The sequence below is a fragment of the Gemmatimonas sp. UBA7669 genome (genome assembly GCF_002483225.1).
In the GTDB taxonomy this organism is placed as follows: Bacteria; Gemmatimonadota; Gemmatimonadetes; order Gemmatimonadales; family Gemmatimonadaceae; genus Gemmatimonas.
Genome location: NZ_DLHL01000018.1, coordinates 1 through 57,671 on the forward strand (window position 1 = coordinate 1; position 57,671 = coordinate 57,671).

The following is a 57,671-nucleotide window of genomic DNA, read 5'->3' on the forward strand; positions in this document are numbered from 1 at the left end:
AGCTAAACCTTGGCCCAAGTAATAGCTGAGGGCGTAAGTTTCGGCAGGGAATCGGGTCGCGAGCGGTGCTCGCGGCCCGATTCTTTTTGGGGTAACAGCAACTGCGGCGGGCGCGGTCCACTGCTTTGCGCTGTGAGCTATGGGCTCTGGGTGTGAGTGGTGCACCGTCGGCATCGCGGCGGTCCGACGCCGACCCCGACCCCGACCCCGACCAAGACCCCGACCGCTCGTGCCTCGCCCGCTGTTTCTTACCGCGGTCCCACCTTACGCCGTCCACCTTACAAGGTCCCATCTCTCAAGATCTCAGATCCGAGAGGCGAGAGCCGTTAGATTTACCCTATGCTCGCCCTGCTCCATCCCGTCGCTCAACTCTCGTTGCGCGAGTTCTCGGTCCACCCGAGTACGACTATCGGCATCGGCCTCTTCGCCGCCGCGTACCTCTGGCGCGCCCGCCAGGGCCCGTCCCCCGAAGACCTCGTCCCGGTCGGCCAGCAGACACCGCAAAGCCCCGACACGCCCGGCCCGAGCGGCCCGCAGCGTCTGGCCTATTTCACCTCGCTGCTGCTGCTCTTCCTCACGCTGAACGGTCCGTTGCATGACCTCAGCGATTTCTATCTGTTCAGCGGCCACATGGTCCAGCATCTCATTCTCACGCTGGTCGTGCCGCCGCTCATGGTGTTCGGTACACCGGGCTGGATGCTGCGTCCGCTGCTGCGCCGCGCACCGTTGTTCCGCGGTGCCCGCAAGCTCACGAGCATCACCTGGTGCTTTGTGATCTTCAACCTCGTGCTGGCGTTCTGGCATCTGCCGCCGATGTACAACCTCGCGCTGGCCAGCCACCCCGTGCACATCCTGCAGCATCTCATGTTCATCGCGGCGTCCGTGCTCATGTGGTGGCCGCTCATGTCACCGCTGCCCGAACTGCCGCGCGCCGCGTATCCCGCGCAGATGCTGTACTGCTTCCTCATGGTCATCCCCATGTCGATCATCTCCATCTACATCGCCATGGCGGACACCCTGCTGTATCCGGCGTATGCGGCCGCGCCGCGCATTCTGGGCATCACGCCCATGCAGGATCAGCAGTATGGCGGCCTGATCATGTGGATCCCGGGCGGCGTGTTCTTCTATGCGGTGATGACGGTGGTGTTCTTCAAGTGGTCGGCACGCGGCGAAGACAGCGAGGCCAGCGCGCAGATTGGCTGGGTGCCGGGAGCGAGCGCGTGAACAAGAAACGGCCAACTGCGGGAGCGAAGAAGTCGGCAGCCGGCAAGCCGAAAGCCGGAGGGGCCGGAGCCAGGAACGCGAGACCGGCAGCGAGGCCGGCACCGAAACAGCAGGCGAGTGGCGGCAAGACGGCGAGCAATCGGCCGAGCACGCCCTCTCGCGGCGAAACCGTGGGGCAGGAGACCAACGCCGTCCGCGTCTCCCGCATCATCGATGCACCGGCCGCCTCCATTCTGCGCGCCGTGACCGATGCCGATCGTCGCGGCTGGGCGCCGGTCCCGGTGGCGCGTGTCGTGAGCATCCTCGCGCCGCGCTTTGTGCGTCTCGCACTGCCCGATGGCTCGCAGGTGGCCATCACCATTACCCGTCAGGGCAACACACGCTGTGGCGTGCAGATTGAACACATGGGGCTTGCGGCCAATCGGCCGATCGCCGACGTGAAGCGGGAGTGGATGGGCGCGCTCGCGGGGCTGGCTGAACAGCTCGACGCCGAGTGGGACTGACGTCGTGTCGACGTCGAACGCGCGACTGATGTACGTCGCGTGAGTCCCGGTGGGGCGGTGTTGAACCGCCCCGCGAAACGCTCCATCAGGTCATGACAGGTTGTTGGAGGGCCTCAGGCCTCCAACCGTCCCCCGATGGACGCGTCCACACGACCCGCGAGCGATGGATGCTGCCGCCACATGTAGAAGCCCATGGCTGCCGCGGCGATGAGATTCGCCACCAGGACCTGCAGCCAAGTGAGCTGACCAAAGCCTTCGGCCAGCACCGACGTGAAGCCGGTCCACCCCACCTCGAACGCCACAAACAGGCCAATCACACCGATCAGCACCGAGGGCGCCTTCTCCGCCTTGTTCACCGCCCAGGCGAACGCGAGCCCGAGCAGCGTGAAGATCGCGAAGTGAAACACGGTGTAGCCGAGGAACGCCCCGGCGCGGCTGGGCAGCTCACCGCCCAAAAACAGTGAGCCCACCGCGTTGCCCAGCATGATGGGTGTGGCGAATGGATCGCCGCGCACCAGATCGAGGATGGCGAACCACAGCGCAATGGCTATGGCGCCGATGAGTCCCACCGAGATCCCCTCCCGGTACGCCGCGGACTGCGTTGGAGCAGAGTGCGTGGACATCCGTGCCTTCCTCCTCTCTTGGAAGTGATGGGAAAGGGCTGCGCCCCCTCGACAAACTCTCATCCGATGGACACACTGTCCAATCATGAGCGCTCCCCTTCGCCCCCGTCAAAGACAAACCCCCCAGGCCCGCCAATGGTTCATTCTGGCCGGCGTGACCTTTGCCACCCTCGCGGCCGCCTGTGGCGGTGAGCGGCCGGCCCGCAAGAAGGACGTGGCCGCCGAGGTCCCCACTGGTCCCACTTGTACCACAGCCGACAGCACGCCCGTGGGCCTCGCGGTGCTCGAGTACATCACCACCGCCTTCCCCACGCCGCAGCGCTACCTGCAGGCCGCAGGAACGGACTCAGCCGTGCCGGAAGACGGCTTCAAGGTCATGCAGCTCAAGGGTCCCACGTATTACTACAGCAGCGATCCCAAGGCTCAGCAGCAGGTCAAGGACAAGCTGGCCTCGGTGGGCCCCTACGCCACGCTGCTCGTGGTCTACAAGGGCAAGACGGAGAAGGACAACGGCAACGACGTGACCGTCTCGCTCGCTGGCCACTACGTGGGCGGTGATCACGACGGCAAGGTGGCCGAGGCGCGCGACATCAACCTGCGCTGCGACACCACCGGCTGGCGCGTCACCAACCCCAAGGAGAAGCCCAAGGTTCCGGGCGACAGCGCCAAACCGGCCGCGGGCGCGAAGGCGTGAAGACCGAGCGACTCGTCTCGCTCGACGTCTTTCGCGGCATGACCGTGGCCGGCATGCTGCTGGTCAACAACCCGGGAACCTGGTCAGCCATCTATCCGCCGCTGGCGCATGCGCCGTGGCATGGATGGACCCCGACTGACCTCATCTTCCCGTTCTTTCTCTTCATCGTTGGCATCACCACCGAGCTCTCGCTGCGCGCCCGTCGTGCGCGTGGCGACGACGAAGGCGCCATCGTGCGCCAAGTGCTGCGCCGCGGCTCGCTGATCTTTCTCTTCGGCCTGCTGCTCTCGGGCTTCCCGTTCTTTACCTGGCCGCCCGCACTCGAAGGTGCAAGTGTCCTCGAGCGCGTCGTGCATCGCGTGGAGCACTGGCGCATCATGGGCGTGCTGCAGCGCATCGGCGTGGCCTATCTGTGCGGCGCGCTGCTCACGCTGCGTACCACCCTGCGTCAGCAACTGCTCATCGTGCTGGCACTGCTGTTCGGTTACTGGGCGCTCATGACGCTCGTGCCGGTGCCTGACACCGGTGTGCCGGGGCGCTTTGTCCTCGACAAGCCCGATCAGTTACTCAGCGCCTGGCTCGATCGCACCGTGCTCGGTGTGGACCACCTGTGGTCGGGCGCCAAGACCTGGGACCCCGAGGGCCTGCTCAGCACCCTGCCGGCCATCGCCACCATGATCTGCGGTACATTTGCCGGCCGCTGGATTGCCGAGCAGCAGCGTCCGCTCACCGAGCGCCTCGCGGCGCTGTTTGCGGTGGGCGCGCTGGCCATGATGCTCGGGCTCATGTGGCACTGGGTCTTCCCCATCAACAAGAACATCTGGACCAGCTCGTACGTAGTCTTTACGGCCGGCATCGGCGCCGTGTCCCTGGCCACCTGCATGTGGCTCATCGATGTCATGCAGTGGCGACGTTGGACCTTCCCGTTCGTCATTTATGGGGTGAACCCGATGCTGGCGTTTCTCGGGTCCGGCCTCATGGCCCGTCTCATCGCGTCGCTATGGACCTGGGAGACGGCGGAGGGCACACGGACCTCTCTGCAGGCATTCGTGTTCAAGACCATGTACGCGTCATGGCTTCCGCCGCGGGAAGCGTCCTTTGCGTACGCCGTGAGTTTCGTGGCGCTGTGGTTCCTGATTCTCTGGGGCGCCTGGAAACGCGGTTGGGTTCTCAAGGTGTGAAGGCACGGGGTCGTGTGATGGCGAAGACACAGCGGACGATGCGCACGGTGGCGCTGCTGGCCGGTTTGGCACTCGCGGAAGTGTTGGCCATGCCGCAGCCGCTGGACGCGCAGACGTCGACACGCAGCAAGGCGCGCAGCAGCAGCACACGCTCGCGTTCACGCGCCACCACCACGCGTCGCGCCAAGGCGCCCGTGGTGCCGGTGCTGCGGCACACCACACCGCGGGGCGCCGAGGCACTCACCGGCGACCTCGGCACCCTGCTCTCGAGTCGCACCCGCAACGGCGAGTGGGGCGCATTGGTGGTCAGTATCACTCGCGGCGACACCCTGTTCTCGCGCGGTGCCGACAGCAAGCTGGTGCCGGCCAGCACCATGAAGCTCTTCACGGCCGCCATCGCGCTCGAAAAGCTGGGCCCCGAACACACCTACAGCACCGACGTGCTGCGCGATGGACCGCTCAGCGACGCTGGCGTGCTGTCGGGCAACTTGGTGCTGCGTGGCGACGGTGACCCATCCCTTTCCACGCGCTTTGTGCGTGGCGGGCCAGGCGCGGCCATGAGTCTGCTGGCGCAGTTCACGGCCGGCGCCGGCATCAAGCGAGTCACGGGCAATCTCATTGCCGATGCCAGCGCCTTCGAATCGCGTCGCATCCCCGAGGGCTGGCTCTCACGTTACGCCGGGGCCGGGTACGCGGCGCCGTTCTCCGCGCTCTCGCTCAACGAAAACATCGTCATTGTCGGCGTGACCGCCGGTTCGAGCGGTGGTGGCGCCAAGGTGTTCCTGGAGCCCGCGTCCACGGCACTCACCGTGACCAACACCGTGCGCACCGTGTCCGGCAGTGGCTCACGCATCACCGCGCGCCGCGTCGGCGACGATCGGGTCGTGGTGTCGGGCACCATCGGCGCACGCGCCGGCACGGTGAAGTATCAGCTGGTGGTCGGCGACCCGGTCACGTTCACCGCCGGTGCATTTCGCGCGGCGCTCGAAGCGCAGGGCGTGCAGGTGGACGGCGACATCATCGTGGGCCGCACACCCGCCTCCGCCACCGTGGTCACGTCCCTCCCTTCGCCGCCGCTTGCACGACTGATTTCGGTCATGAACCGTGAGAGCATCAACCTGCTCGCGGAGCAGATCTATCGCAGTGCGCCCCGCGGGCCTTCACGGCTTGGCGTGGGCAGCGCACAGACGGCGGGCGCAACACTGCAGGATTTTCTCGTGAACGAAGTGGGTGTGCCGGCTGGTGCCGTGCGCGCCACTGATGGCAGCGGGCTCTCGGTGCTGGACAGCGTGACGCCGCGTGCGCTGGTCGAGCTCCTCGCCCACGCCCATCGCGCGCCATGGGGCAGTGCCTTCCATGCGTCGCTGCCGGTGGCCGGCGAATCCGAGCTGCTGCGCAATCGCATGCGCGCGACGCCTGCCCAGGGCAACCTGCACGCCAAGACCGGCACCACCAACGACGTGATTGGCCTCTCGGGCTACGTCACGGCGGAGAACGGGGAGATTCTCGCCTTTGCGTTTCTTTACAACGGCAAGGATCGCTGGCACGCCCGGGAGACCATCGATGCGATGGGGCCGACGATGGCGGCGTTCACGCGCGACTGAGATGTGGTGTGTTGGCTGGCACCGTTGAACTGAAGGTGTGAGGATCAGAGGATCCGGGGATACGAGAGGGCGGGCCATGGGGCACATCGTTTTCGAGTGCCCCATGGCCCGCCCCCTCATGTCCTCAAATCCTCTGATCCTCACACCTTCTGTTCAACGGTCCAGCGGACCACTCACCGCCGCCGGTTCGCCCGATCCTTACCCGTCGGCAACGGCCCACGCACCACCCGCGCTCCGGCCAGCGGCTCGAGTGATCCGCGTGTACCCTCGCCAATCCGGGCCGCCGCCATGAACCCGGCGCCGCTCGTGGCCGACGCCACCGTGCCGTTGTAACCCACCGCAAACCCGCCGCCACTGCCGCTGGGCGCGCCGCTCACACTCCACAGCAGTTCCGACGTGCCGCTCGACATGGCACTCCAGCTGCTGCCGTTCCAGCGGAGAATCGTGCCCGAGGCGCCGGTCGCGTACACATCGGTGGACGAAGGACCCCACACCGAGGTGAGCACCGCGCTGGTACCGGGGGACTGTGTGCTCCACGATCCGCTGAAGCCGAATGCCAGCCCGCTCGAACCGGCCGCACTCGCGCCAACCGCGAGCGCCCCGCTGCCCGTGGCAAACACACCGGCCAGCGTGCCCGTGGTGGGCGCTGCGACCGGGCTCCACGAGCTGCCATTGAAGCGCAGCGCCGCGCCGTTCTCGCCGGTGGCGAAGACGTCGTTGGCACTGCTGCCGTGCACCGCCCACAGCGCCTGCGCGGCCGTGGTCACGACACTCCAGCTGCTGCCGTTGAATCGCAGCACCTGTCCCGCCGATGTGGTGGCGTACACGTTGTTGGCCGCCGTACCCCAGAGTGCGTACACGTTGCCGCTGCCCGGGAAGGCCATGTTGCTCCACGACGAGCCGTTCCAGCGCAGCATGGTGCCGTTGTCACCACCCGCAAAGGCCTCGCTGCTGCTGGCTGCCCATACCGTGTTGAGCGAGGAGGTTGTTGGCGTGCTCTGACGCGTCCAGCTGCTGCCGTTCCAGCGATACACCGATCCGAACTCGCCCACCGCCCAGGCGTTGTTCGATGCGCTCGTCCACACATCAATGAGGTCGGGCGCCTGATTCACCGTTTCCCAGCTGCTGCCGGTAAAGCGCATCACGCTGCCGCGCTGACCCGAGGTCCAGGCATTGCCGCTGCCGTCCACCGACACACCGTAGAGTCGCGGTGCATACGGTGTGCTCACCGTGCTTACGCTGCTGCCGTCAAGTTGCAGCAGGCCCACGTCACTGGCGATGTACTGCCGCCCGCCGTTGGCCGATGAACCGGCCACGCCGTAGAAGTCGGCCGAGTTGCCGCTGTTCACGTTCTGCCAGCTCGAGCCATTGAAGCGCAGCAGTGTACCCGAGGTGCCAACCGCCACCACGTTGCTGCTGCTCGAGCCTGACACCCCGTACAGCGTCTGGTTGGTGGGTGTGTTCTGACGCGCCCAGGCGGACCCGTTCCAGCGCACCACCTCACCGCCGTCACCCACGGCCCAGGCCTGTCCGCCGGTGCTCCACACGGCGTTGAGTGTCTCAGTCAGCCCTGTGCTGCTTGCTGTCCAGTTGGATCCGTTCCAGCGCAGCGCCGTGCCGTTGGCGCCCACGGCAAAGCCCACGGAGCCGCTTTCCATCCACACGGCGTTGAGCGTGTTGCTCGTGCCGCTCGTCTGGGCACTCCACGACGACCCGTTGAAGCGCACGATGCGGCCACCCGTACCCACCGCCACCACATTGCTGGTGGACGAGGCCGACACCGACAGGAACTGCGTGCTGTACGTCGAACCCGACGCGGTCAGCGACCACGCACTGCCGTTCCAGCGATACACATTGCCCTGCGAGTTCACCGCCCAGGCATTGTTCGCGTCCACCACCTTTACCGAGACCACATCTTCGAACAGCGCACCGCTCACGCGTGCACTGGACCAACTGACCGCAAGACGCGTGGCTGGCGGGCTCACCGTAATGGTCGCGGTGGCGGTTCGTGACGTATCGGCCACCGAGCGCACCGTAATGACCGCGCTGCCCTGTCCAAGGCCGCTCACGAGACCGGTGAAGTTCACACTCGCCACACCGGGGTTGCTGCTCATATACGTCACCCCCGTGCTCTGACCACCCGGCGCATTCACGGTTGGCGTGAGCTGGACCGACTGGCCGGCAGTGATCGACGCCGAACTCGGCGACACACTCAGCGACACCGGCGACAGCACCGTCACGGAGGCCGTGGCCTGACGGGTGGTGTCACCCACCGATACGGCGGTGATGGTGGCTGAACCCGCCGACATGGCGGTCACGAGCCCGCTGCTCGACACCGACGCAATGGCGGGCTGACTCGATCGCCAGGTGACAGCGGTGCTGGCCCCCGGATCGCCCAGCACCGTGGCACTGAACTGCTGCGTGCCGCCCGTGCTCAGCGACGCGCTGGCCGGATTGATGTTCACCGACAGCACGCGCGGTTCCACCGTAATGCTGGCCGATGCGCGACGTGTCGTGTCCTGAGCCGACACCGCGGTGATGACGGCCGTGCCAACCGCGACACCCGATACCACACCGCCGCCGGATACCGACGCCACACTCGGGTTGCTGCTGCGCCAGGAAACCGCCGTGCTCTGACCCACCTCGGCCTGTACCGTGGCCGTGAGCACCTGCTGCTCGTTCACACGCAGCGTGGCGCTGGAGGGTGAAACCTGCACCACCACGCCGTTCACCACGTCCACCGACGCCGTACCACGCTTGGTCGTGTCCACCACCGACAATGCCGTGATCGTGGCACTGCCGTTGGCAATGCCGGTCACGACACCATTGGACGACACGCTTGCCACCGCGCCATTGCTGCTGCGCCAGATCACGGCCGTCACGGCACCCGGGTCGGCGGCCACCACCGCACTCAATGTGGCCGACGCACCAGGTGACACGGATACGCTGGCAGGCGATACACTCACCGACTGCACACGCGGCACCACCGTGACCGTCGTGCTCGCTCGGCGCAACGTGTCCGCCACCGAGATGGCGGTGACGAGGGTGGTGCCAAAGCCCACCGCCGTGGCGCGGCCGTTGCTGTTCACGCTCGCAATGGACGGATTGCTGCTGCGCCATGTGACCGCTGTGCTCACCCCCGCGCCGGCCGTCACGGTGGCCACGATGTCCACCGTCTGTCCGAGATCGAGGGCCACGGTGGCCGGGTTCACCGACACCTGCGGCGGCACCCGCACCGTGATGCTGGCCGTGGCGCGCTTGCTGGTATCGGCCACACTCAAGGCCGTAATGGTGGTGCTGCCAAGCGACACACCGGTCACGGCGCCGTTGGCTGCCACCGACGCCACCGAAGGATTGGCACTGCGCCAAATGATGCCCGTAGGGACGCCCGCGTCGCCCAGTACCGTCGCGGTGAGGACCTCCGTGGCCTGCGGCGCGAGGGTAAGAATGGCTGGTGAGATCATCACATCGCGCACAGCCGGTGCCACGGTCACGGTGGCCGTGGCGTGTCGGCTGTCATCGGCCACCGAGGTGGCGGTGATGATGGTCGTGCCCATGCTCTGCGCCGTCACCAGGCCGCTGCTGCTCACCACGGCCACCGCCGGGTTGCTGGACGACCAGGTCACCGCCGTGTTCACACCGGCATCGGCCTGCACATTGGCCGAGAACTGCCGCGTACCACCCGGCTGCAACAGCGCGCTGCTCGGCGTCATCGTCACCACGGGCGCGTAACGCACCGTGATGAGTGCCGTCGCGCGCTTGCTCGTGTCTGCAGCCGCAAGTGCCGTCACAATGGCCGTGCCCACGCGCAACGCGGTCACCGTGCCGTCATCGTTCACACTGGCCACCGACGCGTTGCTGCTGCGCCAGATGGTGGTGGTGGGGATGCCCGGATCGGCCGACACCGACGCCACCAGCGTGGCGCTGTCGCCAAGGAAGAGCGACACCGCCGAAGGCGACACGTCGAGATCACGCACCGCGCCGGTGATGCTCACCGTGGCGCTGCCGCGGCGTGTGCTGTCGGCCAGCGACACCGCCGTGATGGTGGCCGTGCCCTGCGATACGCCGGTCACCATGCCCGTGCTGGCCACCATGGCAACGGACGGATTGCTGGAGCGCCATTGCACCGCCGTGGACAAGCCCGCTTCAATCTGCACGGCAGCCTGCAGGGTCCGCGTTTCACCGGCCACCATCTGCACCGACGCGGGGCTCACCGTCACGACACGCGGCGGCCCGACGCGAACGATGGCCGAGTCGCGCAACGCGACATCAGCGGTGGAGGCAAGGCGCACGGTGGCCGTGCCCACGCCATAGGCCACGAGCTTGCCGCTGTTGCTCACGCTCAATACCGACGCATCACTGCTGCTCCACACCACGGCGCGTGACTGTGTGGAGTCGACGTCCACCAGGCTCTGCAGCTGCGCTTCGTCGCCCACCCACAGCTGCGACGGCGCACCGATGATGGCCACACTGCGTGCGGTCGTCACCACCAGTTGTGCGAGCGCGACCACACGCGGGTCACCCACGGCGTTCACCCGCACCAGGCTCGTGCCCGGCGCAATGGCGGTCACCACACCCTGCGGATTGACAGAGGCCACCGCCGGATTGTCAGTCTGCCAGCGCAGCTCCAGCAGTGCCCCTTCGTCGGCATCAAGCGACGGAGTGAAGCGGAAGGTGTCGCCCGCGCGCACACTGGCACTGGCCGGCGACAGGGTGAGCGTGCGAATGGCAGCCACGTTCACGGCGATGTCCTGCACCATGCTGCCGATCTGCGCGCGGATGGTCGTGCGCCCCGGCGCGCGCGCGGTAATGACCGCAGTGGTGCCCACACCGGCCACGTCGGCCACGGTAATGTCGGCACTGCTCCAATTCACTGACGCGCCTGCCACCATATTGCCAGCGGCGTCACGCACCTGTGCGGTCACCTGCTCAGACGCACCCACCGACGACAGGCGCAGCGAAGCGGTCGATAGGTCGAGTCGCGCCGGTGCGCCGACGCTGCCCCCGCCATTGTTGCCACCATTGTTGCCTCCGGGCGCGACCACATCGGCGCCACCGGCACAGGCGGAAAGCAGCACCGCCGAGAAAAGCAGCGCAGACAGGGGACGTGCGCCACGGCGGCGTGACGGATGTGCAGCGATTCGTGACATGGCAACCACAGGGACCGCGAGTGAAGGAACGCCTCACGATGCACGGGCCCGCTCTGGCGGTGCCCCCACATCGCGATCGCTCCCAAGTCGTCCAGATCTCACGTGATGGACGATTCACTCACGGCGGCGGCACGCCTTCCGTGTGACGATCGGGCCAGCCGTGTGCGTTGTGTCACACCGCTGGCACAACCGTCACACCTGCCGTGCTATCGGCGCGGTGGCCCGGCCGGGCGACGCAGCGGGGCCATACCCGAGGTCCGTGCCTCGGATCGCAGCGGGGCGCGGAGATTGAGTCGCGGCTGGTGTGTCGGGAGCGGGCCACGGCGCAGACGGGCGCCGCGATCCGGATCCAACGCTACACGGCCTCCGCCGAGTGGCGCGGTGACGGCCATCACGCTGCTGCGAAATGCCGTGTTGGAGCCAGTCAGCACCGTGCTGTTGTAGCCCACAGCAAAAGCGCCGCCGCTTGCATCGGGTGCGCCCGACACGGACCAGAGCAAGTCGGTGGTGCCTGAGGCCAGGGCACTCCAGCTGCTGCCATTGAAGCGCAGCAGGGTGCCGCCATCTCCCGTCGCGTAGAGGTCGTTCACACTCGGGCCCCACACCGACGTCAGCACGAAGGACGCTCCCGTATTGAGAGCGCGCCACGAGGTGCCATTGAATCCGTAGGCCGCCGGGCTTCCGCCCGTGCCGTCGGCGCCGACGACGTACACGTCACTCAGGCCGGTGAGCCAGAGCCCCGTGATGGTGCCCGTGCTGGGCGGCGGCGCGCTGCTCCACGTCGTGCCATTGAAGCGCAGTACCGTGCCATTCTCCCCGCCTACCACCACGCTCGAGGCGTTGGCGCCGTACACCGCCCAGAGACTGCTCGAGGCCGTGGTCACCATACTCCACGCCGTGCCGTTCCAGCGCAGCACTTCACCGCGATCGGTGGCCGCATACACGTTGTTGGCTGCCGAGCCCCAGAGGGAAAACACATTGCCGCCGCTGGGGAAGGACATGGCGGTGAAGCTGGTGCCGTTCCAGCGCAGCATCGTGCCGTTGTCGCCGCCAACAAAGGCGTCGGTCACGTTCACGGCCCACACGGCATTGAGTGTCTGCTGGGTCGGGGTGTTGAGCCGCGTCCAACTGGAGCCGTTCCAGCGGTACACAAAGCCGAACTCGCCAACCGCAAAGCTGTTGCTGGCCGATGTGGTCCACACATCGAGCAAGTCGGGTGCGAGGTTGAGCGTGGTCCATGTGGACAGACCACGCAGCACCGCGCCGCGCTGTCCGCCGGCCCACATGCTGCCCGTGTTGTCCATGCTGAGCCCGTACATGGCCGGCGCATATGGCGTGTTCACCGCCGTGAGGGTGTTCTCGTCGAGCTGCGCCACACCGCCATCACCCACGATGTACCGCCGGCCGCTGTTGGCCGTGCTGCCCACCACGCCATAGAAGCTGCCGGGCAGCGACGACGCGCTGACAACCGTCCACACGGCGCCGTTCCAGCGCAGCACCGTGCCCTCGAGTCCCACCACCACCACATCCACCGCCGAGAGTCCATGCACGCCATACAGACCCTCGGCCGTGGGGACTTCCATGCGTGACCAGCCGCCGCCAATGCGTCGACGCACGTCCCCATCGTTGCCCACCACATACACGGTATTGTCACCGGCCCACACCGCGTTGAGATCGAGCGTGGCGCCACTGTTCTGCGCGGTCCACACGCCGCCGCTCAGTTGCAGCACCACACCGCTCGCCCCCACCGCCCAGGCTTCACCGGCGGACGGCACATACACGTTGAACAGATCACGCGTCGTGCCCGAGGTCATGCCCGACCAGGTGCTGCCGTTGAAGCGTGCGATGCGTCCCCCGCGACCCACGGCCACAATGTCGTTGGCCCCAGAGCCATGTACGGCATAGAACTGCGTGTTGAACGCCGCCCCCGTGGTGCTCACCGCCCACGTACTGCCGTTCCAGCGGTACACATCACCCACCGAGTTCACGGCATACGCCGTGTTGGCATCCACGGCATAGACGCCAAGAACGTCTTCGTAGAGCGCACCACCCAATCGCGACGCCCGCCAGAATCCGGCGAGGCGCGGCACCACGGACACCGTGACAGTATCGCGGCGCGTGGGATCGTTCTGCAGCGCGGCCGTAATGAGCGTGGTGCCAGACGAGACGCCCGTCACTACGCCCTGCTCGTTCACACTCGCGACGCTTGGCACGCTCGATGTCCACGCCAGGGTGGTGTTCACACCCGGATCGGCGTTCACCACGGCGGTGAGCGTGGTGGACGTGCCCGGGTTTACGCTCACGGCGCGTTGCTGAATGCTGACCGTGGTGATGCGCGGCGCCACGGTGAGCGTGGCGGTTGCGCGCCGCAGGGTGTCGGCCGTGGCCAGCGCGGTGATGGTCGTACTGCCCACGCCCACCGCCGTCACCACACCACTGCTGTTCACGGTGGCCACCGCCAGGTTGCCGCTGCGCCAGGTCACGGCCTGCGACACACCGGCGTCTGCGGTGACCGTGGCCGTGAACGCGCGTGTGTCGTTGATGTTGAGTGTGGCCGTGGTGGGCGAAACGGTCACGCTGCGCACACTGGGCACGACATTCACCGTGGTGCTCGCGCGCAGCAGCGTGTCGGCGGTGGAGATGGCCGTGATTTGTGTGCTGCCAAGTGCCACACCGGTCACGACCCCGTTGGCGTTGACGGTGGCAATGTTGGTGGCGCCACTTCGCCACGTCACCGTGGTGGGCAGGCCGGCGTCGAGCTGAATGCTCACCGTCAGTGCAGCGGTCTGACCCACACCGATGTTGGCGGTGGTCGGTGAGACCGTCAGCGTGCGCGCCGCCTGCACCGTGATGGTGGCCGAGCCGCTGCGCTGCGCGTTCACGGTCGACGTGGCGCGCACCACGGCCGTGCCGGTGCTGAGCCCCGTCACTACGCCACTGGCGGATACCGACGCCACAGTGGGCTGTTCGGAGGTCCAGGTAATGCCCGTGCCGGCCCCATTGGAGACATCCACCACGGCATTGAGACTCTGGGTTTCGCCCACGCGAATGGTCGCCGCACTCGGCGTCACCGTCACGCTGTTGACGGTGGGGGTGGGCGGAGGCGGAGGTGGCGTGCCCCCATCGCCCCCGCCACTGCAGGCGGCCAGCCCCCCGAGGCCGCTGCCGACCAGCACGAGGGTGAGCAGCGATCGACGGACGGGGAGCGAAAATGTGGGCATGGCCGAAGAAGGAAAACGGAAATCGCGCGCGCCGTGGCGCTGCTCACGCTGCGGCCAAAGCGCGTGGGTCGCAAGGTGGGGCGTGCCCACCCTGTGACCCACGCGTGCCCCGGGTCACCCTTTTTCTCTTCAGGGTGAGGCTTTGCCGCCCGGAGCCACGTACTCCTGCGTGAAACCCTGCGGAGAACGACGCGGTGCTGTCATGGTCTCCGGATCGAGGGCCTCGTCCAGCTGGGCCCGGGTCAACAGCCCGCGCTCCAGCACGATATCGAATACCCCCCGGCCGGTGGCCAGCGCCGTCTTGGCTACGTCGCTTGCTGCTTGATAACCAATGACCGGCACCAGGGCTGTCACAATGCCGATCGAGTGTTCGACAAAGTGACGCATGCGGTCCGCATTGGCCGTGATGCCCGTGACGCAGCGTTCCCGCAGCACCAGGCAGGCGTTGCGCATCATGTCGATGCCACGCAGCAGGCGATAGGCAATGACCGGTTCGAAGGCGTTGAGCTGCAGCTGGCCCGCTTCGGCGGCCATGGTGACCGTGACATCGCCACCGATCACGTCAAAGCAGACCTGGTTGACCACTTCGGGAATGACCGGGTTGACCTTGCCCGGCATGATGGAGCTGCCCGGTTGCATGGCCGGCAGGTTGATCTCACCAAATCCCGCGCGCGGGCCTGACGAGAGCAGTCGCAAGTCGTTGCAGATCTTGCTGAGCTTGGTGGCCGTGCGCTTCATGACACCCGAGAGCTGCACAAAGGCGCCGGTGTCACTCGTGGCTTCCACCAGATCGGGCGCGGTGAGCACGTCAATTTCCGACACCTCAGCCAGTCTGCGCGCGACCAGGTCGGCGTAGCCCGCCGGCGCGTTGATGCCGGTGCCGATGGCGGTGGCGCCAAGGTTGATTTCGCGAATGAGGTTCTGCGCCTCGGCCAAACGGTCCACGTCTTCACGCAGCGTGTGCGAAAAGGCCATGAACTCCTGACCCAAGGTCATGGGCACGGCGTCCTGCATCTGCGTGCGGCCCATCTTGAGCAGCGGCGCGAACTCGGTGCCCTTGTCCTCGAAACTGTCGGCCAGTCGCGCGAGCTCTGCGCGCAATCCCGCCAGGCTGCGGTGCAGCGCGAGGCGCACGGCCGTGGGATATACGTCGTTCGTCGACTGACTGAGGTTGACGTGATCGTTTGGTGAGACCACGTCGTACCGTCCGCGCGCTTCGTTGAGCAGCTCGAGCGCGCGATTCGCAATGACCTCGTTGGCGTTCATGTTGGTGCTCGTGCCGGCACCGCCCTGAATCATGTCCACGAGGAAGTGTTCGTGATGACGGCCGGCGCGAATTTCCCGCGCCGCGCGCACGATCACATCGCAGTGCTGCTGTTCGAGCAAGCCCAGTTCACGATTGGTGAGCGCCGAGGCTTCCTTCACCGTGGCCAGCGCTTCGATGAGCACCGGAAACTCGCGCAGCGGGATGCCGGTGATGGGGAAGTTCTCGAGCGCGCGCAGCGTCTGGATGCCATAGAGCGCCTCGTAGGGCACTTCGCGCTCGCCCAGCAGGTCCTTCTCCACGCGCGTGCGATGCCCGCCAAATCCGAGCGTGCGACCGCGTCCCACCAGCGTCGCATCGGCCTTGCGCAGACGGTCGGAAATGGCGCGCGCCGCGCGGGCCACGAGCGCCGCATAGAGCTGTGGCGCTTCGCGCGTGATGTCATCGAGCTGCTGTCGCGTAAGCACCATGGCCGTGCCGGGCATGATGACGCGCGCCGTGGTGCCGTGTCGGCTATCGTCGAGCAGCAGGCCTTCGCCCACCGCCTCGCCCGGGCCAAGTGTGACGAGGCGCGTGCTGCGGCCGTCGGCGCTCTTTTCAATGGCGACGGCGCCGCTCACCAGAATGGCAAAGCGCTGCCGGGCTTCGCCCTCGGTGAAAATGGTTTCGTCGGGTTGCAGTTCGAGCGGGACAACGTGCCGCGCGAGCTTCCAGAGATGCGCGTCGGTGAAGCCTTCGAGGAACGAGGCCGCGCGCAGTTGATCGGCGATCTGGGCCGGAGTGGTCATGACACCCGTGCAGGTGGGATTGAGGGAGAACCGTCGACTGGCCTCGGCGAGACCGGGTCAGGTCGACCGATGACATACTGACGGCCAAACGGCGCTCTCGCCACGGGGGCGGCGCTGGGCTAATGTCGGGGGATCCCCCTGTTACCACTGCCAGGAGCGTTCGTGCCCGTCACGCGCCGTGAATTCCTCGAAAAGTCCGCCGCCGTCGCGGCTGCCGGCTTCGTCCCCCGTCTTCCAGACGCCGAGATATTTGCCGGCCAGTCCCCGGCCGTGCTGAAGGGCCGCGCCCGGCCCTGCGTCGTGTCCTCGTCCAACGGCCTGCGCGGGGTCAAGGTGGCCTTCGACCAGATCGTGGCGGGGAACGATCCGCTCGATGCCATCATCGCCGGTGTGAACATCCAGGAGCTGGACCCCGATGATCAGTCGGTGGGGCTGGGTGGGCTGCCCAACGAGGAGGGCGTGGTCCAACTCGACGCCTCGTGCATGCATGGCCCCACGCGCCGCGCCGGGGCGGTGGCCGCACTGGAAGACATTGCCACGCCGTCGCTCGTGGCCAAGGCCGTCATGGACTACACCGACCACGTCATGCTGGTGGGCGCCGGCGCCAAGAAGTTCGCGAAGGCCATGGGCTTCAAGGAGCAGGACCTGCTCACGGACAAGACCCGACAGGACTGGTTGCGCTGGAAGGCTCGGCTCAACGCCAACGACGCCTGGCTCGACCATGATGACGACGTGAAGATCAAGTTCACGACGGGCACGATCAACATGAACGCCGTCACGGCCAGCGGTGACCTGGCGTCGGTGACCACCACCAGCGGCATGGCCTGGAAGGTCCCGGGACGCATCGGCGACTCGCCCATCGTGGGAGCCGGGCAGTACTGTGACAATCTGGTGGGCGCGGCCGGCAGCACGGGGCGCGGCGAGGCCAATATCAAGACCTGCGCCTCGTTCCTGATCGTGGAGTTCATGCGCAACGGACTGGCGCCACAGGCAGCTTGCCTCAAGGCGCTCGAGCGGGTGGTGGCCATGACGGAGACGCGGCTCATGGGGCCCAACGGGCGGCCGAAGTTCGACCTCGAGTTCTACGCCGTGGCCAAGGACGGGACGTTTGGTGGGGCCACGCTGTACTCGGGAGGGAAGTTTGCCGTGTGTGACGAGCGGGGGGCGCGGTTGGAGGAGGCGGGGTTCTTGTTTCGCCGCTGATGCCGTTTGGTCCGCCAGACCGTTGAACTGAAGGTGTGAGGATTGGAGGATCCGAGAATTGGAGGGGGCGGGCGTCGGGGGACTCGGAGAAACTGGAGTCCCCGACGCCCGCCCTCTCTTATCCCCAGATCCTCCAATCCTCACACCATCAGTTCAACGGCCTGGCGAACCACACCAGTCCAGCAGACCAAACACCGTCTCCGATCCGCTAGATTTGTGGGATGGACGAGACCACCCCCAATCCGTATCAGCCGTCGGCCGTCGAGCCCAAATGGCAGGCCCGCTGGGCCGAACGTGGCACCAATCGCGCCAAGTTGGACAATCCCGCGCGCCCGTTCTACGCCCTCATGATGTTCCCCTATCCGAGCGCCGAAGGCCTGCACGTGGGGAACCTCTTTGCCTTCACCGGCAGCGACATCTCCGCGCGCTTCCACCGCTTGCTGGGCTACGACGTCTTTCAGCCGCTCGGTTTCGATGCCTTTGGCATTCACTCCGAGAATTACGCGCTCAAGATCGGCGCGCATCCCATGGAGCTCACGCCGAAGAACGTCGCGAACTTCACGCGGCAGCTCGGACGTGCGGGATTCATGGTGGATTGGAACCAGAAGGTCGATACCTCGCGTCCGGATTACTACAAGTGGACGCAGTGGGTGTTCTTGCAGCTCCACAAGCAGGGGCTGGCGTACAAGAAGGCCGCCGCCGTGAACTGGTGCCCCACCGACAAGACGGTGCTGGCCAACGAGCAGGTGGAAGGCGGACTGTGTGAACGCTGCGGCACGCCGGTCGAACAGCGCTTCCTCGAGCAGTGGTTCTTCCGCATCAGCGACTACGCGCCGCGGCTGCTGAACAATCTCGAGTGGCTCGACTGGTCCAACGTCACGCGGCAGGCGCAGCGCAACTGGATTGGCAAGTCGGAAGGCGCGCATGTGCACTTCGATGTGCAGGGGCATAACGAACGCCTTACGGTGTTCACGACGCGCGCCGACACGATCTTTGGCGCCACGTACCTCGTGCTCGCGCCCGAGCATCCACTGGTGAACACGCTCACCACGCCGGCGCAGCAGGAGTCCGTGCGTGCGTACGTGGAGCAGACCACCAAGCAGGATCTCATCTCGCGCAAGAGCACGCGTGAGAAGACCGGCGTGTTCACGGGCGCGTATGCCATCAATCCGGCCACGAAGCAGCCCATTCCCATCTGGATAGCCGACTACGTGCTCATGGAGTACGGCACCGGCGCCATCATGGCCGTGCCGGGACACGACGAGCGCGACTTCGAGTTTGCGCAGGTATTTGGACTGCCCATCGTGCGTGTGGTGGCGGCAGCCGACCAGCAGGCCGACACGCCGCTCGGCGACTCGGCCTTCACCGACGACGACGGCGCGCGTCTCGTGAACAGTGCGCAGTTCGACGGCATGAGCGTAGTGGACGCCAAGCGCGAGGTCACGGCCTGGCTGGCGTCGCAGCAGCACGCGCAGGCGGTCACCAACTACCGTCTGCACGACTGGTGCATTTCGCGGCAGCGCTACTGGGGCCCGCCCATTCCCATCATCTACTGCGATGATTGCGGCGCCGTGCCGGTGCCCGAGTCGCAGTTGCCGGTGGAATTGCCCAACATCCCCGACTTCAAGCCCGACGACAGCGGTATCTCGCCACTCGCGCGTCATGAAGAGTGGTACCGCGTGCCATGCCCCACCTGCGGCAAGAGCGCGCGTCGCGAGACGGATGTGAGCGACACCTTCCTCGACAGCGCGTGGTACTTCCTGCGTTATCCAAGCGCCACGCGCGACGACGTGCCCTTCGATGCAACGCGTACGAAGACCTGGTTGCCGGTCAACTCGTACATCGGCGGCAACGAACACGCCGTGCTGCATCTTCTGTACTCGCGCTTCATCACCATGGTGCTCAAGGATGGCGGGCACATCGACTTCGAGGAGCCGTTCACGCGTTTCCGCGCGCACGGCATGATCATCCGCGAAGGCGCGAAGATGTCGAAGTCCAAGGGCAACGTCATCAATCCCGATCAGTACATGGAGGAGTGGGGCGCCGACGCGTTCCGCATGTACCTCATGTTCCTCGGACCCTACGAGGAAGGCGGTGACTTCCGCGATCAGGGCATCAGCGGCGTGCGTCGCTTCCTCGACCGGCTGTGGGCTTCGGTGCGGGACGCCCGCAGTGAAGGCGGCGCCGAGGAGGAGGTGGTGCGCAAGCTGCATCGCACCATCAAGAAAGTGGGCGACGATACGGCCAATCTCGCCTACAACACGGCCATCGCCGCCATGATGGAGTACATCAACGTCGTGCGCCGCGGCGAGCGTGTGCCGCATCGCGATGAGGTGCAGCCGCTCGTGCAGCTGGTCGCGCCCTACGCGCCGCACCTGGCCGAAGAGTGCTGGGAACTGCTCGGTCACACGGGCAGCGTGTTTGATGCCGGTTGGCCGGCCTTTGACGCGGCGCAGTTGGTGGACAATGCCATCGACCTCGTGGTGCAGGTCAACGGCAAGACCCGCGGCAAGGTGCGGCTGCCCACCGGCGCCGGTCAGGACGAGGCGATGGCCGAGGCCATGGCAGACGCCGCCATTGCCAAGTTCGTGACCGGCACCCCCCGCAAGGTCGTCTTTGTACCGGGACGCCTGCTCAACGTGGTGGTCTGATCTGGCCACCCGGCCGGTGACCGATGCCTCCGGAAGCAGGGTAATGCAATAAGTGGACAGTCGTCAGGCTGGTCGGCCCCCTTCGGGTCGACCGGCCGACACTGAAGTCGCAGGAGCAGTTCGGCTGAACGTGGCATGGAACCCGGGGCACTGATTCGCTTCGGGATGTCGTCGCCGGCAGGATGCGTTTCAGGCAGGTCGTGCGATGTACATCATGTTTCTTCTGGGGCTGGTCAGCCTCACGCTGCAGTTCGCCATGGCGCTCGCCCTCGGGCTCCTGGGCCGCGCACCACGCTGGCGTCATGCCTGGTGGTTTGCCGGCGTGGCCATCACCGCCGGCATGTACAGCACCGTCGATGCTGCCGGAGCGCTCTGGGCGGCGAAGTCCGAGCATATCGGATGGAGTCTGCGCGCCAATCTGTTCAACGGCACGCTGCACGGCGCCGCCTGGCTGTTGTTCACGCATCTGGGCCCGAACGCGAGCTGGCAGGAAATTCCGCGCCGCATACGCCGCGCGGCCGTCTGGTGTGTGACTGCCGTGGCGCTCGTGGTGCTGAGTCCCTCGAGTGTGGTGGCCAGCAACGGCGCGACACTCATCGTGCCCGGGCTCGGCGATGTCATCCCCCATGCACAATTCACCACCCTTGGCACCGTGTTCACGCTGGTGCCACTCACGCTGCTCGCCGTGAGCTGGTGGCAGTTCGTGAAACGCTGGCGGGCCGGCGAGCCCGGCACCGCCTACGTGCTGCTCGGCTTTGCGGTGTTCTTTGCGACGGTCGTGGAGGAAGTGCTGGTCGCCGCCGGTGTCATCCAGTTCCTCTATCTCGCTGACATCGGCTACATCGCGGTTGTCACGCCCGTGACGGTCAATCTGCTGCGCGGCTTCGTGCGCGACGCGCGCGAGCTCGATGAATTGCAGGGACATCTGGCCGACGAGGTGGAACGCCGCACGGTCGAGCGAGATGAAGCACGGCACCTCGTGGTGGAGCAGCAGCGTCTTGCCGCGCTCGGTCGACTCGCCGCCGGTGTGGGCCACGAGATCAACAGCCCGCTGCAGTATCTGCGCCTCAGCCTCGACGAAGTGGCGCAGCAGGCCTCGGTGCAGGCCGACCCGGTGGCGAGTGAGTATCTCGCGCATGCCGTGGAAGGCGTGGATCGTGTGCACAACATCGTGGATGCCCTGCGCACCTACAGTCGTCCGGCCGGCAGCGATCACGCGGTGGTGAACCTGCACGATGTGCTGCAGGCCGCGCTGCGCGTGGGTGCCTCGCAGTGGCGGGGCGACGTGACCATGCACACGACATTCGATGCCGTACCACCAGTGCACGGGCATGAGGGACGCCTCGTACAGGCGGTGCTCAACGCCCTCGTCAATGCGGTACATGCCGTCACCGCCCGACCAGCGTCGGCCGGGCGCGAGGTGTGGGCGCGCACCGGTACAACGGCCAATGGCTGGGCCGAGATTGTCGTACGTGACAACGGTGCCGGATTTGCCCCCGAGGTGCTCTCTCGCATCGGCGAACCCTTTGTCACCACGCGCGCTGATCAGGGCGGAACGGGACTCGGCATGTTCGTGCTGCGCGGCATCGTGCAGAACCACGGCGGTGTCCTGCTCTGCAGCAACACCGACGTCGGCGGTGCCGAGGTGCGACTGCAGTTTCCGGCGGCAGACGCACCGTCGCATGCGGCATCATCGCATGCGTCATCGTCACTTGCGACGGTGTCGCATGAACCGTCGTCGGACATGGTGCCGTCCGCATCACATAACGCCGCACAGCCGGTCGCTCAGGTCGCTACACCCCAGGCGCGCACGTCATTGCCCATCCGTCACGCCATCCGCGTGCTCATGGTGGAAGACGACGCCCCCTCACTGCGCGCCTACGTGCGCGGCTTGGGTGCCGAAGGCTGTGTGGTGCAGGGATTCACCGACGCCGAGTCGGCGCTTGCGTGGCTTGCTTCGCATGCGGTGGACATCGTGGTGACCGACCTCATGATGCCGGGCATGTCGGGCGCCGAGTTCGCGGAGCGACTCGAGGCGAGTCATCCCGAACTGCGTGAGTCGCTCATCGTGCTCACGGGCGGGGCGGTCAGTGCCGAGGCCGAAGCCTTTCTGGCGTCCGACTCCATTCTGGTGCTCGAAAAGCCCATTGGTCGTTCTGCCCTGGTAACGCGCGTTCGTGAGCGCCTGGCAGCCGTACACGGTCCCGACGTGGTGCGAGCCGCGTAAACCCCGCAGCTGGGCCGCGTGTCCGACAGGACAAACCCATGAGGCGACCATGGAGCCGGCGTGCACCGCCAGGGCTCGTCGCCGGGCAACCCCTGGAGGATACATCATGCAGGTTTCTCGAGCGTTTCACAGCCCAATCGCCGCCACGCTGGCCGCCGTGGCCTGGGCCACACCGGGTGTGGCGGCGTCCGTCGTGCTTGCGGCGCCGGCCGAAGCCCAGGCGCGTGAAGAACGCGTGATCACCATCCCGCGCGGCGCGGCCGTGATGCCCGGAGGCGCCATGTGGGTGCGGTCCGAATCGCGCGCCGTGCTGGGCGTCACGCTCGGCGCCGGCTCGAGCAAGGACACGGCCGGTGTCACGGTGGAGCAGGTGGAAGCCGACGGCCCGGCGGCCAAGGCGGGCCTCAAGGCCGGTGATGTGATCACCGCCATCAACGGCATCAGCCTCAAAGTCGCCAAGGAAGACGCCGAAGACCTGGCGCTCGTGGGTCTGGCCCAGCGTCGGCTCCAGCGGGCCATGGCCAAGGTCAAGCCGGGCGAGGCCGTGTCGCTGCAGCTTCGGAGTGGCGGGCAGTCCAGGTCCGTGAGTGTGACCACCGTGTCCGAAGCGGCCCTGGCGCAGGGCTCGGAGCCCGTGCGCAGCATGCGGCGATCCATGGGGGGCTCGGTCACGGAGGAGGACCGCCGCGGACGCGTGGGGCTCACCATTTCGCCCATGGGCAATGTGCGCGACACCCTCGGACTATTTGTGAGCAGCGTGGTCTCGGGTGGTCCCGCCGAGAAGGCCGGCATTGTGGAGGGTGACCGCATTGCGGCAGTCAACGGCGTGGACGTGCGCGTGGCAAAGGAGGACGTGGAAGACCGCCAGGCTGGCAGCGCGCGCGCCGACCGCTTCATCCGGGAGGTACAGAAGGTCGAACCGGGCAAGGCGGTGAATCTGCGCGTGTACAGCGGTGGCCGGTATCGCGAAGTGGCCGTCACGGCAGTCAAGGCCAGCGAGCTGCCGGGTGGCGAGTTCGGGGTCACCATTGGCGACGGTCAGGTGCGCATCATGGCGCCATCACTTCCGCGCCTGCCACGCGGCACTATCGAGCCATTCATGTTCAATGGACCGGACGTGCGCATCTACCGTCGCGATGGCGAGGGCATGCGGGAGTTGCGGCTGGATCGGGACGGCCAGGGGCCGGTCATCCTGCGACTGAACCCCGACAGCATTCGGGAGCGCGTCCGGGAAACCGTGAACAATCGCGTGCGGGTCATCAGGGCCAGCTAAGGGCATTCCGGGCAACGAACCCCGGGCAGCCGGCGTTATCTCCGGCAGATCCTGTAAACGCGCGCCCCTCAACGAGGTGGCGCGCGTTCCTCGCCGAAAGGCGCCACATCGTTCGCCCCGCGAATGCTCGCCATTGCTTTGCCAGCGCAGTCCCCGCGCCGGCTGCCCGTTTCCGTCGTCGCCCTCGTGCTTCCTTTGGCGCTCTTCGGCGCCTGCAAAAAGGAAGGCGGTCCGCCGCAGCGTCCAACACCCACCGTTTCGGTGCAGACGGCCACCAAGGGGCCGCTCCCCTACGTGGTCGAAGCCAACGGCCAGGTCGAGCCCAATCGCACGGTGGCCGTGCAGTCGCTCGTGTCCGGTCAGCTCACACGCATTGCCATCGCCGAGGGCGACGAAGTCCGGCAAGGGCAGGTGCTCTTCCAGATCGACGCGCGGCCGTTCCGGGCGGAGCTCGATCGCGTGAAAGCCACGCTGGTCCGCGACGAAGCCAACCTCACCCGCGCGCGTGCCGATTCGGCCCGCTTTGCCGCGCTGGCCAAGGACGGCTACGTCACCAAGCAGCAGCTCGACCAGACCTTCGCCGAAGTCGGCTCATTGGCGGCCACCGTGGCCGCCGGCCGGGCGCAGCTCGAGCGCGCCGAGTTCGATCTCGAGAACACCACCATTCGCGCGCCCATTGGCGGTCGCACGGGGCAGTTGCTGTATCGCGCTGGGTCGCTGGTGCGCGCCACCACCGACCAGTTGGTCACCATCAACGAGCTGCGGCCCGTACTGGTGCGCTTCCCGGTGCCGGAGCGTGACTTCGAAGAGCTGCGGCGCCGCGCTGGCGTAGACCAGAAGTTGCGCGTGCGCATCACGCCGGGCGGCGGCGACAGCACCAATGCCATCGACGGCACGCTCACGTTCGTCGACAATCAGGTTGATCGGGCCTCCGGCTCCGTGCTGCTCAAGGCCACCGCGCCCAATCAGGATCGCGCGCTCTGGCCCGGTCAGTTCGTGAGCGTTGCCCTCACGCTCAGCGTGGACAGTGACGCGGTCACCGTGCCGTCGCAGGCCGTTGTCACCTCAGGCAGCAACACCTTCGTGTACACGATGGTGGATAACGTGGCCCGCCGCACACCCGTCAAAGTGGGGCGGCAGGCGGGTCTCGTGAGCAAGATCGACAGTGGCCTCGTGGGCGGCGAGCAGGTCATCGTCGAAGGTCAGACCCGGCTCACCGATGGCGCCAAGGTGCAGTTGCGCACCGCGCCCCGTGGTCCGGGCGGCGCGCCGGGTGATGGCCCGGCCGGCACCGCCGTCAAGGAATCCGCCAATGCCGTCAGCCCGGCGGCGAATCCATCGACCAAGCCGGGCACCAGTCCTGGAGTCAAGCCATGAGTGCACCGTCCGTTCCGCCGAATCAATCGGCGGACGAGTCCGCGCCTGGCGCGTCTGCGCCATCCGCCGTTGGTCTCAACCTGAGCGAGATCTGGATCCGTCGGCCGGTCATGACCACGCTCGTCATGACGGCCATTCTGATCTTCGGCGCCGTGGCGTATCAGCGGTTGGCCGTCAGCGACCTGCCCACGATCGACTACCCCACCATCACGGTGTCGGCCAACCTGCCGGGCGCGAGCCCCGAGGTCATGGCCACGTCGGTGGCCACACCGCTCGAGCAGCAGTTCGCCACCATCAGCGGCATCGACAACATCACCTCGTCGAGTTCGCAGGGCAGCACCAACGTCACGATCCAGTTCAATCTCGATCGCGACATCGACAAGGCGGCCGCCGACGTGCAGTCGGCCATCTCCAAGTCGCTGCGGTCGCTGCCGCAGGGCATCAATCCGCCCTCGTACAACAAGGCCAACGCGGCCGACTCGCCCATCATGATGTACTCGCTCAACTCCGACGTGATTTCGCGTCCGGAGCTCAACGAGTACGCGGAAACGTTCATCGGTCAGCGCCTCAGCACGGTGACGGGTGTGGCGCAGGTGCAGGTCTACGGCTCGGCCAAGTATGCCGTGCGCGTGCAGCTCGACCCGGGCGCCATGGCGCAGCGCGGCATTGGCATCGACGAAGTGCAGCAGGCCATCAACACCGGCAACAGCAACTCGCCGGCCGGTGTGCTCATGGGCCCCAACCAGGCCTTCACCCTGCAGGCCACGGGACAGCTGCGCAACGCGGCCGAGTTCCGTCAGCTTGTGGTGGGGTACCGCAACGGCAGCCCGGTTCGCCTGGGTGATCTGGGCCAGGTCATCGACGGTCTGCAGACTTTGCGTGGTTTCAGCGAGGTGAACGGCCGCGCCAACATTTCGCTGGCCATCATCCGTCAGCCCGGCGTGAACACCGTGGCCACGGCCAAGGCGGTGGAGGCCGAGATGGCGCAGCTCATGGAACAGCTGCCGGCCAGTGTGAATGTGCAAAGCATCTTCAACCGCGCCGAGAGCATCGAGCATGCGGTGTGGGATGTGCAGTTCACGCTGGTGCTCACCGTGGCCCTCGTGGTCATGGTGATCTTCCTGTTCCTGCGCAATGTGCGGGCCACCATCATCCCGTCCCTGGCGCTGCCGTTCTCCATCATCGGCACGTGCATCGTCATGTACGCGCTCGATTACAGTCTCAACAACCTCACCCTCATGGCGCTCACACTGGCCGTGGGGTTCGTGGTGGACGACGCCATCGTGATGCTCGAGAACATCGTGCGTCACATGGAGATGGGCAAATCCCCGCTGCGCGCGGCGCTCGATGGATCGAAGGAAATCAGCTTCACCATCCTCTCCATGACCCTGTCGCTGGTGGCGGTGTTCATCCCGCTGCTGTTCATGCCGGGGCTGGTGGGTCGTCTCTTCCGCGAGTTTGCCGTCACCATCGGTGTGGCCATTCTCGTGTCGGGCTTTGTCTCGCTCACGCTCACGCCCATGCTGGCCGCCAAGTTCCTCAAGGGCGGCGAAGGTCACGCGGCCACTGAGGGCAAGTGGCGCTCGGTGGAGCGGCTCTACCAGGCCACCGAAGGGCTGTATGTGCGCTCGCTGGACTGGGTCATGCGGCATCGTCCGCTGACCATGGTGTTCAGCGCGCTCACGCTGGTGGCCACGGTGGGACTGTTCATGTACATCCCCAAGGGCTTCCTGCCCTCCGAAGACACGGGTCGCGTGCAGGGCTCGGTGGAAGGTCCGGAGGGCATCGGCTATGACGCGCTGTCGGCCAAGGCACGTGAAGTCGGGCAGATCATCGAGAAGAGCCCGTACGTGGAGCGGGTGAACGTCTCGGTTGGCGGCGGGCCGTTCGGTGGCAACAACAGTGCGCGCCTCATGCTGATCCTCAAGGATCGGTCGGTGCGTCCGCACGTCGATCAGGTCATGCGCGAGATCACGCGCTCCGCCGCGGGTGTGCCGGGCGTGCAGGTGTTCCTGCGCAATCCGCCGCCCATCAACATCGGCGGACGCCGCGGCAACAGCGCCTACTCCGTGTCACTGCAGGGCGCGGACATCGCCGAGTTGTACACGTCGGCGCGCGCGCTCGAAACGCGCATGCGTGAGCTGCCGGAGCTCGAGAACATCTCGAGCGACCTGCAGGTGGGTAATCCGCAGGTGGCCGTGCAGATCGATCGTGAGCGGGCCTCCGCGCTTGGCGTGACGGCCAGCCAGATCGAGAATGCGCTCTACAACGCCTATGGTTCGCGGCAGGTCAGCACCATCTACACGCAGACCAATCAGTACCAAGTCATCATGGAACTGCAGGAAGAGTTCCAGAAGGATCCGGCGGCCCTGAGCCAGCTGTTCATTCGTGGCAACACGGGCAACCTCGTGCCGCTCGGCGCGGTGGCCACGTTCACCAAGGGTGTGGGGCCGCAGTCGGTGCAGCACAACGGCCAGCAGCCGGCCGTGTCCATCTCGTTCAATACGCGGCCCAACGTGGCGCTGGGTACGGCCGTCGAGGCCGTGCAGCGTGAAGCGGCGGCCGTGCTGCCGGCCAGCGTAACCAGTGTGCTGTCGGGTGATACGCAGGCCTTTGCCCAGGCGCAGAGTGGTCTGCTGGCGCTGCTCGTGGTGGCCATCTTCGTCATCTACGTGGTGCTGGGCATTCTCTACGAGAGCTACATCCATCCCATCACCATTCTCTCCGGCCTGCCCTTCGCGGCCGTGGGGGCGCTGGCCACGCTGCTCATCTTCGGCAAGGACCTCAGTGTGTACGCCTACGTGGGCGTGATCATGCTGATCGGCCTCGTCAAGAAGAACGCCATCATGATGATCGACTTCGCCATTGAAGCCGAGCGCAACGAAGGCATGACGCCCTTCGATGCCATCGTGGAGGCGGCGCGCGTGCGCTTCCGGCCCATCACCATGACCACCATGGCCGCGCTCATGGGCACGCTGCCCATTGCCGTGGGCTTTGGCGCCGGCGCCGAGTCACGTCAGCCCCTGGGCCTGGCGGTGGTGGGCGGCCTCGCATTCTCGCAGCTGGTGACGCTGTACGTGACGCCGGTGGTGTACACGTATCTGGATCAGATCGTGAGCCGGCGCCGGCGCGCGAAGAGCCGGAGTATGGCGCAAAGCATGGAGCCCGTGCCCGTCGCGGGAGACTGAGCTCTCGTCTCTCGGCGCTGGTCTCTCGCTTCTCATCTCTGAGCTCTGAGACTTGAGAGGGTGTGAGACCAGTGGCTTCGCCCAGACGGTGCGAAGATGGGACTGAAATAGAGGATGCGAAACCAGCAACCAATGAGGTGAGACATGCGATCGTGTGGGGCTGAGGACTGCGGTCGCGGTTGCCGCAACTGCAGTCCCCGGTCGCCCACCGTCGGGACTCTCATCTCATTACTTGCTGGTTTCGCATCCTCTATTTCTGTCTGGTCCTCGCACCGTCCGGGCGAAGCCACCGGTCTCACACCCTCTCAAGTCTCACAGCTCGGAAACGAGAGGCGAGAGACCAGAAGCGAGAGACCAGAGGCGCGATTCAGGACTTCGAAAGTCCCGTTGCTGTGCCTACCAACTCGAAGAGCTCCGCCGCGCTGAATGGCTTCTGCAGAAAACCCGACAGCTCTCGCCCCGCAAACAGTCGCGTGACGTCGGACTCGTTGTATCCACTCATGAGCAGCACGCGCACATCCGGCCGTATGCGGCGCATCGCGCGCAGCGTTTCCTCGCCGTTCAGATTCGGCATCGTGAGATCGAGCAGCACCAGCGCATAGTCGTCCGGCGACTCGGCAAACTGCGCGATGGCGTCCTGCCCGTCGTGCGCGACCGACACCCGGAATCCCCGACGACGCAGTAGCGCCGACGCCACCGTGCGCACGCTCTCCTCGTCGTCCACCACGAGAATGTGCCCTTCGCCTCGCCACTCGCCTTCGGCGTGGCCACCGGTGCCCGGCTGTGCGGCGCTGGCCATGGGGAAGAGCAGCTTGACCGAGGTGCCGGAGCCCACCTCGCTGTACACGCGGATGGCCCCGTTGTGGCTCCGCATGATGCCCATGGTAGCCGCGAGTCCGAGGCCGCGACCCGTGAACTTGGTGGAGAAGAACGGCTCGAACATGCGCTGACGCGTGGCCGCGTCCATGCCCGTGCCTGTGTCCCGCACTTCCACGAACACGAAGCGCCCGGGCATGGCCATCGAACCCGGCACACAGGTGTTGAGGTACTCGAACGTGACATCCTGCACGCCCGCCACCACGCTGATGACACCCGGACGTTCCTGCAGCGCATCGGACGCATTGGTCACCAGTGTCATGACCACCTGCCGGAACTGATTGAGATCGGCCTCCAGCGGTGGCAGGTCGGTGGGCAGTTCGAAGTACAGCGACGCGTTGCGGGCCACCGCGGCCCGCAGCAGCGAGGCCATCTCGTCGATGCTGCGCGTGGCGTCGAGCGACTCCACGTGGTAGCGCCCCTTGCCCGCATACGCCAGCAACTGGCGCGTGAGCTCGGCGGCCTTCTGCGCCGAGCGTTCGATTTCGTGCAGACACTCCCGCATCGCGAGCGGCACGTCGTCGTCCAGCAAGGCCAGCGAGGCGTTGCCCAGAATGCCAACCAGCAGATTGTTGAAGTCGTGCGCGATACCACCCGCCAGCACGCCAAGCGACTCGAGCTTCTGCGCCTGCTGCATCTGCGATTCAATGCGCGTGCGCTCCGACTCCGCGTTCACCTGTTCGGTGATGTCGAGCGCCGTGCCCACGAGGCGGCGTGAGGCCTCGTCCGCACCCTCCACCAGCATGATGCTGATCTGCATGTGCCGCACCTGACCATCGGGCCGCACGATGCGCGCGCGCAGTTGCTGCCGTGTACCTGTGGAGGCCGCCAGGCGGAGCGCTGCCTGCACACGTTCGGTGTCGTCGGGGTGCGTGAAGCGCAGCGTTGGATCGACGCCAATGCGCGACTGGTCCAGTGTGGCCGGATCATGCCCCATGAGGCGCACCAGTTTGTCTGACCAGAACCAGCGATTGGTGTTGGCGTCCAGCTCGAAGCTGCCGATGCTGGCCGCCTCCTGCGCCATGAGCAGCATTTCCTGATTGCGGCGCAGCTGATTGAAGGCGCGCCGATGCTCGGTCACGTCCTCCAGGACCGCCACCACCCCGTCGTCCGCCGGATAGGCGTACACCAACTGCCAGCGGTCCAGCTGCACATCGTGGCGCTCGAATCGGGCCGGGGCCCCCGTGTCGAGCACCGTCTGGTAGGCCCGGTGGAAGATGGAATCGCGCAGCGTGGGATACGCGTCCCAGATGTGGACGCCCACCAGGCTCGCGGGGTCCACACTGCCATAGCGGGCCGCGGACGGGTTCACATAGCGCACCCGGAACTGTCGATCGAGAACCAGCTTCGGGTTGGGACTCAGTGCAAACAGCGCCACCTGCTCCGGCGACAGCGGCCGGAACGGCGGGAGTTCGGCGGGCCGAGGGGCGGGGGCCGAAGAGGCGCTGGTTGACACGGAGGCGGCCAACTTGGCGTCCGACTGGGACTCCGACATGACGTCGAGGGGCGGGCGTCGAGGGTGCATGGCCACAGGAGCTCGGCCATGCCAGGGAGGGACAGGAGCCGCCACGTCGCGAACTCAGCTCCCTAAAATGACGCCGCGGTCGCAATTGAACATAGGGCACTCGCCCCATTGCCCGCTGGACTTTCACGGACTGGCACGCAGGTGATCGGCCCGCCCTGCCAATAGCTCAGCTCGGCAGGGCGCCGCTAATTCCCTTCGCAGTGAGCCGAACTCGTCAGAACTCGATCTGCGTCCCCAGTTCCACCACACGATTGGGCGGAATGCCGAAGAACGCCGTGGCGCCGCGGGCGTTGCGCGACATCAGCGCAAAAATGACCTTGCGCCACCTGGACAACTTGACGCGATCGTTGGGCCGGCTGGCCACGGGAATGAGACGTTCGCGGCCAAGGAAGTAACTGGTTTCCATGGGCTTGGCGCGAATGCCCATCTGATCCACCACTTCGAGCACCTGCGGGATGTTGGGCGTCTGCATGAAGCCGTAGGTGGCGATCACCCGCCAGAATCCCTGGCCCAGCGGCATCAGGCGCACGCGCTCCGCGGGCGTCGTTTCCGGCACATCGGCGGTCTTTACCGACATCAGCAGCACACGCTCGTGCAGCACCTTGTTGTGCTTGAGGTGATGCAGCAGCACAGGCGGCACACCGTCGGCCGAACTGGTCATGAACACCGCCGTCCCACTCACCCGGTGCACCGTGGACTTCTCCACGCCATCGAGAAAGAGGTCGATGGGCATGGTGCCTTCGTTGAGTCGCTGCGTGAGCAGGGCGCGTCCCCGCTTCCAGGTGAGCATGAGCAGGAAGAGCACCAGGCCCAGCGCCATGGGCACCCAGCCCCCGTGCATCAGCTTGACCACGTTGGCGCCGAAGAAGAACAGGTCCACCGTGAGAAAGAGGCCGCTCAGCAGCAGCGCCTGCCAGGGCTCCCAGCGGAAGCGGATGCGTGCCACGAGGTAGAACAGCACGCTCGTGATGAGCATGGTGCCGGTGACCGCAATGCCATAGGCCGCGCCCAAGTTGCTGGTGTTGCGGAAGGCCAGCACCACAACCAGACAGCCCACGGCAATGAACCAGTTCACCTCGGGAATGTAGATCTGGCCTTCTTCCACCTTGGACGTGTGTCGGATCTCGAGACGTGGGATGAAGCCCAGCGCGATGCCCTGTCGGGTGGTGGAGAACGCGCCGGAAATCATGGCCTGCGAGGCCACAATGGCCGCCAGCGTAGCGATGATGAGCAGCGGCACCAGGAACCACGACGGCGCGAGCAGGAAGAACGGGTTCTCCGCCGCTGCCGGATTCTCGAGCAGCAGCGCACCCTGCCCGAAGTAATTGAGCAGCAGGGACGGGAACACCAGAATGATCCAAGCCAGGCGGATGGGCTTGGCGCCGAAGTGGCCCATGTCGGCGTACAGCGCTTCACCGCCCGTAATGACCAGCACCACCGAGCCCAGCACGAAGAACGACAGACTGCCGTTGGCCTGCACGAACTGCACCGCATACCAGGGGTTCACCGCGGCAAGAATGCCGGGCTGCCGAACAATTTCGGCCAGGCCCAGCACGGCAATGGTGATGAACCAGACCAGCGTGATGGGGCCGAAGGCCTTGCCCACGAGGTCGGTGCCGAAGCGCTGCACGGTGAACAGCGTCCCGAGGATGACCACGGTGATGGGGACGATGTAGGCCGCGAGGGAGGGAATGGCAAACTCGAGACCTTCCATGGCGCCCAGCACACTCATGGCTGGCGTGATGATGCCGTCGCCGTAGAGGAGGGCGGTGCCGAAGAGGGCGAGGGCGACGAAAATGCCACCCTTGGTAAAGCTGTGCGGGGTGCCGCGCGGGAAGATCAGCGCCAGCAGGGCGAACTGGCCGCCTTCGCCACGATTGTCAGCGCGCAGCACGAAGCTCACATACTTCACGCTGACCACCAGCGTGAGGGCCCAGACGATCAGCGAGAGGACCCCGAACACATTCTCGCGGGTGGGCTGCAGGCCATAGAGATGGCCGAAGATTTCCTTGACCGAGTACAGCGGGCTGGTGCCGATGTCCCCGTATACCACGCCAAGCGCGGTGAGCGTAAGGATCGCCAACCGTTTGCCGGTGGGATCGGGGTCGCGGTGATGATGGCCGCTGGAAACGGCTGCCGCGGGAAACATGCCAGTGGTGGCTCGAATGACCTCGCCAGGCTTGGCATCGAGGGCATTGACCGGACCGGGGTCGTCGTCCGCGGCCGGTCCGGATTTCGAGCCGCCACTGACCGAGGATGTAGAGGCGTCGTCGGTCATGTAACGGGTGATGAAACGCGCAATCTAGTGGGAATCGGAAGCAAGGTGGAGGACCCGCGAAAACTCGAGGCTCGGAACCGATCGGTGAGGCCATCAACCCAAAACCCGGAACCTGAACCCAGAACTCGAAACTGATCAGTTCCGAGTTCTGGGTTCGGGTTCCGGGTCATTGGTTCGCCAACCCAGAACTCCCCACTTGTACTCAAAGCTCAAAGCTCACCGAAAGTCCGGTCAGCTATGAGCTTTGAGTTCAAGTCTTGAGTTTTGGGTCTGCTCCTGCCGCGCGCCGCCTACAACTCCCGCCCGATGAGCGTCGACAACTGCGCCCGCGCCACCCGCCCATCAAACCGGGCCTGGATGAGCGCCTGGCGCGCCTGATTGAGCTGGGTCTGCGAGGTCAGCAGATCCAGCAGCGTGGACGCGCCGAGCGCGTAGCGCTGCTGCTGTACCCGCAGATCTTCTTCGGCGGCGGCGATGGCCGCCAGCTGCACTTCCACGCGGGCCTCGGCCGTGTTGAGCGCGCGCAGCTGCTGCTCGAGCTGCTGCCGCGCCGCCAACCGCGCATCGCGGGCCTGGGCCTCGGCGTTGCGGAGCGCGACATCGGCCTGCACCGAGGCCTGCTCACGCGCGAGGTTGTTGAACAGCGGCAGCGACAGGTTGAACGTCATGTTCTGCCGGTTCGGATTGCTGCCACCGAACAGCACCAGGTTGCCACGGTCGAACTCGCGGCTACCCTGCGTCAACGTGTACTGGTACGAGAGCGACAGCGTCGGCAGATACTGCGAACGCTGCGCGTTCTTGCTCGCGCGCGCCGACTGCAGATTGGCCTCGGCCACCTGTACCGCGGGGCCACGCGACACGAGGGTTTCCAGCTCGTCCTCCGTTGGCATGGCCGCTGCCACATACGCCGTATCGGACAGCGAGGCGGTGACCGTGGTGGGCGAACCCACCAGGCGCGTGAGCGCGGCATTGGCCACCCGCCGATCGTTCTGCGCCGTGAGCACGGCCAGGCGCGCGTTGCCGACCTGAATGACACTGCGCAGCGAGTCGGACTTGGTGGCCACACCGGCCGTTACGCGGGCCGCTGAGGCCTTGAGCTGCTGCTCTGCCTGCTCGAGCAGTGCCTTGGCCGCCAGTTCCGATTCATGCGCGGCCAGCACGGCGTAGTACTGCTGCTTGACCTGGAACGAGGCATCGAAGCGCGACTGGATGACCGTCGCGTCGGCCACGTCCCCCCCAGCACGCGCGCGACGCAGCTCGGCCCAGCGACGGCCACCGTCAAACAACTCGAGCTGCGTGTTGAGCCCGTTGTTGTAGTTCCACGGATTGCCCGTGAGCGGGATGAGCTGACCCTGGAAGAACTGCACACCCTGCGTGCGTCCGCTCGAGGCATTCATCGTGAGCGACGGCAGATAGGAAGCCACCGCCGAGCGGGCCGCCGCCGCGGCGGTGCGCTCGAGGCCCCGCGCACTCACCACGGCCGGCAGATTGCGCTGCGCCATCTGCACCGCCTCGGCCAGCGAAATGGGGCGTGCCCCATCATCTGGAACGGTGGACGTCTGTGCACGCAGCGGGGCGGCCACATGGACCGCCCCGAGTACCAGCATCATCGTCCCGCGCTGCATCATGCGGATCACTGCTTTTCCCCTCGGACACGCGCTACACTGTCGGCGGCCCGTTCGTTGCGTTCGATGAGCTCGTAGAAGCCGCGCGTTTGCGACTCGTTGAGCTCCTTGAGAATGAGGACGCGCGCAGAATCGCGCGTGGAGTCGAGTTGTGCCCGCACCGGCGCCAGCAATTCACGCTGTCTGGCGCGCCGCCACGCCCAGATGGAATCCACTCGCTGACGCTGGGCGTCGCTGAATTCCAGCGCGCGCGCCAGCTCCTCCTGGGCGTCGTACACGCGCAGCTCCGGCTTGTTGAGCGCGCGATCCGTGGCAAAGCCCACCACGCCGCCCGTGAGGAAGGCGGCGAGAATGGACATCATGGCCACGGACTTGGCCTGTTTGGCTGAAGACACGTGCCGCTGACTCAGTAGCTGTCGAGCAGCTCGAGGAAGCGCTCGGGCGCGTCCGGCGGCAGGTCGCGCTTGTCACGACGCGACAGCGTGCCGTCGTCGATGGGAAGCGGCATCGCCGCTTCCACGGCGCGTCGCGCCGCCATGTGCCGCGCCTCGGCATCGGCCCGCTGCTCACGCACAAAGGTGGCGCCCGCCGCCATGAGCGCGATGGTCGCCGCCACCAGACCGGCCTTCTGCCAGTCGGCACGACGGAACTCACCAAAGCCACTCCACCACGCCGGCTTGAGCTCCTGCACGGCGCCACTGAGCGACGCGCCGAGTCGCTGCATGAGCCGCGACTCGAAGCCCTGCCAGTAGGCATCGTCCTGCGGCGCCGCGTAGTGCGCCCGCAGCATCTCGGTCACGCGAGGATCCGCGTCCGGGCGCTGCCCGTCGTCGTTCCGGGTGACGTTCATTTTACGCTCCGAAGATTGCTCAGTTGGCGCCTGAGATGCGCCCGAGCATGGTGCAAGTCCGACCGGGCCGTGCCCTCGGGAATTCCGAGGATGGCGCCGATCTCCGCATGCTTGTAGCCCTCGACGTCATGCAGCACGATGACCGCGCGCTGCCGTTCGCCGAGGGTGTCGAGCGCGCGCACGAGGCGCGCGCGTAGTTCATCCGCTTCGGCCGGATCGCGATGCGGAGAGGACAGGGTCTCCGGCAACTCGTCGGCGTCCCGCACCTTGCGCCGCCGCGCGATGTCCAGCGCGGCATTGGCCACGATGCGGTGCAACCACGCCCCGAAGGCCTGCTCGGGACGGAACCGCTCCAACGCCCGGAAGGCATGCAGAAACCCTTCCTGCACCGCATCCTCGGCGTCGTCGTGCGAGAGCACGATGGCGCGCGCCACGGCGTAGGCCCGTCGCTGATGCCGACGCACCAGACCCGCGAAGGCGGTGTTGTCACCGGCCTGCGCTGCCAGCACCAGATGCCGCTCTTCGAGGGCGTCCGGCGACAGCGGGCGGTCAGCCACCGCAGTCCCCCGCGAGGGCCAGGCGGCAGGCCGGGCCACAGAGGGCCCCGCCAGAGACGAAGGCAGAGGAATGGCTGTCACAGGGTCGTTGGGGGTCACTGGGTTTACGCATCGCTGGAAAGCGCCGTTGAAGGCGCGACCCCTTGGAGACCCAGGGCTTCGGCGTTGGCCTGCATGGCCGACAATACCACCCCGATGTGCTCATCGAGTGGCACCCCGAGGGCCTCGGCCCCCTGCACGATGTCGTCGCGGTTGACCCCGCGGGCAAAGGCCTTGTCCTTCATCTTCTTTCGTACCCCGGCCACGTCCACATCGGCCACGGCCTTCGACGGTTTGACGAGCGCGCAGGCGGTGATGAGCCCGGTCAGTTCGTCCACGGCAAAGAGGGCCTTGGCCATGGGGGTCACACGGGCGACCCCGGTGTAATGCGCGTGGCCCAGCACGGCCTCGCAGATGTCCTCGGGCCAGCCCAGCGTCCGGAGGTGGCGCACGCCTTCCGCCGGATGCTCGGCGTCCGCTGCCTGGGCATCATTGGGGAAGCGCTCGTAATCGAAGTCGTGAATGAGCCCTGCCACCCCCCAGGCCTCCTCGTCCGCGCCAAGGCGACGGGCATAGGCCCGCATGGCCGTTTCGACGGCCAGCATGTGTTTGCGGAGGGACTCGGACTGGGTCCACTCGTGGACAAGGGCGAGGGCGGAGGAACGCGAGGGCATCGGGGCAAGCTGAGGGGATGTCGCCTCAACTGCAACCGCAGTCGTGGACCGCAACCGCAGTTGCGGGAACCGAAACCGCAGTCTTTGACCGCAACCGCAGTCTGGGGGCTGAAAGGGCAGTCGGGCACTGCTACCGCAGTCGGGGTTACCGAAAGCGCAGTCGTGGACTGCCACGGCGGTCTTTGACAGCTACCGCAGTTGTGGCCTGCTACCGCAGTTTGCGCCCGCAGTTGTGGTCAGACGCAGTCGCTGTCGACCGCAGGGGCGGTAACCCCGACTGCGTGGACTCCGACTGCGGTGGCCCAGACCGTGGGCGCAGACTGCGGTGGATTCCCAAGACTGCATGGGCAATCCAGAACTGCAGTGGCCTTCCACGACCGCGCTTTCGGTAGCCCCGACTGCGGTGGCAGTGCCCGACCGCCCTTTCAGCCACCCAACTGCGGTAGCAGTCCACGACCGCGGTTTCGGTTCCCGCAACTGCAGTTGCAGTCCAAGACCGCAGTTGCAGTTGAAGTTCAATGCGCGTCGACCGGCCCCGGTGTCATCCTCCCATTCCTCCATATCAACAACAACGGCAACGCCGCCACCAACAACACCCCCGAAATCAGATAAATCCTCGAAAACGCCAGCACACTCGCCTGCGCGCCAACCTGCGCATCGAGCATCGCCAGCGCCTGCTGCTTGGCCGTCACCGCATCCGTGCCCCGCGCCATCAGCCCGCGTGTGAGCGCGCCCAGCCGCTCCATCGTCGCAAAGTCGTAGGCCCCCACGTGTTCCGTGAGCTGGGCCTTGAAGGTTTTGGTGTAGCGCGAGAGCAGCGTGGCCATGATGGCAATGCCCAGCGAGCCGCCCAACTGCCGCAGCAGATTGAACATGCCCGTGCCCTGACCCAGCTTGTGCACCGGCAAGTCCGACATGCTCGCGCCGGTGAGCGGCACGAACAGGAGACCCAGCCCCACGCCGCGCATGATGAGCGGCCAGAACAGGTCGTCCGTGCCCGCTTCGAGTGGCAGCCGTGACAGCGACCACATCGCGCCCAGAAAGAGCAACGCGCCCGCGCTGATGAGCAGCCGCGCATCGAAGCGTCCACCGAGTCGGCCCATCACGCCCATCGTCACCGCGCTCGCAATGGCGCCCGGCAGAATCACGAGCCCCGTCTGCTGCGCCGTGTAGCCATGCAGCTGCTGCAGAAATACCGGCAGCACGAACACCGAGCCATAGAGCGCGAGGCCCATGAATGCCGCGAACACCACGCCGGGTGCCAGCTGACGCGAACGCAGCACGCGAAAATCAATGACCGGTTCGTCCACCGTGAGCTCGCGCCACACCAGCAGCACCGCCGACACCACACTCACCACCGCCAGCGTCGTCACGAAGCGCGACTCGAACCAGTCAAAGCGCTCACCGCGCTCGAGCATCCACTGCAGCGCGCCCACGGCCAGGGTGAGCAGCACGATGCCCAGCACATCCACCGACTTGGCTCGCACCTGATGCGCCACATCGCGCACGTACGTCCACACCATCAGGCCGGCGATGAGCCCCAGCGGCACGTTGATGTAGAAAATCCACGGCCACGCATACGCGTCCACGATGTAGCCACCCAGCGTGGGCCCAAGCGTGGGTCCCACCATCACGCCCACACCAAAGATGGCCTGGCCAATACCGCGCTCGTGCGGGGGGAACGATTCAAACAGGGTTGTCTGCGCCGTCGACAGCAGCGCGCCGCCGCCCAAGCCTTGCAGCACCCGCCAGAACACCAGCCCCCACAGCGTCGTCGCCGCGCCGCAGAAGAAGCTCGCCAGCACGAAGATGGCAATCGACCCCGTGAGATAGCGGCGCCGGCCGAAGTAGCCCGACAGCCAGCTCGACATGGGAATGATGATCACGTTGGCAATGATGTAGCTCGTGCTCACCCACGCGATCTCGTCGAGCGTCGCCCCCAGCGTGCCCATCATGTGCGGAATGGCCACGTTCACGATGCTCGTATCCACCAGCTCGAGCACCGCCGCCAGCGTCACCGCAATCGCGATCAGATACTTGTTGCGGTACGGATCATCCGCTCCAGCGCGCGGCGCAACATCGCGCGACGATACATCGCGCGGCGCCCCGGCGGCCGCCACATCAGGCGACGCCGAACCAGGCAACGAAGGACTCAGGGTCGCCCCCATGGCGTCTCCTACTGCACCACGATGTGCGCCACCACCGACATGCCGGGCCGCAGGGGACGCTCGGCGTCCAGCGCCTTCGTGATGCGAATGCGCACCGGTACCCGCTGCACCACCTTGGTGAAGTTGCCCGTGGCGTTGTCCGGTGGCAGCAGCGCAAACTTGGCGCCCGTCGCCGAGGCAATGCTTTCCACCTCGCCCTCGATTTCCGCCCCGTCATACGCATCCACTTCGAGATGCACACGCTGCCCGGTTCGAATGCGCGCGAGCTGCGTTTCCTTCACGTTGGCCGACACGTACACACCAGTGTCGCTCACCACACTCATGAGCGTCTGCCCGGGCTGCACAAGCTGACCTGGCTCCACCTGCTTGCGTGACACCGTGCCTGCGAGTGGCGCGGTAATGGTCGTGAACGCGCGCTGCAGCGCGGCCTGATCACGCGCGGCCTCTGCCGCCGCCAGACGCGCCTCGGCGAGACGCACACCCGCCTCGGCGCCGGCAATGCCGCTCGTGGCCGCGCGCACCTGACGCTCGGTGGCCGCCAGGTTGGCCGTTGCGGCATCAAACGCGGCGCGCGCCGCATCAAGTTGCGCCGCACTCACGATCTGCTTGGTTACCAGTTCCTTCGCGCGCGCATAGTCTGACTCGGCGCGTGTGAGCGCCGCACGCGCCGCGGCCACCTGCGCCGTGCCCACATCACGCTGACTGGTGGCTGTGCGCACCATGGTAGCCGCCTGGCCTTCCATGCCGCGACTGCCCGCCGCGGCGCGCGCTGCCGCCAGCTCAGCCTCGGCCTGCGCAAGACGCACGTCGTATTCGCGGGCATCGATGCGCAGCAGCAGCGTGCTGTCGGCCACGTGTCCGTTTTCACGCGCCGGGACCTCGAGCACATAGCCACCCACCTTCGCCACAATCGGCACGATATGCCCCTCGACCTGCGCATTGTCGGTGGATTCGTGTGCGCGGGAAAACGACCACTGCCGGAAGCCCCACACGCCAAGGGCAATGGCGGCGGTGGCGGGAAGCGCGAGACGGAGATTCATGGGACGATGATTGAGAGTGACGGTGACTATTGCAGCTGACGGATCGAACCGATGGCCTTGCTGCGATTCACCCGGGCCTGCTGATAGGCGGCCAGCGCGTCGATGCGCAGCGTGCGTGCCTGATTGAGTGACAGCAGCGCGGCAATCACGTCGCCGTTGCCGGCCACACCGGCCTCAAAGCGATCGCGCGCCTGCTGCACTTCCTGCTCGGCCAATGCCAGCCGTTCCTGCACGGCGTCCAACTGCTCGGCGGCCGACGCCAGATCGAGCAGTGCGGCGCGGACTTCGAGCGCGCCCTGCTCACGCAGGTCGCGCAGACGGGTATCGGTTTCGCGCGCCAACGCGACCTGCTCTTCCAATCGCGCCTCGCGACGAAATCCGTCAAACAGGCCCACGCTCAGTTGCACACCCCAGCTGTAGGTGGGCAGCAGGCGCTCCCAGTTGCGACCCAGCACCCCGTGATCCACCACGAGACCAAGCTGCGGCGTGCGTTCCCACCGGATGGCGCGCGCCGCTTCGCGCTGCGCACGCTCCTGTGCGCCGAGGGCCCGCAGGTCTGCGCGTCCGCTCAACGCCTCACGCACACTGGCCGCGAGGGCGGGTTCGTCGGCGGTCATCGCGCGCAGCACCGCGCCGTCCTCGCGCGGCAGTCCCGCCAGCGAATCACCGAGGGTCAAACGGCCATCAAGCGGCAGTCCGGTGGCCCGCTTGAGTTCGAGCACGGTGCGATCGCGTTCGTTGCGGGCCACAATGAGCTGGGCGCGCACCGCTGCGAGTTGCGACTGGGCCCGCGTCACGTCGAGCGCAATGCCAACGCCCGCCGCGAGCTGATCGCGCGCGATGCGCAGCAGGTCGGCTGCCAGCACCGAGTCGGCGACGCGGGCCTCCACCTGCGCGTCGGCGCGCGCCGCCCGCACATAGACAGCCGCCGCCACCGCCGCCGCCGCATCGGCCTGCACCTCCACCTCGGCGCTGACCGCGCCCGTTGCCGCCTGCGCCGCCCGCCAGCTCGCGAAGCGGCCAAGGTCCACCAGCGGGGCCTGCACCCGGTACCGCAGATCGACCGTGGGCACAGGGCCAATGAGTTCGCCGTCAGGGCGGAGCAGGGGCTGCCCGGTGACCGGGTTGGCGAAGGAGAACCCGAAGGTGGCGGAGTTGAGGGTGCGCTCGGACTGCGCCACCCCGGCGGCCAGGTCGGGGATGAGTGCGCCCCGTCGCTGCAGGGCGCGAGCTTCACTCTGCGCCACGCGGGTACGGGCGACGGCCACCCCGCCGCTCTGTTCGGCGGCAAGCCGTGCCGCCTGTCCCAGTGTCAGGACCACGGGTTGACGCGCCTGCGCTGCCAGCGGCATGCCGGCCGCGACAAAAAGGAGCGTCGCTACAGAAAGGGAGACGCTGGGCTTCATTGCTTGATTGCCCGGAGATAGAAGTCGAGCATTTCCTCGAGCACCTGGGCATCGCTGCCCAGATGCGGGTGGAAGTGCGAGTTGGCCGCCCAGTTGGCATGTGCGAACCAGAGAGCGGAGTACATGCGGGCGGCGATCTCGGGGTCGGTGGCGCGGAACTCACCGGAGGCGATGCCGCGGGCGATGATGTTGGCGACGACCCGTCGTCCGCGGGTCACGATGTCCTGGGCAAAGAACTCCATGAGTTCCGGGAAGTCCCGCAGTTCACCGGCCAGGACCAGTCGCTGTACCACCGCAAAGCGTTCCTCGCGGATGAAGCCCCACCATTTTGTCGCGTATTCGCGGAATAGTGATTCGATGCTGCCGCTTACATGCGCCGATGTCATGCGCTCCGCATCCTCGATGGCCACACCCAGTGTCACCCGCACCATCTCGCGGAACAGGGCTTCCTTGGTCTCGAAGTAGAGGTAGATGGTGCCCTTTCCCACTCCGGCCCGCCTGGCAATGTCATCGAGGCGCGCTCCGGCCAGGCCGCGTTGACCAAACTCCACGAAGGCCGCGTCGAGGATCTGGCCGGGTCGCTCCTCGGGGCAGCGCCGGCGGCTGCGCTCACTGGTGTCCATCTTGGAGATATTAGTGACTGACTGGTCGGTCAGTAAAGAGCTGGAAATGGAAAAGGCGGAGGATCGCTCCTCCGCCCAATCAACCGGCCGGGGCCGACGCCGCCTGGCCGACGCTCAGCCCGCGATCAGACCCGCGCCGGGGCCGGGGCCGTCACCGCCGCCTTCTGCTTCTCCGCCGCGTGACCGGCGAAGATGCCGTTGGTCCACACCACGATGCCGTACATGATGGCGCCGATGAAGATGGCGCCGCCGATCAGGCCCGCGTACGCAGCCGGAAGGTCGCTGCCGTGATTCTCGTGTCCAGCCATGGGGAGTATCTCAGGGGATGGTTGGGAAGACCGGGCCGATCAGGCCACGTCGGCGACGCGCACCGACACCATGTGGTCATTCTGCACGATGGTCGGCAGGATCTCCAGTCCCTGCGTGACCTGGCCGAACACCGTGTGCACGCCGTTCAGGTGGCGCGTGTTGGCTTCGCTGAGCACGATGAAGAACTGGCTGCCGCCCGTGTCCTTGCCCGCGTGCGCCATGGACAGCGCGCCCACGTTGTGCTTGTGCGGGTTGCCGGCCGTCTCGCACTTGATCTTCCAGCCCGGACCGCCCGTGCCCACGGGGCCCTTGCCGTCCTTCGAGTGCGGGCAGCCGCCCTGCACCACGAACTCCGGGATGACGCGGTGGAACTTGATGCCATCGTAGAAGCCGCTGTTGGCCAGCTTCTCGAAGTTCTCCACCGTGACCGGCGCCTCGCCCGCAAACAGCTCGGCGACGAGAGTGCCCTTGTTCGTTTCGAAAGTAACCTGCTTGGACATAGCTACCGTTTTTGGCTCGGGTTAAGCCCGAAAGCTAAAAGCGTAAGGTGCGACCGCGTAAGGTGGACCGCGGGAAGAAACCGCGAGCGGTTTACCGAATCACCTTCAGAATCGCGCCCTCGGCCCGCGGCTCGTCGCTACGCGAACGCTCCTTGGCCGCCTCCGCCAGCAGCAAGCGATGCCAGCCACGTGGACGAGACCCGGCGCCAGCCGCAGGCTTTGCTGCCCGCGATTCCCCGTCCCGCTCATTGTTCGATGATTCCCAGAGTCGCAGCATCGCTTCCCCGATTGAGATGATTGAGAACAGCACGATTGTGACACAATAGTCGCTGGCTGTAATGAACGAAAGCTCATCCGGGTCGGAAATCACACACAGGCCAGCCGCGTGACACGTTACCTGCCAAACCATCCCGCGGTAGGCACGCAATGCCTCCGACCACACCACTCACCACCCACAACCCACGGCGCACGTCTCACAGCTGCCCGCCCCGACCACGACCGCAGTCAGTCAGTCAGTAAATCAGCACTCGCACACACATCCGCCAGAATGCAAGCGCCGCACGCCGGCTTTCTTGCTCCACAGACCCTTCGCCCATGCCAAATGAGCAAGTGACTGAGCTGCGCCCACGCCTCGCGAGGAAACAGCGGCATCAGCGCGCGCTCAATGGCAATCGGATCCGGTTCACGGGTCAGCCCAAAGCGCCGCACCAGCCGCTGCACATGCGTGTCCACGACAATGCCCTCGTTGATGTCGAAGGCATTGCCCAGTATGACGTTGGCGGTCTTGCGCCCCACACCGGGCAGCGGCACCAGCTCGGCAATCGTGCGCGGCACCTTTCCGCCATGCAGCGCCACGAGCCGCTGCGCCATGCCCACCAGACTCTTGGCCTTGGCGCGAAAAAAGCCCGTCGTGCGTACCAGCTCCTCGACATGCTCGAGCGGCGCCCGACTCAGCGCCTCCGCCGTGGGGTAGGCGGCGAACAACGCCGGCGTCACCATGTTCACGCGCGCATCGGTACACTGCGCCGACAGAATGGTCGCACACAGCAACTCAAAGGCATTGCGATGATCGAGCTCGCAGTGCGCATCCGGATACTCCGCCTGGAGACGCTCGAGCACCACGGACGCCAGCGCTTGCTTCTCGGACTTCGTTCGCGGACTGCGTGCCACCGGTGCCGCCCGCTGTGAGGGCTTCTGCCCCACGGTCTTGGCTGTCTTGCGCGTACGGGTCATGCCGTCAACGTCATCCAGGCGACAGCCTCTCAGGTCGCAGCCGCCAGCGCACGTCGACGCGCCGACGCAAAGGCCAGCACCTCATCCACGCTGCGGGTGTTGAGCACGTTGTCTGCCGACAGCCAACCCTTGCGCGCCTGGGCCACACCCAGCGTGAGATTCTCGAACCCCATGGGCGAATGTGCGTCGGGCCCAATGCTCACCATCGCGCCATGCTCGGCCGCAATGCGGCACGCGCGCCAGTCGATGTCGAGCCGATGCGGGTCGGCGTTGAGCTCGATGGCCACGCCCACCCGCGCGGCCTTGGCCATCACGGCGTCCAGATCAATGGCAAACGCCTCGCGCGTGAGCAGCAGGCGGCCCGTCGGATGCCCCAGCACCGTGAGATGCGGATCGTCGAGCGCCTTGAGTACGCGATGGGTCATCTGCTCGGCGTTCATGCCGTAGCGCGTGTGCACCGACCCGATCACGAAATCAAAGTGATCGAGAAAGGCCGCATCATAGTCCACACGTCCGCAGGGCAGAATGTCGGCTTCGATGCCCTTGAGCACACGAAAGTCCACGCCTTCTGCACCAAAGCGCGCGTTCAGGGCATCGATTTCAGCGTGCTGCTCCAGAATGCGATCACGCGACAGGCCACCGGCATACGTGTTGGACTGCGAATGGTCGGACACGCCCAGGTAACGCAGCCCCCGCGCCATGGCCGCGCGCGCCATCTCTTCAATGGTCGCCCCGCCATCGCTGTACTGGGAATGACAGTGCAGGGCACCGCGCAGGTCCTGCTCATCAACCAGCGACGGCAGCGTACCAGCCGTCGCCCGCTCCAGCTCACCACGCGCCTCGCGCAACTCGGGCGGCACGTAGCTGACACCAAGGACGGCGTACAGCGCGGCCTCGTCAGGCACGGGGATCACGGCGCCATCGGCATCGCGAAGTTCATCGCCCGACAGGGTGTAGCCGCGCTGGGCCGCGAACGCCGCCACCTGCTGCACATGCTCGTGGCTTCCCGTCGCGCGCCACAGCGCCAGGGCAAACTGCTCGGGACGCACACACGACAGGTCGACCCGTACGCCGTCTTCAAGACGCAACGACAGCGTACGCCCGCCGCCACCGAGCACCTCACGCACGCCACGCATCTGGGCCAGTGACGCGGCCACCACGCTGGGATTGCCGCGCACCGCAGCCACCAGGTCCACGTCGCGCACCACTTCCATGCGACGCCTGATGGACCCGGCCACCTCCAACGTGATGACGTCGGGATGACGACGCAGCACGTCGGCAATGCGCTCCGCCTCGGCGCGGCCATGCGGCCACAGCACGTAGGCGCCTGCCGAACGCAGCTCGGCGATACCCTTGAGCACCTTGTCGGCGGTTCTGGCGCCAAACTTGGGCACCGACGCCAGGCGGCCTTCGCGTGCCGCCGTCTCCAGATCCTGCAGCGTGTCGATGTCGAGATGCTCGTGAATGCTGCGAATGCGCGCCGGCCCGAGACCAGGCACCCGCAGCATCTCCATCAGCCCTTCGGGCGTCTCTTCCTGCAACTGCTCGAGCAGCGACGAGCTGTTGCTCTCGGCCAGGTCACGCAGCACCGCCAGCGCAGCGGGGGCCACGACATCAGGGGCGGCAAGTTCGCGGGTCAGCGCCACATCGAGGGACAGGTCACCCAGCGCCGCAACACTGCGGGCCGCAAGCGCCATGGCCTTGATGCGGTGCGCGTCCTCGTCGTGCAACTCCATGAGAACGGAGATCTGGTTGAGCGCGTGGGCCGCCGCCCGACAATCCATTCGTGAAATCTACTGCATTTGAACGCCCCAGGGCAGCGCCCTGGCCCTGCACCGTCACGATTCCACGCCCGCCAGATGTCGCATCTTGGCCACCAGTTCCACCATCTGCCGCTCGGTAAGCTCCAGCTCCTGCGCCGCTGCGGCCGGCTCGAGCAGACCGTTGCGCATGGAGACACCCACCTGATTCATGTAGCGCACCTTGGACAGCACTTCAAGCGTGAGCTGACGCAGGCCATGAAAGCGACGCTTCTCGGCGTTGGCTCGACGAAAGCGCAGCGCGAGTTCGTCGGCGGTGAGATCACGCGCCAGCGCCAGCACATTGTCGATGGTACGACCGGGCAGCACGCCGCGGTCGGGAATGCCGCTGTTGGTCCACCCCTCTTCGGCGAAGAACAGACGACCCACGTACTCGATGCCGTCGTGTGCGGTGTGCACGGTCACACGCACGGTTCTCCCGTTGACGGCTAGAGTCGTGAGCGCGGTATGGGTGACGGGACCAAAGGGCAGCAAGGCAGTCGGGGTCTTGGTTGAGCGTAAGGTGGAACCACGTAAGGTGAACTGCGGGAAGTAACAGCGGGCGAGGCTACCGCAGTTGTGGTCGTTGCCCCGGGTCGGGGTCAAGGTCGGGGCAGGAAGGTGCGGATGGCGGTGAATAGTTGGCCAGGTTGTTCGACGTATGGGACGTGTCCGCAATCGTCCAACACCACGAGCTCAGCGTTCAGACAACTGGCGGCAGCTTCCGCACTCTCCAGCGGAATGGGGTCCTGTCGTCCGTGAATGACGAGTGTGGGGCAGTGCACGGCACGGAGTTCGTCCCTGATATCATATTCACCAAGACTCGTCCATACCGACTGCTGCACCTTGCCTGTCACACGAAAGGGAGTGAGGTCACGTGCCCGGTACGGATCGGCGAAATAGCCGGCCACGCTCAACTCGAAGCTGCGCTGCCGGTACACATCCGGATCCGATTCGCGAAGACCCGAGGCCTGGAGGGTGGTGCGCAATCCCTGAATGACTTCACCGCGCCCACGCGCGGCGAGGGTCTGCTCGAACTCATCGCGCCACGCGCGGGTGACGGGTGCCGGTGAGATGAGCACGAGGCGAGCCGGCGCCACCATCGACGCGTCGCGCACGGCGCGTGTGGCGTACAGCATGGCCAGCAGCGCGCCCCAGGAATAGCCGATGATGGTGGGCGGAAAGAGCGCGAACTCCGTGACGATCGTGGCCAGATCGCTGACCTGCGTCTCCCAGGTGATGGGCGCGGGATCGTCGGTTCGACTCTGTCCACCACCACGCTGATCGTAGGTGATGAGCCGGTACGTATCGCTCAGCGTCAGCATCTGCGGGTACAGATAGTCGTGATGCGCACCGGGGCCGCCGTGCAACAGCAGCACGGGCGGGGCGCCGGGCGGACCATCCGCACGGAAGTAGAGGGGCAGGGGCGTGGTGCGCGTGAAGCCGCTGGTCATGTGCACGGGCGGAATTCCTCAAGGTGCCCGCAACGCTGCGGGACGGGGCTCAGAAAAAACTAGCACAATTGGCGGAGGCCCTTGCCAACGACTCGCTGCCAGAGGCTCTCTGCCTCCACGGTGACGCGCTACATTACCGCCATGCCTCCCCTCGGATACCGCCGCAGCACGCCCTCCTCCACGCTGGCCGTGGACAGTGGCATGCATCGCGCCGTGCCCGATGGCCGCGCGGCGCGTGGCACCTTGCGGGCACTCGCCCTGCTGGTCGACCGCATGGCCACTCTGGGGCTGGGGTCGGGACGGGAGCCCGACCCGGAACGCATGGCCAGCGTGCGTGATGCGCTGCGCCAGCTCACGGCGCGCATTCGTGAGGCCGCCATGCTCTGCCGAGTCATGGAGGGTCAGTTCGTGCTGGCCGGTGATCCGGTGGACCGGGGACTCACACGCGACGATCCGCTGCTCGGTACACTGCTGCAGCGCTGTCTCAGGCTGGGTGTGGGCTCCATCACCGTGCGTCAGGGCGCGGCGCCCAGCGAGCTGCTCACGCTGGCGCAACTGCTCACACAATCCCTTGCGTCCTCTGCCGCGTCATCTGCTGCGTCATCCGCGCAGGCGGCGTCTCCCGCCGATGCGCTGCGTGGCAATGCCTTTGCGCAACCTCCGTCGCGCAGTGATACGCCTACCACGCTGAGCAGCATATCGGCCGAGCCCGCCCCCCGCGAATTGCTGCGCTCGTGGAGTGTGCTGGTCACGCCGGCTGATACATCGCAGGGCACTGCCACGGAGCGATCGGCTCCGGTGCCCGAGGCCATGGCTTCGCCCGCTGCCGCGGACGAAACCGGTGAGCACGGGACGTCACCAACGGCCATTGCGCTGTCGCGTCTGGCCGGCGCACACGCCGACGACACGGCCATGCGCGCGGCCGATGCGATTGTTGCGCTGCTCGACGATCTCGAGTTCCGCGGTGAGGCACAGGGCATCGAGGGCATTGCGCGTGCGGTCATGGCCCACGGTCATCAGGTGGGCGCGGGACCGGGACGTTTGGCCACCGAGCGCATTCTGCGTCGCCTGCAGCATCGTCGCACGCTGGAGTTGCTGGCCTCGCGCGTGCCGCATTCCCCCGATCGCCTCGTGCTGCTCGAGCTGCTCGCGCGCGCGGGAGAAATCGCGGTGGATGTGCTCGTGCGTCAACTCATGTCGGCCGAGGACACGCAGAGTCGGCGGGCGTACTTTGACAGCATTGTATCGCTCGATCTGGGCGGCACCATGCTGTTTGACCTGCTGCGCGACTCGCGCTGGTTCGTGGTGCGCAACGCCGTCGCCCTGCTGGGTGAGATGGGCGTGCAGTCAGCGGATCTGGCCATGCTGCCGCTGCTCTCGCACGAAGACGACCGCATTCGCATTGCCGTTGCCCGCGCGCTCATTCGCCTCGGCACGGCCAAGGCCATTGCCGGTTTGCACAACGCCATCGACGATCGCCACGCCGAAGTCCGGCGCATTGCAGCCGTGAGCTACGGCCTGTCCAACTCGGTGAGTGGTGGCGTGCGGCCGCCGGCGGCGCGGCTGGCGGCCGCCTTCGAGCAGGAAACGGACGAAGACGCGGCGCTGGAAATGCTGGCCGCACTCGGCAAGCTCGGTTCATCCGATGCCATTCAGCGTTTGCTGCGCATTGCCGTGCCGCCGCAGAACACGGAGGCGGGAGAGAAGACCGTACCGCGCGAAGCCTGGCTGCGAATCGCCGCCATTGAAGCGCTGTTCAAGGCGCGTGGGAATGCGGTGCTGCCGGCGATCGAGATGTTGGTGAACGATCAGGATCCGGAAGTGGCGGCGGCGGCGCAGCGGTTGCGCGGTTGAGCTGCCGCAGTTTTGCGCGGGGTGCAGGATTCGGGATCCCACTTGGCCATCCACCGCCGTGGGCTGTGGGCCATGCGCTGTGGGTGTGAGTGGTTCACCGACCGCATCACGGCGACTGGCTGACATCGCGCCGTGGGATCCCCCGACCAACCAGGGAACGATCTCACGGACTACGCGATCCTGCCCCGGCACCACTCTCACCCATAGCCCACATCTCACAGCCCACGGCGGCGGATAACACGCCGCCGTCGCCCCCAACTGCAACCGCAGTCAGCGATCCGTAAAATCCGTACTCGCCCCCACCACCCGACACGTTTCCGCAATCAACGTCGCCGCCCGATCCAAATCCTCCAACGCCACCATCTCGTTGGGCGAATGCATGTAGCGGTTCGGAATGCTCACCAGTGCCGTCGCCACGCCATTGCGCGCCAGCTGCATCGCATCGGCATCGGTGCTCGTGAATCGTCCCGCCGCATGCAAACTGAACGGAATCTCCAGTCGCCGCGCCGTATTGGCCAGCAACCGGTACGCGACCGGCGAGATCACCGAACCACGCGTGAGCACGGGGCCGCCGCCGATGTTGTGCTCACCGATTTCTTCCTTCTTCATGCCCGGATGATCGGTGGCAAAGGTCACGTCCACGGCAATGGCCATGTTCGCGTGCACGGACTGCGCCGCCACGCGCGCGCCACCGCCCGAGTAGCCGATTTCCTCCTGCGCCGTGGCCGCCGCCACGACCGTGGCCTCACCCGGATTGGCCGCGTACCGACGCAGTGCTTCCAGCACCACGAACGCGCCAATGCGGTCGTCGATGCTGCGCGACACGAGCCGGCCGTTGGGCAACTCGATGGACTGCGAGTCAATCACCCCCGCATCGCCCACCTCCAGTCGCTCCTGCGCCTCGGCCTTGTTGCGCGCCCCAATGTCCACCCACAGGTCCGTGATCTTGCTGGCCTTCTCGCGTTCCTCGGGCTTCATGAGGTGGATGGGCTTCTTGCCAATCACCCCCAGCACGTCGCCGTGGCGTCCGAGAAAGCGCATGCGCTGCGCGACCAGCACCTGCGGATCCCAGCCACCGATGGGTTCGAAATACACGTAGCCGTTGTCATCGATGTGCGTGACAATCACGCCGATCTCGTCGATATGACCGGCCAGCAGAATGATGGGACCGTCGGCGCCGGCCGTGCCGGTGACCGTGGCCAGCGAGTTGCCAATGGCGTCGGCGCGCACGGACGCGGTGACCGTGGCCGCTTCGGCGCGCCAGACACGCGCCGGGGCGCCTTCGAAGCCCGAGGGACCGGGCGTATCGAGCAGGCGCTTGAGGAAGGCGAGAGAGGATTCGGAAAGCATGGGGGCAATATACGTGCTATCGTTGGAGCATGATCATTCCGTTTCTGCTCATCGGCGTCGCCGCCGGCGTGCTCAGTGGGCTGTTCGGCATCGGCGGCGGCATCATCATCGTGCCCGCGCTCATCTACGTCGCCAAGATGACGCCGCAGCAGGCGGCCGGCACGTCACTCGCGGCGCTCGTGCTCCCACTTGGCGCGGCGGTTGGTGCGGTCACGTACTATCGCGCCGGACACCTCAAGCCGCTCGACGCACTGTGGATTGCCCTCGGCATGGCAGTCGGGGCGTTCGGCGGTTCGTGGATTGCCACGAACGTGGATGCGGAGACGCTCAGGCGGGCGTTTGCGCTGCTGATGGTGGGGATGGCAGTCAAGCTCTGGATTGGGTGACTGCGGTCGGGGTCGGGGTCGACTGCAGCACGCCTTCCACAGCCGTGGGCCGTGGGACGTGGGTGATGGGTGCGAGTGGATCGAGGGCGAGATCACGGCGACTTGCTGGCATCGCGCGGTGGTGTGCGCCGACACACGCGGTACGACCTCACGGATATCGCGATCTCGCTCCGACACCACTCCCACGCATAACCCACGTCCCACGGCCCAGAACTGCGGATGGCGGACGCGAACCCCGACCGCAGTTCTATCGCACCCGAACCGCAGTACTATCGCACCCGAACCGCGTGCGCCCCCGCCACCTCTGTGAATAACGAAGGATTGAATATCCTCGCCATCGCTTCAATCCCATCAACCACCCGTGGCCCCGGCCGCGACGTGAGTCCGTTCGCATCCATCGCCCACACCTGACGGTCAGCCAGCCACTCCCACTCCGGCTTCGTCAGACAACGTCGCGCCTCTTGGGCCGCCGCCGCGACACTGTAGCCACAAGGCGCAAACAGCACGATGTCCGGTGCCGCCTCACGCAGCGCGTCCATGCTGACCGGCACCGAATGCGCGCCCGCCACGCCCAGCACATCAATGCCGCCGGCGCGCTTGATCTGCTCCGGTCCCCAGTGGCCCGCCACATATACCGGTTCCGTCCACTCCACCAGCGCCACGCGTGGCCGCGGGGCCTGCGCGGCCTTGAGTGTCTCGTGCACGTGGCGTATCCGGTCGCGCAGTCCGGCCAGCGTTTCCTCCACTTCGTCGCTCGCGCCCAGCGCCTCACCCACGGTGCGGATGTCGTCCAGAATGCCATCGACTGACGTCCCACCGAGTGTCACCACGCGTGGCTCGGGTGACAGGCGGGACGCCAGTGCCCGCACGTCCGACTCGCGCACCGCACACACCTCGCAGAGTGCCTGCGTGAGCAGCACATCCGGATGCAGCGCCCGCACACGCGCCTCATCAATGGCAAACAGCGCGAGCCCCGCCTCATGCTGTTCGCGCACCGCGGCATCGATGGCGGCGGGGTCATGGGTGTCGGGTATGGTGGCGCGTGTCACACGCGCGCGTGAGCCCACGATGTCGGGATAGTCGCACTCATGCGACACACCCACGAGATGATCGCTGGCGCCAAGCAGGGCCACGATTTCCGTGGCGGCCGGAAGCAGAGAGACGATGCGCATCCGTCAATTGTGCACTGGCGCGCGCGACTCTGCTGGCGCAATGTGGGGCAGGCGGGGGGCGGGCGTGTCACGGGCCCCGCTCCATACCCGCACCACATGTGGCAATCATCCTCGGCCGAGGTGTCCGCGTTTGCGGCAATCGCTCGTCAATTCGAAGCCGGTCCGGCGGTCCCAGTCGCCGCAACGTTTCCCCACGTCCGGACTGCGGCGATGGTTCGGTCTGCTGGTCCTGCTCGCGCCACTGGCCTGCGGAGGCGGTGGCAGCGACAGCAGCGGCGGCCCCACGCCTCCGCCTCCCCCACCGCCCCCGGCCCAGGCCGCCGTCGCACGCGTGGTGCTGAATGGCGTGCCCGAGCGCCTCGTCGTGGGCGCCAGCGCCACGCTGCAGGCCGTGGCCACCGATGCCAACGGCAACGTGCTCACGGGCCGCGCCACCAGTTGGCAGAGCAGCAACGCCGAGGTGCTGTCGGTGTCGTCCACCGGCAACCTGCTGGCCTTTGCCCCGGGCTCGGCGCAAATCACCGTCACCGTGGAGTCGGTGTCGGCCAGCGCCAGCATTGCCGTTGTGCCGCCGCCGGTCGCGCGCGTACGCATCACTGCGCCCACCCAGGTGGTCAACGAAGGGCGCACGCTCGCGCTCTCCGCGGTGGCCACCGACAGCAGCGGACGCACACTCACCGACCGCCCCATTGCGTGGAGCTCCAGCGCGCCGGCGGTGGCCAGTGTGTCCGGTACCGGACTGGTGACGGGCCTCGTGCAGGGCGAGGCGTTCATTGCCGCCAGCAGTGAAGGCCAGCGTGACTCTGTGCGCATTACCGTGGGGCCCGCGCTGCCGCCGGCGCTGGAATTCGTGAACGGTCCACCGGGTGGCGTGCTGCCGGGGCGTGTGTTCAGCCTGCGCGTGCGCGCTGTGGACGGACGTACCGGCACCACGGTGCCGTATGACGGGCCGGTGAGTATTGCCCTCACCCAGGGCGCGGCCGGTACGCTGCTGGGCAGCACCACGGCGCAGGCAGTGCGCGGCGAGGCGCAGTTTGACAGTCTGGCCATCATGCAGAGCGGCAGTTGGCAATTGCGTGTGGCCGCCAGCGGATTTGAAGCCGCCGTATCGCAGCCGGTCATCGTGGGCAACAGCGGCAACGGCGCCATCACCATCTCCACCATCACCACCGAACGTCCGGCGTCGGGCAGCGCCTCCACCACCATTTATCGCTTCACGGCCACGTTGCGCGACGCAGGCGGCGCACTGATCACCACGCCTACCATCGTGCGCGCACAGGTGGCGCGTGGCAATGTGAGTATCGTCTCCGGTGCGACCTCGCCATCCACGGCCAGTGGTACCGCGGCCATGCAGGTCACGGTAACGGGTACCGGCACGTTCGACCTGCTGCTCACCACACCCGAAGGGCAGAGTGGTGTGCATGCCATGCCCAATGTCAGCGGCGGGGCCGCGCTGTTCTCACTGCAACGTGCCGTCGCTGATTCGGTGGTGCCGGTTGGCGCCACCATGTCCACCACCCTGCAGGGTCTGGCGGCGCTCAACGCACCCTCCGACGTGCACACGGCGGTTGTGGAGGTGAACTGGAGCCCGGGCGCATTCACGCTGGTGTCGGATTCGGTGCTCACGAACACGGGCGTGGTCACCTTCAATCGCAACGTGCTCGCACAAGGCATTGTCCGTCTCACGATCGTCGGTTCAAACGCCATCATTGCGAGAGGGCCGGCCGTGCCGATGGCCAGTCTGCGCTTCCGCGCGCTCGACGGTGACGGCAATCGCGGCGTGCAACGCTTCCAGGTCATTCTGCTTGAAGCCCGCGGACCAACAGGCGAACTCCTGCAGGAACGGACCACGACCGAAATGCTGGTGCGCATCCCATGACCCACGCACGATCGTTTGCCATTGTCTCAGCCGCGTTGACCGGTGCGCTCGCGCTCGTTTCAGCCTGCCACGACAGCACACAACCCGGCGCCGCGCCACTGGCTGCGCTGCAGCCTGATGCCTATCGCGCGACCTGGCACATCACCTCGCAGGACGGTGGCACCGTGCAGGCCACGCTGCGCGTCCACAGCGGCGCGGCCGCGCCGGCCCTTGGCGCCTATCGGGTGCAACTCCTTCTGCCACCCGGCGTCGACACCGCGGCGCTCGCACTCGATCAGTCGTCTGCACAGGGCGCAGCGCAGCGTCTGCTGGCCGTGGAAGGTCGCACGCTGCGTGTGGTAGGGGTGGCGCCCGACGGACTCAGCACCGGCGACCTGTTCACGGTGAAACTGCGCGCGCCCGCGACGCTGTCAGCGCAGGCGCTCGCCACGGCGCTGCTCGTGCAGGAATGGGTGGATGTGCAGGGCGTCAATCGTCTCGCGCGACTGGAGCCGGCGACGGTGGGAGGCCCGCGATGAAGCCCGCAACACATCGGACAGCAACTCGCGCGATGCGCGCCGCCATGTGTGCGGCCGTGCTTGGCGCATCCAGCGGCGTATCACGTAGCGCAGAGGCCCAGGCTTCGGCCGACCCCACGCCGCCGCCATCGTCCAGCACGCAGCGCGGAACGCTCTACCTGGTGTGGGGCGACCCGGAGCGCGACGGGGTGCCGCGCTACCGCGCCATCATCCAGGGCGGCGCCGGTGAGGTCACGCAGTACATGGTGGACAACCGCGATCTCGACTTCGTGGCCCGTGTGCAGCAACTCGATCGGCAACTGGTCGATGTCACCGTCAGCGCAGCACGGCCGGCGTTCGGTGCCGGCAGCGCACTCACACTGCCGCGGCTCACGGAAATCTCACCGGTGCCCGGCGCCGTTTCGCGTGCACGCAACACGCTGCCACCAGCCTGGGTCGTACAGCGCCGGCCCTATGCCGTGGTGCTCTGCAAGTTTGCCGACATTCCCGCCGAACCCCTGCCACCGGCCGCTTACGAGCGCATGTACGGCCGTGCCAGTGGTGGCGCCGATGCGTACTACCGCGAAGTGTCGCGCGAACGTCTCAATCTCGAAGGCACCACCGTGGTGGGCTGGCTCACACTGCCGCGCCCACGCAGCGGCTATACCCTGGCCGACGGTGAAGCCAACCTTGGCCTCATGAGCAGTGAGTGTCTCGCTGCCGCCGACGCACAACTGGATTACAGCACCTTCGGCGGCGTGGGCATGCATTTCAATTCGGCCATCGGCTGTTGCAGCTGGGGCGGCAGCACGGGCATCGCGCTCGATGGCCCGTCACGTGTCATCCCGGCCATGTGGAACATGGACTGGGCGCGCTCTGGTACCGTGTGGCACGAACTCGGTCATTCGTTCGGCCTGCCGCACAGCAGCGGCCCGTACGGCGCGGTGTACGATGCGCGCTGGGATGTCATGAGTTCATCCAGCACCGGCAGCTTTCTCAATGCCGACTTTGGACGCGCCGGCGCGCACTTCCTCGCCTACCACAAGGACCGGCTTGGCCTCATCCCCGACTCGGCGAAAGTCGAAGTCATGAGTGGCAGTTGGTCGGGGCTGCTCGAGGCACACAGCGTGCCACTGGCCACGGCTCAGGGCAAGCAGCTCGTCACCGTGCCACTCACGCATTTCCGTAGCGGCGCGCAGTTGCTCATTGAAGCGCGCAGCCGTGCAGGGCTCGATCGCAGCATTCCCGGCGAGGGTGTGGTCATATCCACCGTCGATAATGGCCGCGCCGAGCAGGCGCAGGTGGTGGATGTGGACGGGAACGGTGATGTGAACGACGCCGGTTCCGTGTTCACGTTGGGGGAGAGCTACGAACATCCCGGCAGCCAGATTCGTATGCGCGTGGACTCGCTGCATGAACACGGCTGGTATGTGACGGTCACACGCAACGCCGGCATTGGGGTGGCGCGCTTTCTTCGCGCTGGCGGCACACGTGAAGTAGAAGCGGGTGGCCTGGCCTGGGTGCGCGACTCGGCGCAGGTCACGGCTGCTGACAGTTGGGCGGCGTATCCGCTCACCCTTCCCGCGTGGCTCAGGCTCGAGCGTTCATCGGGCAGTGGCAACGGTTGGCTGGTGTATGCCATCAATCCGGCACAGTTGCCGGGCGCACGCAACGTGTTCACCCTGCAGCTGTCGGCGCCCACGGGGCAGACACGCTCCACGTTTCGCGTGGAAGTGGGACGTGTGGAGCGCAGCACGCCCGCACCCGCCGTACAGCTGTCCCGCATCTCGCGCAACATCAGCGCACGGCTGGGCGATGCCTTCATCGGTTTTGACACCGTGCGGGTCACACTGAGCGCGGCGCTTGGCAGCAGCACCTGGACGGCGCGGCCTTCGTCACGTCAGTACTTGTTCAACGAGAACCGCACCGCGCGTGATACGCTGAGCACACGCACCGGCTCCAGCACACTCGCCTTCTGGTTCCAGGCCAGTGGCTTGAGCGACGGCACGTACATCGACACACTGCGCATCGATGTGGCCGGCGCCACGCCCAGCACCTATCTGGTGGTGGACACGGTCACGCTGGTGAGTGGCAGTGGACCGGGTGTGGAGTTCGGGCCGCGTCGTCCGGCACTCACGCTGCCCGTGGGCGCCATTCCGCAACTGGACAGTGTGCAGGTGCGGCTGAGTGGACTGCAGGCGGAGTGGACGGCGTTCAACCGACGCGCCGATGGCCGCGTGCTGCGCAGTAACGGCGCCAGCAACGATTGGATTCTCTGGCAACGTTCACCCACGGCGGTCGGCCGCTCCATCGACACCATCTTCGTCAACATTCCCGGCCTCGCGCAGCAGCGCATTGTGGACACGCTGTTCGGCGAGAACGTCCCCCTCAGGCTCACGGCTTCGCGGCGCGGCATGCGTGGGCAGGTCACGCTGGGCAGTCTGCCGCGTGTGGACAGCGTGCGTGTGGGTGTGTTGAGCACGGTGGGCGTGAACACGAACTGGACCGCGTCGGCGCCGGCGCGCATCAGATTGCATCAGCGCGATGCGTTCACCACCATTGCCACCGGACGCACGGGAGACTTCCTGCGCTGGTCGCGCAATCAGCGGCTGATGGAGCCGGGGCGCTACGTCGATACGCTGAGCATTACGGTGCCGGGGGCCATCGGGTCACCGTTCCTGGTCATCGATACGACCGACGTGATGGCACCAGCGGCTGTGGTGGGCGATGTGGATGGCGACGGGAGCATTACGTCAGCCGACGCAACGGCCATTCTGCGCTGGCTGCTGCAACTGCCGGTCGGGCCGCGCGTTGATGCCAGGACACGCGGTGACGTGAATTGCGATGGCGAGGTGACGGCGGCGGATGCGATGCTGATTCTTCAGCATGATGCGGGGAGGAGGGAGGGGAAGGGGTGTTTGGGGAGGCCGGTGGTGGTGCCTTGAAGGGGGACGGGATCCCACTCGGCCATCCACTGCTCTGGGCTATGGGCCGTGGGCTTTGGGTGTGAGTGGATTGGCGTCCACATCGCGTAATCCACGGCCATCACGCCGTGGGATCCCAGCCGCCCCCGCGATTCCGGTTCGCGATGCCTCGGATAACGCGATCCCGCCCCTGCACCACTCAAACCCACAGCCCAGAGCCCAACGCCCACGGCAGCGGATGGCGAAACCAGAACCTCGACCGCAGTTAACGAAAAAGCGCCCGGCGATCGATCGCCGGGCGCTTCGTCCATCAACACAAACGTTCAGCCCCGCCGCTTCCGCGCCACGCCAACCAACCCCATCATCCCCGCGCCCAGCAACGCCAGCGAACCCGGCTCCGGCACCGCCACGGCAATGTCGTCGATCTCGAACGCCCGGCCGTTCGACGTCAGGCGAAGCGCGCGGAAGTTGCCGGCGTTTGT

41 protein-coding genes (1 of these 41 running past the window's edge) are annotated in these 57,671 nt (G+C 66.5%); 16 read left to right on the forward strand and 25 right to left on the reverse strand.

The features are described from left to right. Window positions 1–339: 339 nt before the first annotated feature. Both B2747_RS06015 and B2747_RS06020 read left to right on the forward strand, forming a co-directional pair. Entirely contained in the window at window positions 340–1,224 is an 885-nt protein-coding gene (locus B2747_RS06015; protein WP_291157889.1) for a cytochrome c oxidase assembly protein, read from the forward strand. 170 nt (window positions 1,225–1,394) lie between these two features. Further along, window positions 1,395–1,727 (forward strand): hypothetical protein, encoded by a 333-nt coding sequence (locus B2747_RS06020; protein ID WP_291157891.1) that lies wholly within the window; start codon window positions 1,395–1,397, stop codon window positions 1,725–1,727. A 113-nt stretch (window positions 1,728–1,840) separates the two neighbouring features. Here the strand turns inward: B2747_RS06020 and B2747_RS06025 are convergent, their stop codons facing one another. Continuing rightward, window positions 1,841–2,350 (reverse strand): hypothetical protein, encoded by a 510-nt coding sequence (locus tag B2747_RS06025; RefSeq protein WP_291157893.1) that lies wholly within the window; start codon window positions 2,348–2,350, stop codon window positions 1,841–1,843. A gap of 85 nt (window positions 2,351–2,435) precedes the next feature. Between B2747_RS06025 and B2747_RS06030 the strand changes: the two genes are divergently transcribed. The 3 genes from B2747_RS06030 to dacB are packed head-to-tail and all read left to right on the forward strand — an operon-like array spanning window position 2,436 to window position 5,829. Beyond that, window positions 2,436–3,044 carry a hypothetical protein gene (locus B2747_RS06030; protein WP_291157894.1) on the forward strand — a complete coding sequence of 203 codons (609 nt, stop codon included), beginning with the start codon at window positions 2,436–2,438 and terminating at the stop codon, window positions 3,042–3,044. After that, window positions 3,041–4,225, forward strand: a complete 1,185-nt coding sequence (locus B2747_RS06035) for an acyltransferase family protein (RefSeq protein WP_291157895.1) — start codon at window positions 3,041–3,043, stop codon at window positions 4,223–4,225. The genes B2747_RS06030 and B2747_RS06035 overlap by 4 nt, the downstream gene beginning before the upstream one ends. 17 nt (window positions 4,226–4,242) lie before the next feature. Beyond that, entirely contained in the window at window positions 4,243–5,829 is a 1,587-nt protein-coding gene (dacB, locus tag B2747_RS06040; RefSeq protein WP_291157897.1) for a D-alanyl-D-alanine carboxypeptidase/D-alanyl-D-alanine endopeptidase, read from the forward strand. 173 nt (window positions 5,830–6,002) lie between these two features. On the opposite strand, the gene B2747_RS06045 is transcribed toward dacB, so the two are convergent. The 3 genes from B2747_RS06045 to B2747_RS06055 form a co-directional block, all read right to left on the reverse strand. Further along, on the reverse strand, window positions 6,003–10,979 hold the full coding sequence (locus tag B2747_RS06045) for a beta strand repeat-containing protein (RefSeq protein WP_291157899.1): 4,977 nt from the start codon (window positions 10,977–10,979) through the stop codon (window positions 6,003–6,005). Between the two features lie 206 nt (window positions 10,980–11,185). Then, window positions 11,186–14,200, reverse strand: coding sequence for a beta strand repeat-containing protein (locus tag B2747_RS06050; RefSeq protein WP_291157901.1), 3,015 nt, complete (start codon window positions 14,198–14,200; stop codon window positions 11,186–11,188). A 129-nt stretch (window positions 14,201–14,329) separates the two neighbouring features. Beyond that, window positions 14,330–16,252, reverse strand: a complete 1,923-nt coding sequence (locus tag B2747_RS06055; protein WP_291157903.1) for an aspartate ammonia-lyase — start codon at window positions 16,250–16,252, stop codon at window positions 14,330–14,332. Window positions 16,253–16,414: 162 nt separating this feature from the next. Here B2747_RS06055 and B2747_RS06060 point away from each other — a divergent pair, with 162 nt between their 5' ends. The 6 genes from B2747_RS06060 to B2747_RS06085 all read left to right on the forward strand — a co-directional run bounded on the left by B2747_RS06060 (window position 16,415) and on the right by B2747_RS06085 (window position 28,171). Beyond that, on the forward strand, window positions 16,415–17,455 hold the full coding sequence (locus B2747_RS06060) for a N(4)-(beta-N-acetylglucosaminyl)-L-asparaginase (RefSeq protein ID WP_291157905.1): 1,041 nt from the start codon (window positions 16,415–16,417) through the stop codon (window positions 17,453–17,455). 221 nt (window positions 17,456–17,676) lie between these two features. After that, entirely contained in the window at window positions 17,677–20,106 is a 2,430-nt protein-coding gene (gene leuS / locus B2747_RS06065; RefSeq protein WP_291157907.1) for a leucine--tRNA ligase, read from the forward strand. A gap of 205 nt (window positions 20,107–20,311) precedes the next feature. After that, the gene (locus tag B2747_RS06070; RefSeq protein WP_291157909.1) at window positions 20,312–22,333 is read left to right on the forward strand and encodes an ATP-binding protein; all 2,022 of its coding nucleotides are present in this window, start codon (window positions 20,312–20,314) and stop codon (window positions 22,331–22,333) included. A 106-nt stretch (window positions 22,334–22,439) separates the two neighbouring features. After that, the gene (locus B2747_RS06075; protein ID WP_291157910.1) at window positions 22,440–23,606 is read left to right on the forward strand and encodes a PDZ domain-containing protein; all 1,167 of its coding nucleotides are present in this window, start codon (window positions 22,440–22,442) and stop codon (window positions 23,604–23,606) included. A gap of 186 nt (window positions 23,607–23,792) precedes the next feature. After that, on the forward strand, window positions 23,793–24,983 hold the full coding sequence (locus tag B2747_RS06080) for an efflux RND transporter periplasmic adaptor subunit (RefSeq protein ID WP_291157911.1): 1,191 nt from the start codon (window positions 23,793–23,795) through the stop codon (window positions 24,981–24,983). After that, on the forward strand, window positions 24,980–28,171 hold the full coding sequence (locus tag B2747_RS06085) for an efflux RND transporter permease subunit (protein WP_291157913.1): 3,192 nt from the start codon (window positions 24,980–24,982) through the stop codon (window positions 28,169–28,171). The genes B2747_RS06080 and B2747_RS06085 overlap by 4 nt, the downstream gene beginning before the upstream one ends. Window positions 28,172–28,538: 367 nt before the next feature. Here the strand turns inward: B2747_RS06085 and B2747_RS06090 are convergent, their stop codons facing one another. The 18 genes from B2747_RS06090 to B2747_RS06175 all read right to left on the reverse strand — a co-directional run bounded on the left by B2747_RS06090 (window position 28,539) and on the right by B2747_RS06175 (window position 47,127). Then, complete coding sequence (locus B2747_RS06090; protein ID WP_291157915.1) at window positions 28,539–30,572, reverse strand: PAS domain-containing hybrid sensor histidine kinase/response regulator; 2,034 nt, start codon at window positions 30,570–30,572, stop codon at window positions 28,539–28,541. 214 nt (window positions 30,573–30,786) lie between these two features. Further along, complete coding sequence (locus tag B2747_RS06095; RefSeq protein ID WP_291157916.1) at window positions 30,787–32,850, reverse strand: potassium transporter Kup; 2,064 nt, start codon at window positions 32,848–32,850, stop codon at window positions 30,787–30,789. Window positions 32,851–33,140: 290 nt separating this feature from the next. Next, window positions 33,141–34,478, reverse strand: coding sequence for a TolC family protein (locus B2747_RS06100; protein WP_291157918.1), 1,338 nt, complete (start codon window positions 34,476–34,478; stop codon window positions 33,141–33,143). Between the two features lie 5 nt (window positions 34,479–34,483). After that, a complete protein-coding gene (locus B2747_RS06105; protein ID WP_291157920.1) occupies window positions 34,484–34,870 on the reverse strand; it encodes a hypothetical protein in 387 nt (128 codons plus the stop codon). Between the two features lie 11 nt (window positions 34,871–34,881). Beyond that, window positions 34,882–35,274 carry a hypothetical protein gene (locus B2747_RS06110; protein WP_291157922.1) on the reverse strand — a complete coding sequence of 131 codons (393 nt, stop codon included), beginning with the start codon at window positions 35,272–35,274 and terminating at the stop codon, window positions 34,882–34,884. Window positions 35,275–35,321: 47 nt separating this feature from the next. After that, window positions 35,322–35,882, reverse strand: coding sequence for an RNA polymerase sigma factor (locus tag B2747_RS06115; protein WP_291157924.1), 561 nt, complete (start codon window positions 35,880–35,882; stop codon window positions 35,322–35,324). Window positions 35,883–35,986: 104 nt separating this feature from the next. Then, window positions 35,987–36,595: an HDIG domain-containing metalloprotein gene (locus tag B2747_RS06120; RefSeq protein WP_291157926.1), complete on the reverse strand. Its 609-nt coding sequence runs from the start codon at window positions 36,593–36,595 to the stop codon at window positions 35,987–35,989. 515 nt (window positions 36,596–37,110) lie between these two features. Then, window positions 37,111–38,763 carry a DHA2 family efflux MFS transporter permease subunit gene (locus B2747_RS06125; RefSeq protein WP_291157928.1) on the reverse strand — a complete coding sequence of 551 codons (1,653 nt, stop codon included), beginning with the start codon at window positions 38,761–38,763 and terminating at the stop codon, window positions 37,111–37,113. Between the two features lie 8 nt (window positions 38,764–38,771). Then, the gene (locus B2747_RS06130; RefSeq protein WP_291157931.1) at window positions 38,772–39,803 is read right to left on the reverse strand and encodes an HlyD family secretion protein; all 1,032 of its coding nucleotides are present in this window, start codon (window positions 39,801–39,803) and stop codon (window positions 38,772–38,774) included. Between the two features lie 26 nt (window positions 39,804–39,829). Further along, on the reverse strand, window positions 39,830–41,209 hold the full coding sequence (locus B2747_RS06135) for a TolC family protein (protein ID WP_291157933.1): 1,380 nt from the start codon (window positions 41,207–41,209) through the stop codon (window positions 39,830–39,832). Continuing rightward, complete coding sequence (locus tag B2747_RS06140) at window positions 41,206–41,832, reverse strand: TetR/AcrR family transcriptional regulator (RefSeq protein WP_291157935.1); 627 nt, start codon at window positions 41,830–41,832, stop codon at window positions 41,206–41,208. Before B2747_RS06140 ends, B2747_RS06135 begins: the two co-directional genes overlap by 4 nt. 125 nt (window positions 41,833–41,957) lie before the next feature. Beyond that, complete coding sequence (locus B2747_RS06145) at window positions 41,958–42,140, reverse strand: hypothetical protein (RefSeq protein WP_291157937.1); 183 nt, start codon at window positions 42,138–42,140, stop codon at window positions 41,958–41,960. Window positions 42,141–42,179: 39 nt separating this feature from the next. After that, entirely contained in the window at window positions 42,180–42,641 is a 462-nt protein-coding gene (locus tag B2747_RS06150) for a peptidylprolyl isomerase (protein WP_291157939.1), read from the reverse strand. 91 nt (window positions 42,642–42,732) lie between these two features. After that, window positions 42,733–43,011, reverse strand: a complete 279-nt coding sequence (locus tag B2747_RS06155; RefSeq protein ID WP_291157942.1) for a hypothetical protein — start codon at window positions 43,009–43,011, stop codon at window positions 42,733–42,735. Window positions 43,012–43,145: 134 nt separating this feature from the next. Further along, window positions 43,146–43,874 (reverse strand): endonuclease III, encoded by a 729-nt coding sequence (nth, locus tag B2747_RS06160; RefSeq protein ID WP_291157944.1) that lies wholly within the window; start codon window positions 43,872–43,874, stop codon window positions 43,146–43,148. A gap of 29 nt (window positions 43,875–43,903) precedes the next feature. Continuing rightward, complete coding sequence (locus B2747_RS06165) at window positions 43,904–45,658, reverse strand: PHP domain-containing protein (RefSeq protein WP_291157946.1); 1,755 nt, start codon at window positions 45,656–45,658, stop codon at window positions 43,904–43,906. A 54-nt stretch (window positions 45,659–45,712) separates the two neighbouring features. Continuing rightward, window positions 45,713–46,093: a hypothetical protein gene (locus B2747_RS06170; protein WP_291157948.1), complete on the reverse strand. Its 381-nt coding sequence runs from the start codon at window positions 46,091–46,093 to the stop codon at window positions 45,713–45,715. A 182-nt stretch (window positions 46,094–46,275) separates the two neighbouring features. After that, complete coding sequence (locus B2747_RS06175) at window positions 46,276–47,127, reverse strand: alpha/beta fold hydrolase (protein WP_291157972.1); 852 nt, start codon at window positions 47,125–47,127, stop codon at window positions 46,276–46,278. Window positions 47,128–47,268: 141 nt separating this feature from the next. On the opposite strand from B2747_RS06175, the gene B2747_RS06180 reads away from it, so the two are divergent. Beyond that, entirely contained in the window at window positions 47,269–48,981 is a 1,713-nt protein-coding gene (locus tag B2747_RS06180) for a HEAT repeat domain-containing protein (protein ID WP_291157950.1), read from the forward strand. A 270-nt stretch (window positions 48,982–49,251) separates the two neighbouring features. Here the strand turns inward: B2747_RS06180 and B2747_RS06185 are convergent, their stop codons facing one another. Next, the gene (locus B2747_RS06185; RefSeq protein WP_291157952.1) at window positions 49,252–50,331 is read right to left on the reverse strand and encodes a M20/M25/M40 family metallo-hydrolase; all 1,080 of its coding nucleotides are present in this window, start codon (window positions 50,329–50,331) and stop codon (window positions 49,252–49,254) included. Between the two features lie 29 nt (window positions 50,332–50,360). Here B2747_RS06185 and B2747_RS06190 point away from each other — a divergent pair, with 29 nt between their 5' ends. After that, on the forward strand, window positions 50,361–50,717 hold the full coding sequence (locus B2747_RS06190) for a sulfite exporter TauE/SafE family protein (RefSeq protein ID WP_291157954.1): 357 nt from the start codon (window positions 50,361–50,363) through the stop codon (window positions 50,715–50,717). Window positions 50,718–50,986: 269 nt separating this feature from the next. On the opposite strand, the gene B2747_RS06195 is transcribed toward B2747_RS06190, so the two are convergent. Further along, the gene (locus tag B2747_RS06195) at window positions 50,987–51,889 is read right to left on the reverse strand and encodes an ABC transporter substrate-binding protein (RefSeq protein ID WP_291157956.1); all 903 of its coding nucleotides are present in this window, start codon (window positions 51,887–51,889) and stop codon (window positions 50,987–50,989) included. A gap of 130 nt (window positions 51,890–52,019) precedes the next feature. Here B2747_RS06195 and B2747_RS06200 point away from each other — a divergent pair, with 130 nt between their 5' ends. The 3 genes from B2747_RS06200 to B2747_RS06210 are packed head-to-tail and all read left to right on the forward strand — an operon-like array spanning window position 52,020 to window position 57,210. Then, window positions 52,020–53,768 carry an Ig-like domain-containing protein gene (locus B2747_RS06200; protein ID WP_291157958.1) on the forward strand — a complete coding sequence of 583 codons (1,749 nt, stop codon included), beginning with the start codon at window positions 52,020–52,022 and terminating at the stop codon, window positions 53,766–53,768. Next, a complete protein-coding gene (locus B2747_RS06205) occupies window positions 53,765–54,286 on the forward strand; it encodes a hypothetical protein (RefSeq protein ID WP_291157960.1) in 522 nt (173 codons plus the stop codon). Before B2747_RS06200 ends, B2747_RS06205 begins: the two co-directional genes overlap by 4 nt. Before the next feature lie 32 nt (window positions 54,287–54,318). Next, complete coding sequence (locus B2747_RS06210) at window positions 54,319–57,210, forward strand: dockerin type I domain-containing protein (RefSeq protein WP_291157962.1); 2,892 nt, start codon at window positions 54,319–54,321, stop codon at window positions 57,208–57,210. 302 nt (window positions 57,211–57,512) lie between these two features. Here B2747_RS06210 and B2747_RS06215 read toward each other — a convergent pair whose 3' ends face one another. Beyond that, window positions 57,513–57,671, reverse strand: the final stretch of a protein-coding gene (locus tag B2747_RS06215) for a PEP-CTERM sorting domain-containing protein (protein WP_291157964.1). 504 nt of this gene lie beyond the right edge of the window; 159 of the gene's 663 nt are visible here — the last part of the coding sequence; its start codon lies beyond the right edge, outside the window — the gene reads right to left on this strand; the stop codon is at window positions 57,513–57,515.

Coding starts and splice junctions, on each gene's coding strand:
- B2747_RS06015 (WP_291157889.1), top strand. CDS start 340: ATGCTCGCCCTGCTCCATCCCGTCGCTCAACTCTCGTTGCGCGAGTTC.
- B2747_RS06025 (WP_291157893.1), bottom strand. CDS start 2,350: ATGTCCACGCACTCTGCTCCAACGCAGTCCGCGGCGTACCGGGAGGGG.
- B2747_RS06030 (WP_291157894.1), top strand. CDS start 2,436: ATGAGCGCTCCCCTTCGCCCCCGTCAAAGACAAACCCCCCAGGCCCGC.
- dacB (WP_291157897.1), top strand. CDS start 4,243: ATGGCGAAGACACAGCGGACGATGCGCACGGTGGCGCTGCTGGCCGGT.
- B2747_RS06045 (WP_291157899.1), bottom strand. CDS start 10,979: ATGTCACGAATCGCTGCACATCCGTCACGCCGCCGTGGCGCACGTCCC.
- B2747_RS06050 (WP_291157901.1), bottom strand. CDS start 14,200: ATGCCCACATTTTCGCTCCCCGTCCGTCGATCGCTGCTCACCCTCGTG.
- B2747_RS06055 (WP_291157903.1), bottom strand. CDS start 16,252: ATGACCACTCCGGCCCAGATCGCCGATCAACTGCGCGCGGCCTCGTTC.
- leuS (WP_291157907.1), top strand. CDS start 17,677: ATGGACGAGACCACCCCCAATCCGTATCAGCCGTCGGCCGTCGAGCCC.
- B2747_RS06070 (WP_291157909.1), top strand. CDS start 20,312: ATGTACATCATGTTTCTTCTGGGGCTGGTCAGCCTCACGCTGCAGTTC.
- B2747_RS06075 (WP_291157910.1), top strand. CDS start 22,440: ATGCAGGTTTCTCGAGCGTTTCACAGCCCAATCGCCGCCACGCTGGCC.
- B2747_RS06085 (WP_291157913.1), top strand. CDS start 24,980: ATGAGTGCACCGTCCGTTCCGCCGAATCAATCGGCGGACGAGTCCGCG.
- B2747_RS06090 (WP_291157915.1), bottom strand. CDS start 30,572: ATGCACCCTCGACGCCCGCCCCTCGACGTCATGTCGGAGTCCCAGTCG.
- B2747_RS06095 (WP_291157916.1), bottom strand. CDS start 32,850: ATGACCGACGACGCCTCTACATCCTCGGTCAGTGGCGGCTCGAAATCC.
- B2747_RS06100 (WP_291157918.1), bottom strand. CDS start 34,478: ATGATGCAGCGCGGGACGATGATGCTGGTACTCGGGGCGGTCCATGTG.
- B2747_RS06120 (WP_291157926.1), bottom strand. CDS start 36,595: ATGCCCTCGCGTTCCTCCGCCCTCGCCCTTGTCCACGAGTGGACCCAG.
- B2747_RS06125 (WP_291157928.1), bottom strand. CDS start 38,763: ATGGGGGCGACCCTGAGTCCTTCGTTGCCTGGTTCGGCGTCGCCTGAT.
- B2747_RS06130 (WP_291157931.1), bottom strand. CDS start 39,803: ATGAATCTCCGTCTCGCGCTTCCCGCCACCGCCGCCATTGCCCTTGGC.
- B2747_RS06135 (WP_291157933.1), bottom strand. CDS start 41,209: ATGAAGCCCAGCGTCTCCCTTTCTGTAGCGACGCTCCTTTTTGTCGCG.
- B2747_RS06140 (WP_291157935.1), bottom strand. CDS start 41,832: ATGGACACCAGTGAGCGCAGCCGCCGGCGCTGCCCCGAGGAGCGACCC.
- B2747_RS06145 (WP_291157937.1), bottom strand. CDS start 42,140: ATGGCTGGACACGAGAATCACGGCAGCGACCTTCCGGCTGCGTACGCG.
- B2747_RS06150 (WP_291157939.1), bottom strand. CDS start 42,641: ATGTCCAAGCAGGTTACTTTCGAAACGAACAAGGGCACTCTCGTCGCC.
- nth (WP_291157944.1), bottom strand. CDS start 43,874: ATGACCCGTACGCGCAAGACAGCCAAGACCGTGGGGCAGAAGCCCTCA.
- B2747_RS06165 (WP_291157946.1), bottom strand. CDS start 45,658: ATGGATTGTCGGGCGGCGGCCCACGCGCTCAACCAGATCTCCGTTCTC.
- B2747_RS06175 (WP_291157972.1), bottom strand. CDS start 47,127: ATGACCAGCGGCTTCACGCGCACCACGCCCCTGCCCCTCTACTTCCGT.
- B2747_RS06180 (WP_291157950.1), top strand. CDS start 47,269: ATGCCTCCCCTCGGATACCGCCGCAGCACGCCCTCCTCCACGCTGGCC.
- B2747_RS06185 (WP_291157952.1), bottom strand. CDS start 50,331: ATGCTTTCCGAATCCTCTCTCGCCTTCCTCAAGCGCCTGCTCGATACG.
- B2747_RS06190 (WP_291157954.1), top strand. CDS start 50,361: ATGATCATTCCGTTTCTGCTCATCGGCGTCGCCGCCGGCGTGCTCAGT.
- B2747_RS06195 (WP_291157956.1), bottom strand. CDS start 51,889: ATGCGCATCGTCTCTCTGCTTCCGGCCGCCACGGAAATCGTGGCCCTG.
- B2747_RS06205 (WP_291157960.1), top strand. CDS start 53,765: ATGACCCACGCACGATCGTTTGCCATTGTCTCAGCCGCGTTGACCGGT.
- B2747_RS06210 (WP_291157962.1), top strand. CDS start 54,319: ATGCGCGCCGCCATGTGTGCGGCCGTGCTTGGCGCATCCAGCGGCGTA.